The 56,460-nt window shown below is 70.6% G+C and carries 51 protein-coding genes, 1 tRNA gene and 1 riboswitch (2 of these 53 running past the window's edge); of the genes, 29 read left to right on the top strand and 23 right to left on the bottom strand.

Going from position 1 to position 56,460, the window contains the following annotated elements; all coding sequences use genetic code 11:
• The 4 genes from galT to ABZT02_RS15910 all read left to right on the top strand — a co-directional run.
• Positions 1–371, top strand: the 3' portion of a protein-coding gene (galT, locus tag ABZT02_RS15925) for a galactose-1-phosphate uridylyltransferase (protein ID WP_356018292.1). 691 nt of this gene lie to the left of the window's left edge; the window shows 371 of its 1,062 coding nt (coding positions 692–1,062); its start codon lies beyond the left edge, outside the window; it ends in the stop codon at positions 369–371.
• Positions 368–1,336: a UDP-glucose 4-epimerase GalE gene (gene galE, locus ABZT02_RS15920; RefSeq protein WP_356018290.1), complete on the top strand. Its 969-nt coding sequence runs from the start codon at positions 368–370 to the stop codon at positions 1,334–1,336. Before galT ends, galE begins: the two co-directional genes overlap by 4 nt.
• A complete protein-coding gene (gene galK / locus ABZT02_RS15915) occupies positions 1,336–2,490 on the top strand; it encodes a galactokinase (protein ID WP_356018287.1) in 1,155 nt (384 codons plus the stop codon). Before galE ends, galK begins: the two co-directional genes overlap by 1 nt.
• 87 nt (positions 2,491–2,577) lie before the next feature.
• On the top strand, positions 2,578–3,366 hold the full coding sequence (locus tag ABZT02_RS15910) for a hypothetical protein (RefSeq protein ID WP_356018285.1): 789 nt from the start codon (positions 2,578–2,580) through the stop codon (positions 3,364–3,366).
• On the opposite strand, the gene ABZT02_RS15905 is transcribed toward ABZT02_RS15910, so the two are convergent.
• Positions 3,356–3,814 carry an N-acetyltransferase gene (locus ABZT02_RS15905; RefSeq protein ID WP_356018283.1) on the bottom strand — a complete coding sequence of 153 codons (459 nt, stop codon included), beginning with the start codon at positions 3,812–3,814 and terminating at the stop codon, positions 3,356–3,358. The two genes, ABZT02_RS15910 and ABZT02_RS15905, sit on opposite strands and share 11 nt — an antisense overlap.
• Positions 3,815–4,087: 273 nt before the next feature.
• On the opposite strand from ABZT02_RS15905, the gene ABZT02_RS15900 reads away from it, so the two are divergent.
• Positions 4,088–4,855 carry a response regulator transcription factor gene (locus ABZT02_RS15900; RefSeq protein WP_356018281.1) on the top strand — a complete coding sequence of 256 codons (768 nt, stop codon included), beginning with the start codon at positions 4,088–4,090 and terminating at the stop codon, positions 4,853–4,855.
• Here ABZT02_RS15900 and ABZT02_RS15895 read toward each other — a convergent pair.
• On the bottom strand, positions 4,814–5,311 hold the full coding sequence (locus ABZT02_RS15895; protein WP_356018279.1) for a MarR family transcriptional regulator: 498 nt from the start codon (positions 5,309–5,311) through the stop codon (positions 4,814–4,816). The two genes, ABZT02_RS15900 and ABZT02_RS15895, sit on opposite strands and share 42 nt — an antisense overlap.
• A gap of 89 nt (positions 5,312–5,400) precedes the next feature.
• Between ABZT02_RS15895 and ABZT02_RS15890 the strand changes: the two genes are divergently transcribed.
• The 3 genes from ABZT02_RS15890 to ABZT02_RS15880 all read left to right on the top strand — a co-directional run bounded on the left by ABZT02_RS15890 (position 5,401) and on the right by ABZT02_RS15880 (position 6,786).
• Complete coding sequence (locus ABZT02_RS15890) at positions 5,401–6,195, top strand: trans-aconitate 2-methyltransferase (RefSeq protein ID WP_356018277.1); 795 nt, start codon at positions 5,401–5,403, stop codon at positions 6,193–6,195.
• Entirely contained in the window at positions 6,195–6,548 is a 354-nt protein-coding gene (locus ABZT02_RS15885; RefSeq protein ID WP_356018275.1) for a VOC family protein, read from the top strand. The genes ABZT02_RS15890 and ABZT02_RS15885 overlap by 1 nt, the downstream gene beginning before the upstream one ends.
• Before the next feature lie 64 nt (positions 6,549–6,612).
• Entirely contained in the window at positions 6,613–6,786 is a 174-nt protein-coding gene (locus ABZT02_RS15880) for a CsbD family protein (RefSeq protein ID WP_352388323.1), read from the top strand.
• 69 nt (positions 6,787–6,855) lie between these two features.
• On the opposite strand, the gene ABZT02_RS15875 is transcribed toward ABZT02_RS15880, so the two are convergent.
• From ABZT02_RS15875 to ABZT02_RS15860, 4 genes are read right to left on the bottom strand one after another with little or no spacing between them, the layout of a single operon-like run.
• On the bottom strand, positions 6,856–7,152 hold the full coding sequence (locus ABZT02_RS15875) for a hypothetical protein (RefSeq protein WP_356018272.1): 297 nt from the start codon (positions 7,150–7,152) through the stop codon (positions 6,856–6,858).
• Between the two features lie 29 nt (positions 7,153–7,181).
• Entirely contained in the window at positions 7,182–7,451 is a 270-nt protein-coding gene (locus tag ABZT02_RS15870; RefSeq protein WP_356018269.1) for a hypothetical protein, read from the bottom strand.
• Between the two features lie 22 nt (positions 7,452–7,473).
• A complete protein-coding gene (locus ABZT02_RS15865; protein WP_356018267.1) occupies positions 7,474–8,154 on the bottom strand; it encodes a TetR/AcrR family transcriptional regulator in 681 nt (226 codons plus the stop codon).
• Positions 8,151–9,161 carry a fatty acid desaturase gene (locus ABZT02_RS15860; protein ID WP_356018265.1) on the bottom strand — a complete coding sequence of 337 codons (1,011 nt, stop codon included), beginning with the start codon at positions 9,159–9,161 and terminating at the stop codon, positions 8,151–8,153. The genes ABZT02_RS15865 and ABZT02_RS15860 overlap by 4 nt, the downstream gene beginning before the upstream one ends.
• 308 nt (positions 9,162–9,469) lie before the next feature.
• Between ABZT02_RS15860 and ppc the strand changes: the two genes are divergently transcribed.
• A complete protein-coding gene (ppc, locus tag ABZT02_RS15855) occupies positions 9,470–12,211 on the top strand; it encodes a phosphoenolpyruvate carboxylase (protein WP_356018263.1) in 2,742 nt (913 codons plus the stop codon).
• A gap of 68 nt (positions 12,212–12,279) precedes the next feature.
• Here ppc and ABZT02_RS15850 read toward each other — a convergent pair whose 3' ends face one another.
• The 8 genes from ABZT02_RS15850 to ABZT02_RS15815 all read right to left on the bottom strand — a co-directional run bounded on the left by ABZT02_RS15850 (position 12,280) and on the right by ABZT02_RS15815 (position 18,835).
• Positions 12,280–12,981, bottom strand: a complete 702-nt coding sequence (locus tag ABZT02_RS15850; RefSeq protein WP_356018261.1) for an LPXTG cell wall anchor domain-containing protein — start codon at positions 12,979–12,981, stop codon at positions 12,280–12,282.
• Between the two features lie 137 nt (positions 12,982–13,118).
• A complete protein-coding gene (locus ABZT02_RS15845; protein WP_356018259.1) occupies positions 13,119–13,634 on the bottom strand; it encodes a hypothetical protein in 516 nt (171 codons plus the stop codon).
• 52 nt (positions 13,635–13,686) lie between these two features.
• Positions 13,687–14,289 (bottom strand): aminoacyl-tRNA hydrolase, encoded by a 603-nt coding sequence (pth, locus tag ABZT02_RS15840; RefSeq protein ID WP_356018256.1) that lies wholly within the window; start codon positions 14,287–14,289, stop codon positions 13,687–13,689.
• Positions 14,290–14,412: 123 nt separating this feature from the next.
• Positions 14,413–15,006 (bottom strand): 50S ribosomal protein L25/general stress protein Ctc, encoded by a 594-nt coding sequence (locus ABZT02_RS15835; RefSeq protein WP_356018254.1) that lies wholly within the window; start codon positions 15,004–15,006, stop codon positions 14,413–14,415.
• A 204-nt stretch (positions 15,007–15,210) separates the two neighbouring features.
• Positions 15,211–16,191: a ribose-phosphate diphosphokinase gene (locus tag ABZT02_RS15830; RefSeq protein WP_356018252.1), complete on the bottom strand. Its 981-nt coding sequence runs from the start codon at positions 16,189–16,191 to the stop codon at positions 15,211–15,213.
• Between the two features lie 133 nt (positions 16,192–16,324).
• On the bottom strand, positions 16,325–17,773 hold the full coding sequence (gene glmU / locus ABZT02_RS15825; protein ID WP_356018250.1) for a bifunctional UDP-N-acetylglucosamine diphosphorylase/glucosamine-1-phosphate N-acetyltransferase GlmU: 1,449 nt from the start codon (positions 17,771–17,773) through the stop codon (positions 16,325–16,327).
• 112 nt (positions 17,774–17,885) lie between these two features.
• A tRNA-Gln gene (locus tag ABZT02_RS15820) sits at positions 17,886–17,960 on the bottom strand.
• A 14-nt stretch (positions 17,961–17,974) separates the two neighbouring features.
• Positions 17,975–18,835, bottom strand: a complete 861-nt coding sequence (locus ABZT02_RS15815; RefSeq protein ID WP_356018248.1) for a hypothetical protein — start codon at positions 18,833–18,835, stop codon at positions 17,975–17,977.
• Between the two features lie 167 nt (positions 18,836–19,002).
• Here ABZT02_RS15815 and ABZT02_RS15810 point away from each other — a divergent pair, with 167 nt between their 5' ends.
• Entirely contained in the window at positions 19,003–20,310 is a 1,308-nt protein-coding gene (locus ABZT02_RS15810) for a histidine kinase (protein WP_356018244.1), read from the top strand.
• 12 nt (positions 20,311–20,322) lie between these two features.
• Here ABZT02_RS15810 and ABZT02_RS15805 read toward each other — a convergent pair whose 3' ends face one another.
• Both ABZT02_RS15805 and ABZT02_RS15800 read right to left on the bottom strand, forming a co-directional pair.
• Positions 20,323–20,817 carry an SUKH-3 domain-containing protein gene (locus tag ABZT02_RS15805; protein WP_356018242.1) on the bottom strand — a complete coding sequence of 165 codons (495 nt, stop codon included), beginning with the start codon at positions 20,815–20,817 and terminating at the stop codon, positions 20,323–20,325.
• A 155-nt stretch (positions 20,818–20,972) separates the two neighbouring features.
• A complete protein-coding gene (locus tag ABZT02_RS15800; protein WP_356018239.1) occupies positions 20,973–21,545 on the bottom strand; it encodes a YwqJ-related putative deaminase in 573 nt (190 codons plus the stop codon).
• A gap of 326 nt (positions 21,546–21,871) precedes the next feature.
• On the opposite strand from ABZT02_RS15800, the gene ABZT02_RS15795 reads away from it, so the two are divergent.
• From ABZT02_RS15795 to ABZT02_RS15785, 3 genes are all read left to right on the top strand, one after another.
• Positions 21,872–22,867, top strand: coding sequence for an SMI1/KNR4 family protein (locus tag ABZT02_RS15795; protein WP_356018237.1), 996 nt, complete (start codon positions 21,872–21,874; stop codon positions 22,865–22,867).
• A gap of 9 nt (positions 22,868–22,876) precedes the next feature.
• The gene (locus ABZT02_RS15790; protein WP_356018235.1) at positions 22,877–25,954 is read left to right on the top strand and encodes an SUKH-4 family immunity protein; all 3,078 of its coding nucleotides are present in this window, start codon (positions 22,877–22,879) and stop codon (positions 25,952–25,954) included.
• A 230-nt stretch (positions 25,955–26,184) separates the two neighbouring features.
• Entirely contained in the window at positions 26,185–27,072 is an 888-nt protein-coding gene (locus ABZT02_RS15785) for a cellulose-binding protein (RefSeq protein WP_356018233.1), read from the top strand.
• Positions 27,073–27,342: 270 nt separating this feature from the next.
• On the opposite strand, the gene ABZT02_RS15780 is transcribed toward ABZT02_RS15785, so the two are convergent.
• The 3 genes from ABZT02_RS15780 to ABZT02_RS15770 form a co-directional block, all read right to left on the bottom strand.
• The gene (locus ABZT02_RS15780) at positions 27,343–28,950 is read right to left on the bottom strand and encodes a cation acetate symporter (protein WP_356018230.1); all 1,608 of its coding nucleotides are present in this window, start codon (positions 28,948–28,950) and stop codon (positions 27,343–27,345) included.
• Positions 28,947–29,354, bottom strand: a complete 408-nt coding sequence (locus tag ABZT02_RS15775; RefSeq protein ID WP_356018228.1) for a DUF485 domain-containing protein — start codon at positions 29,352–29,354, stop codon at positions 28,947–28,949. The genes ABZT02_RS15780 and ABZT02_RS15775 overlap by 4 nt, the downstream gene beginning before the upstream one ends.
• Positions 29,355–29,594: 240 nt before the next feature.
• Positions 29,595–31,094, bottom strand: a complete 1,500-nt coding sequence (locus tag ABZT02_RS15770; protein ID WP_356018225.1) for an MFS transporter — start codon at positions 31,092–31,094, stop codon at positions 29,595–29,597.
• Between the two features lie 423 nt (positions 31,095–31,517).
• On the opposite strand from ABZT02_RS15770, the gene ABZT02_RS15765 reads away from it, so the two are divergent.
• The 3 genes from ABZT02_RS15765 to mfd all read left to right on the top strand — a co-directional run bounded on the left by ABZT02_RS15765 (position 31,518) and on the right by mfd (position 38,677).
• Positions 31,518–32,306, top strand: a complete 789-nt coding sequence (locus ABZT02_RS15765; protein WP_356018223.1) for an ABC transporter ATP-binding protein — start codon at positions 31,518–31,520, stop codon at positions 32,304–32,306.
• A complete protein-coding gene (locus tag ABZT02_RS15760; protein WP_356018220.1) occupies positions 32,303–34,882 on the top strand; it encodes an FtsX-like permease family protein in 2,580 nt (859 codons plus the stop codon). The genes ABZT02_RS15765 and ABZT02_RS15760 overlap by 4 nt, the downstream gene beginning before the upstream one ends.
• A 264-nt stretch (positions 34,883–35,146) precedes the next feature.
• Complete coding sequence (gene mfd / locus ABZT02_RS15755) at positions 35,147–38,677, top strand: transcription-repair coupling factor (RefSeq protein WP_356018218.1); 3,531 nt, start codon at positions 35,147–35,149, stop codon at positions 38,675–38,677.
• A gap of 480 nt (positions 38,678–39,157) precedes the next feature.
• On the opposite strand, the gene ABZT02_RS15750 is transcribed toward mfd, so the two are convergent.
• Positions 39,158–39,742: a TetR/AcrR family transcriptional regulator gene (locus tag ABZT02_RS15750; protein ID WP_356018216.1), complete on the bottom strand. Its 585-nt coding sequence runs from the start codon at positions 39,740–39,742 to the stop codon at positions 39,158–39,160.
• A gap of 121 nt (positions 39,743–39,863) precedes the next feature.
• Between ABZT02_RS15750 and ABZT02_RS15745 the strand changes: the two genes are divergently transcribed.
• Together ABZT02_RS15745 and ABZT02_RS15740 are read left to right on the top strand one after the other, a co-directional pair.
• Positions 39,864–40,778 (top strand): hypothetical protein, encoded by a 915-nt coding sequence (locus tag ABZT02_RS15745; RefSeq protein ID WP_356018214.1) that lies wholly within the window; start codon positions 39,864–39,866, stop codon positions 40,776–40,778.
• A gap of 18 nt (positions 40,779–40,796) precedes the next feature.
• Entirely contained in the window at positions 40,797–41,405 is a 609-nt protein-coding gene (locus ABZT02_RS15740; protein ID WP_356018212.1) for a nucleotidyltransferase family protein, read from the top strand.
• Between the two features lie 156 nt (positions 41,406–41,561).
• Here the strand turns inward: ABZT02_RS15740 and ABZT02_RS15735 are convergent, their stop codons facing one another.
• On the bottom strand, positions 41,562–41,747 hold the full coding sequence (locus tag ABZT02_RS15735) for an Rv0909 family putative TA system antitoxin (RefSeq protein WP_356018209.1): 186 nt from the start codon (positions 41,745–41,747) through the stop codon (positions 41,562–41,564).
• Positions 41,748–41,939: 192 nt separating this feature from the next.
• Here ABZT02_RS15735 and ABZT02_RS15730 point away from each other — a divergent pair, with 192 nt between their 5' ends.
• Both ABZT02_RS15730 and ABZT02_RS15725 read left to right on the top strand, forming a co-directional pair.
• Entirely contained in the window at positions 41,940–42,662 is a 723-nt protein-coding gene (locus tag ABZT02_RS15730; protein WP_356018642.1) for an HNH endonuclease family protein, read from the top strand.
• Between the two features lie 84 nt (positions 42,663–42,746).
• Positions 42,747–43,490, top strand: coding sequence for a GNAT family N-acetyltransferase (locus ABZT02_RS15725; RefSeq protein ID WP_356018207.1), 744 nt, complete (start codon positions 42,747–42,749; stop codon positions 43,488–43,490).
• 69 nt (positions 43,491–43,559) lie between these two features.
• Here ABZT02_RS15725 and ABZT02_RS15720 read toward each other — a convergent pair whose 3' ends face one another.
• Positions 43,560–44,354, bottom strand: a complete 795-nt coding sequence (locus tag ABZT02_RS15720) for a hypothetical protein (RefSeq protein WP_356018205.1) — start codon at positions 44,352–44,354, stop codon at positions 43,560–43,562.
• A gap of 103 nt (positions 44,355–44,457) precedes the next feature.
• Entirely contained in the window at positions 44,458–45,174 is a 717-nt protein-coding gene (locus tag ABZT02_RS15715; protein WP_356018203.1) for a hypothetical protein, read from the bottom strand.
• Between the two features lie 211 nt (positions 45,175–45,385).
• On the opposite strand from ABZT02_RS15715, the gene ABZT02_RS15710 reads away from it, so the two are divergent.
• The 9 genes from ABZT02_RS15710 to ABZT02_RS15670 all read left to right on the top strand — a co-directional run.
• On the top strand, positions 45,386–47,572 hold the full coding sequence (locus ABZT02_RS15710; protein ID WP_356018641.1) for an N-6 DNA methylase: 2,187 nt from the start codon (positions 45,386–45,388) through the stop codon (positions 47,570–47,572).
• 94 nt (positions 47,573–47,666) lie between these two features.
• A complete protein-coding gene (locus ABZT02_RS15705) occupies positions 47,667–48,281 on the top strand; it encodes a hypothetical protein (protein ID WP_356018201.1) in 615 nt (204 codons plus the stop codon).
• Between the two features lie 38 nt (positions 48,282–48,319).
• A complete protein-coding gene (locus ABZT02_RS15700) occupies positions 48,320–49,813 on the top strand; it encodes a protein kinase (protein WP_356018639.1) in 1,494 nt (497 codons plus the stop codon).
• 140 nt (positions 49,814–49,953) lie between these two features.
• The gene (locus tag ABZT02_RS15695) at positions 49,954–50,790 is read left to right on the top strand and encodes a glycoside hydrolase domain-containing protein (protein ID WP_356018199.1); all 837 of its coding nucleotides are present in this window, start codon (positions 49,954–49,956) and stop codon (positions 50,788–50,790) included.
• Between the two features lie 156 nt (positions 50,791–50,946).
• On the top strand, positions 50,947–51,594 hold the full coding sequence (locus ABZT02_RS15690) for a SurA N-terminal domain-containing protein (protein WP_356018197.1): 648 nt from the start codon (positions 50,947–50,949) through the stop codon (positions 51,592–51,594).
• A gap of 160 nt (positions 51,595–51,754) precedes the next feature.
• Positions 51,755–52,753 carry a nucleoside triphosphate pyrophosphohydrolase gene (locus ABZT02_RS15685; RefSeq protein WP_356018195.1) on the top strand — a complete coding sequence of 333 codons (999 nt, stop codon included), beginning with the start codon at positions 51,755–51,757 and terminating at the stop codon, positions 52,751–52,753.
• 130 nt (positions 52,754–52,883) lie between these two features.
• Positions 52,884–54,239 (top strand): cytochrome P450, encoded by a 1,356-nt coding sequence (locus ABZT02_RS15680; RefSeq protein ID WP_356018192.1) that lies wholly within the window; start codon positions 52,884–52,886, stop codon positions 54,237–54,239.
• A 192-nt stretch (positions 54,240–54,431) separates the two neighbouring features.
• A complete protein-coding gene (locus ABZT02_RS15675) occupies positions 54,432–55,418 on the top strand; it encodes a transglycosylase family protein (protein ID WP_356018190.1) in 987 nt (328 codons plus the stop codon).
• 205 nt (positions 55,419–55,623) lie between these two features.
• Positions 55,624–55,791: riboswitch (cyclic di-AMP (ydaO/yuaA leader) on the top strand.
• A gap of 3 nt (positions 55,792–55,794) precedes the next feature.
• Positions 55,795–56,460, top strand: the 5' portion of a protein-coding gene (locus tag ABZT02_RS15670; protein ID WP_356018188.1) for a transglycosylase family protein. It continues 30 nt past the right edge of the window; the window shows 666 of its 696 coding nt (coding positions 1–666); it begins with the start codon at positions 55,795–55,797; its stop codon lies beyond the right edge, outside the window.

The raw sequence follows: 56,460 nt of genomic DNA, 5'->3' as shown, positions 1-56,460 counted from the left end.
ACTGGCCGTACGAGGTGCACCTCTACCCCAAGCGCCGGGTGCCGGACCTGCTCGGCCTCGACGAGGAGGCCCGCACAGAGTTCCCCCAGGTGTATCTGGAACTCTTGAGGCGCTTCGACCGGATCTTCGGCGAAGGTGAGCCGGCCACGCCGTACATCGCCGCCTGGCACCAGGCGCCGTTCGGGCAGCTGGAGGAGTTCGAGGGCGTGAGCCGTGACGACTTCGCGCTGCACCTCGAGCTTTTCACCATTCGCCGTACGTCCGGCAAGCTGAAGTTCCTCGCGGGATCCGAGTCGGGCATGAACGTCTTCATCAACGACATCAGTCCGGAGGCCGCGGCACAGCGACTGCGAGAGGTAGCGAGTTCATGAAGTACCTGGTGACAGGTGGCGCGGGATATGTCGGCGGTGTCGTGGCCCAGCATCTGCTGGAGGCGGGGCACGAGGTCGTCGTCCTCGACAACCTCTCCACCGGCTTCCGCGAGGGCGTCCCGGCCGGGGCCGCCTTCATCGAGGGCGACATCCGCGACGCCGCCAAGTGGCTGGACTCCTCCTTCGACGGCGTGCTGCACTTCGCCGCGTCCTCGCAGGTCGGCGAGTCGGTCGTGAAGCCCGAGAAGTACTGGGACAACAACGTCGGCGGCACGATGGCGCTGCTCGGCGCCATGCGCGAGGCCGGCGTCAGGAAGCTCGTCTTCTCCTCCACGGCCGCCACGTACGGGGAGCCCGAGGAGGTGCCGATCGTCGAGTCGGCGCCGACCAGGCCGACCAACCCGTACGGCGCCTCCAAGCTCGCCGTCGACTTCATGATCACCAGCGAGGCGAACGCGCACGGCCTCGGTGCCGTGTCCCTGCGCTACTTCAACGTCGCCGGGGCGTACGGCAAGCAGGGCGAGCGGCACGACCCCGAGTCGCACCTCATCCCGCTGATCCTCCAGGTCGCCCAGGGCAAGCGGGAGGCGATCAACGTCTTCGGCGAGGACTACCCCACCCCGGACGGCACCTGCGTCCGCGACTACATCCACGTCGCCGACCTGGCCGAGGCCCACCTGCTGGCCATCAAGGCGGCCACCGCGGGCGAGCACCTCATCTGCAACCTCGGCAACGGCGAGGGCTTCTCCGTCCGTCAGGTCATCGAGACCGTCCGCCAGGTCACCGGCCACCCGATCCCCGAGGTCGTGGCCCCCCGCCGGGGCGGCGACCCGGCCACCCTGGTCGCCTCCGCCGCCACCGCCCGCGAGAAGCTGGGCTGGAACCCGTCCCGCGCGGATCTCGCGGGGATCGTCGCGGACGCCTGGGAGTTCGCACAGACCATCAGCGCAGCAAGGGAGCAGTAGTGGCGGCACAGCAGGTCCGGGACGGTTTCACCGAGCTCTACGGAACCGCGCCCGAGGGTGTCTGGTCGGCGCCGGGCCGCGTCAACCTCATCGGTGAGCACACCGACTACAACGACGGCTTCGTGATGCCCTTCGCGCTGCCGCACACCGCGGTCGCGGCCGTCTCCAGGCGCGCGGACGGCGTCCTGCGGCTGCACTCGGCCGACGTCGAGGGCGGTGTCGTCGAGCTGCGCCTGGACGACCTCGCCCCCGAGAGCGACCGGAACTGGACCGCGTACCCGGCCGGTGTGGTCTGGGCGCTGCGCGAGGCGGGCCACCCCGTCACCGGCGCGGACGTCCACCTCGCCTCCACGGTCCCGTCCGGCGCGGGCCTGTCCTCGTCGGCGGCCCTGGAGGTCGTGGTCGCCCTCGCGCTCAACGACCTGTACGACCTCGGCCTCCAGCGCTGGCAGCTGGCCCGCCTGTGCCAGCGCGCCGAGAACGTCTACGTCGGCGCCCCCACCGGGATCATGGACCAGACCGCGTCCGCCTGCTGCGAGACGGGTCACGCCCTGTTCCTCGACACCCGGGACCTCTCCCAGAAGCAGATCCCCTTCGACCTCGCCGCCGAGGGCATGGTCCTGCTCGTCGTCGACACCCGCGTCAAGCACGCCCACAACGAGGGCGAGTACGGCAAGCGCCGCGCGGGCTGCGAGCGGGGCGCGGCGCTGCTCGGCGTGGACGCGCTGCGGGACATCCCCTACGGCGAGCTCGACGCGGCCCTGAAGAGGCTCGGCGACGACGAGGAGGCCGTACGCCTGGTCCGGCACGTCGTCACCGAGGACGAGCGGGTCGAGAAGGTCGTCGCCCTGCTGGAGTCGGGCGAGACCCGTGCGATCGGCCCCGTGCTGATCGCGGGCCACGCCTCGCTGCGCGACGACTTCCGGATCTCCTGCCCGGAGCTGGACCTGGTCGTCGACACCGCCCTCGCCTCGGGCGCCCTGGGCGCGCGGATGACCGGCGGCGGCTTCGGCGGCTCGGCGATCGTGCTGGCGGAGGCGGCCGACGTGGAACCCCTCACCAAGGCGGTCCAAGAGGCCTTCGCCGCAGCCGGGTTCACCGCTCCGCGGGTGTTCGAGGCAGTGCCCGCGGCGGGCGCGCGGCGCGTGGTCTGAGACGGCTGACCGCTGTTTTGCCCGGCTTGATCCGAACTTGGGGAAAGCCGGGCCTCTCCCTGACATACGCCCCAGTAACGTCGGAGCGTGAGTCGAGGGCGCCTTCGCATCCTGTCGGCGATCGGCATCGGCTGCTACGCGCTCGCCGCGATCGTCGGCTTCTTCGTCCTGGCGGACCACCGGGGCCACGGACTCCTGGTGCCCCTGTGGATCGCGCACGGCGTGCTCCTCGCCGTGCTGCTGACCAAGCTGTGCGCCGACCAGACGGGCCTGTCCGCGGCCCTGCTGGTGGTGGGGGCGTCCCTGGCGGCCGTGTACATCGCCGACCTGGCCCGCGACGACCTCACCCTGGAGCGGCGGGGCGAACGGATCACCGCCACCGTCGTACGGGACTGGCCCGCCCCGGACCGGGGGCGGGAGGCCGACACCTACGACTACGCCCTCGCCCGCCGCGACGGCACCAGGCTCCCGGGCCCGTCCCTGCAGGCCGCATCGGGCAGCTTCGCCGTCGGGCAGACCGTCACCGTGCTCGCCGACCCCGAGGGCGTCCTGCGTCCCCGGCTCCCGGGCGACGCGGACGCGACCGGTGACGTCCTGGGCGTGGGGGCGTGCGCGCTGATCGCGCTCGGCCTCGTCGCGGCCACGGGCCGCCGGGGTGCGACCGTCGCCCGCCGGCGGGAGGAGCGGGCCAGGGTGGAGGAACAGGAGCACACGCTCCGCGAGGCACTGCGCACGGCCTCGGCCGACGACCACGGCATCGTCGAGGTCCACCCCGCCCACTATCCCGACGTCCCGCACCGCCGCGCGGCCGGCATCGCCGGGGAACTGGGTCTGGAACCGGCGGACGAACCGGGCTCGTGGCGCTTCAGGCGGTGAGCCGCTTGGTGAGCGTGTACTCCGTGATCCCCGGCGGATAGTCCGGGATCACGCACACCACCTCGTAGCCGTGCTTCCGGTAGAACTCCGGCGCTTGGAAGTCCCAGGTCTCCAGCCGGGCTGCGGTGCAGCCCCGCCCGCGCCGGGCCAGGCGCTCCGCCCGTGCGAGCAACTGCGAACCCAGGCCCGCCCCGCGATGCCGTCCGTCGACCCACAGATAGGTCACGTGCAGCCAGCTCGTCCAGGTGTGGCCGACCAGTCCGCCCGCCAGGGCGCCGGAGTCGTCCAACGCCCAGACCTGGAGGGGAAGTTCCCGTTCACCTGGAGTTCCGCGCAGCGCGCGCAGGACGGGGGAGGCCGCCGTGTTGGCGTCCAGCAGCCGTTTACGGAGCAGATCTTGCCGGGCTTTGTCGACTTCTGTCTCCAGACGAAACATGCGGCTCACCATAAACGCACCGGACAGCCAGTTCTGCAAATAACCTTCCGCTCCTGCCCCCCGGCCGTACCCTGATGAACAGCACCGGTGGGGGCCGGTGCTGATCAGGGGGCGAGACAGTCGGGTACGGCGCCCGAAGTGGGGGTAGCAGTTCTAGCGCGGCGGCGGCCGTGCGGCCATCGTGCTTCGGGCGTCGTACCCGCGGCGGTGTCGTCTCCCGAGTCGTCCTCAGACGAAGACGATGGGGTATCCCCTGCTCTTCGAGAGCTTGGGGAAGGGGGTTTCGTGGTTCGTATCCGAGTCCTGGTCGTCGACGACCATCGCATCTTCGCCGAGTCGCTCGCCGCCGCGCTGGCGGCCGAGCCCGACGTGGAGGTCTCCGCGGCCGGCAGCGGTCCCGCCGCGCTGCGCAGTCTGGAGCGCGCGGCCGCCGAGGGCCGCCGTTTCGACGTGCTGCTCGTCGACGCGGATCTGGGCGGCAACGTCCAGGGCATCAGGCCCGCCATGTCCGTGCAGGACGGCAGCGAGGACGGTCTCGTCGACGGCATATCGCTGGTCGTCGGGGTCCGTACCGCGCAGCCGGCGGTCCGGATCATCGTGCTCGCCGAGAAGGACGATCCGCGCCGTGCCGCGCTCGCCCTGCAGGCCGGCGCCTCGGGCTGGGTCGCCAAGGACTGCTCGCTGTCCCGGCTGCTCACCGTCATCCGAGGGGTGCTGCGCGACGAGACCCATCTGCCGCCCGCCCTGCTCACCGGCGTGCTGCGGGAGCTCACCGCGGCCCGCAAGCACCGCACCGAGAGCGAGCGGCTGGTGGAGTCCCTCACCCCGCGCGAGCGGGAGGTGCTGCGCTGCATGGTGGCCGGGCTCGGCCGCAAGGCGGTCGCGGAGAGACTGTTCCTGTCCCCGCACACCGTGCGCACCCACATGCAGAACGTCCTCGGCAAGCTGGGCGTCCACTCCACCCTGGCGGCCGTCGCCCTGGCGCGGCGCGCGGGCGTGGGGCCGGTCGACCTAGCCGGGGATGTTGTCGAACGGGGCGGTCAACTGGCGTAGCAGCCCGGCCAGTTCCCCGCGCTGGGCACGGGAGAGCTCGGCGAGGATCGCGCGTTCCTGTTCCAGCAGACCGGCGAGGGCCTGGTCTGCGCGGTCCTTGCCGTCCTCCGTGAGCCGGACCAGCACCCCACGCCGGTCGCTCGGGTCGGGCAGCCGCTCCACCAGGCCCTTCTTGGTCAGCCGGTCGATGCGGTTGGTCATGGTGCCCGAGGTGACCAGGGTCTGCGTCAGCAGCTGCCCCGGCGAGAGCTGATACGGCGTCCCCGCGCGCCTGAGCGCGGTCAGCACGTCGAACTCCCAGGGCTCCAGAGCGTGCTCCGCGAAGGCCAGCCGGCGTGCCCGGTCCAGGTGCCGGGCCAGTCTGCTCACCCGGCTGAGCACCTCGAGCGGTTCCACGTCGAGGTCAGGGCGCTCCCGGCGCCACGCAGCGACCAGCCGATCGACCTCGTCCTCCATGACGATCAGTGTAGTGGTTGTGTCGACGTGAAGTCTCTTGATGTGAAGCCTCTTGACATCAAGATAAATCTGCGGGGACAGTAAGTCCCATGACGACTTGGGACCCCGCTCAGTACCTCCGCCACGCCGACCACCGCGCCCGCCCCTTCACCGACCTCCTCGCCCGCGTCCCGGACCTGCCCGGCGAGCAGCCCCTGATCGCCGACCTGGGCTGCGGCCCCGGCAACGTGACGGCACTGCTCGCCGCACGCTGGCCCACGGCCCGGATCACCGGCTACGACAACTCCGTCGAGATGCTCGACAAGGCACAGGTCGAGTACGCCGGCCCCACGCCCGGCGGCGGCCGGCTCGACTTCGCCCACGCCGACGTCCGCACCTGGGCGCCCGCACAGCCGTACGACCTCATCGTCAGCAACGCCACGCTGCAGTGGGTGCCGGGGCACGTGGAGCGGTTCGCCGACTGGATCGCCGGGCTCGTCCCGGGCGGCACCTTCGCCTTCCAGGTGCCCGGCAACTTCGACTCCCCGAGCCACCGGCTGATGCGCGAGCTGGCCGAGTCCATGGGCCTCGCAAAGACCCTGCGCCACGACGACGCCGTCCTCGCGCCCGAGGCCTATCTCGCCGAGCTGGCCGACCTGGGGTGCGAGGTGGACGCGTGGGAGACGACGTACGTGCACCTGCTCCAGGGCGAGGACCCGGTCCTGGACTGGGTGAAGGGGACCGGTCTGCGCCCGGTCCTGGCCGCGCTCGCCGACGACCCCAAGGCCCGGACGGAGTTCCTGGGCGCCTACCGCGCGGCCCTGCGCGAGGCGTACCCGGCGGGTCCGCACGGCACGCCGTTCCCGTTCCGACGCATCTTCGCGGTGGCCCGGAGGACCGGCTGATGCTCGCGGCCGTCGACCATGTGCAGCTCGCCGCGCCCCCCGGCTCGGAGGACCTGCTGCGGTCGTACTACGTCGACGTCCTCGGCATGACCGAGATCCCCAAGCCTTTGGTGCTCGCGGCCCGGGGCGGGTGCTGGTTCCGGGCGGGGGCCGTGGAGCTGCACCTGGGGATCGAGGCGGGCTTCAGACCGTCGCAGAAGGCTCACCCGGGGCTCAGGGTCACGGACATCTCGGCGTACGCCGACCGGCTGGCAGCGCTCGGCGCCACGGTCCTGTGGGACGAGGGACTGCCGGGGCGGCGGAGGTTCTACTCGTACGACCCCGTGGGCAACCGGCTGGAGTTCCTTGTTTGACTGAGGCCGTCCGGGTCACCCGCAGTGATGACAACGGACTCTGCAAGCGCTGGGAGTGAGTACGGTGGCGGAAGACCAGAAGGCCAAGGCCAAGAAGGAACAGGTCAAGGGCAAGGCCAAGGAGGCCGTGGGCCGTGCGGTCGGCAACGAGCGCATGGAGGCCGAGGGCCGGGCGGGGCAGTCCAAGGGCGACGCACGCCAGGCCAAGGAGAAGGCCAAGGACACTTTCAAGCACTGACGCCCACGCGACGCAGCGGCCCGTGCACCCCTGGGTGCACGGGCCGCCGTCGTACGTGCCGGTGACGGGTCAGCGCCACTCGGCCGGGATGTGCTTCACCTGCTCCAGGATGTCCCAGTCCTTCGGGCGGAGGCTCGGCGAATCCCAGCAGGCGCCCTGGCCGACCCAGTAGCCACGCAGGTTGCGCAGGCCCATCACGCTGACGTCGCTCATGCTGGGCTCATTGCCGCAGCACGGGCAGATGGCGCCCTCATTGGGCCAGCCCGCTTCCCAGAAGGGCTCCACACCGTCGTCGTAGCCGCAGACGCGGCAGACGGTTTCCCACTCCGGGCCGGGTGGCGCCGGGAGTTCCTGTCCGGACGGCACAGGGCCGATCTCCTTCCGGTCGGGAGGGCTCAGCGCCATTCCGCCGGGACGGCGGACAGCTGCCGCAGGACGTCCCAGCCCGCGGGGCGGTTCTTCGGTACGTCCCAGGGAGCGCCTTGGGCCACCCAGTGGCCCCGGTTCTCACGGACCTTGGACAGCTGGTCGTCGCCGAGACCCGACTCGATGCCGCAGCAGTCGCAGATCACGTACTGCGGCACGCCGTGGCGGTCCCACAGGAGCGAGCCGTCGTCGCGGCCGCACACCCGGCAGACCGTCTCCGACAGGTCCTTCGCCTGCACCTGGCTGGTCTCCGTTCCGTGCCTAGCTCTTCCGTCGTCCTATCAGACGCGGCTTCGCCTCCAGCCCGTCCAGGCCGTGCCAGGCGAGGTTCACCAGATGCGCCGCCACCTCCGCCTTCTTCGGGCGGCGCACGTCCAGCCACCACTGGCCGGTCAGGGCGACCATGCCGACCAGGGCCTGGGCGTACAGCGGGGCCAGCTTGGCATCGAAGCCGCGCCTCTTGAACTCGCGGCCCAGGATGTCCTCCACCTGGGTCGCGATGTCCGAGATGAGGGAGGCGAAGGACCCGGTGGACTGGGGGATGGGGGAGTCGCGGACCAGGATGCGGAAGCCGTCCGTGTACTCCTCGATGTAGTCGAGGAGGGCGAACGCCGCCTGTTCGCACAGTTCGCGGGGGTGACCGGCGGTGAGGGAACTCGTCACCATGTCCAGCAGGCGCCGCATCTCACGGTCCACCACCACCGCGTACAGGCCCTCCTTGCCGCCGAAGTGCTCGTACACCACCGGCTTGGAGACGCCCGCCTTCGCCGCGATCTCCTCCACCGACGTGGCCTCGAAGCCCTTCGTGGCGAACAGCGTGCGACCGATCTCCAGAAGCTGCGCGCGGCGCTCGGCCCCCGTCATCCGGGTGCGCCGGACACGCCGCGGCTTCGCTTCGTCGCTCGGGGTACTGCTGGAGTCGGTCGCCACGGCGTCCATCATGCCGCCTCGGCAGCCGCCTTCTTGCTCCGGGAGCCGTCCTCGTCCGTGTTCCGGCGTGAATCGATACGCGAGCGTGACGGCCAGCGCACGTCGTACGCCCAGCCGAGCATCTCGAACCAGCGGATGAACCGCGCCGAGGAGTCCAGCTGGCCCCGCATCACCCCGTGCCGCGCCGAAGTCGGGTCGGCGTGGTGCAGGTTGTGCCAGGACTCACCGCAGGACAGCACGGCCAGCCACCACACGTTGCCCGAGCGGTCCCGGGACTTGAAGGGCCGCTTGCCGACCGCGTGGCAGATCGAGTTGATCGACCAGGTGACGTGGTGCAGCAGGCAGACCCGGACCAGGGAGCCCCAGAAGAAACCGGTGAACGCGCCCCACCAGGACATCGTCACCAGACCGCCGATCACGGCGGGCAGGGCCAGCGAGAGCATCGTCCAGTAGATGAAGTGGCGGGAGATCGCCCGGATCGCCGGGTCCTTGACCAGATCCGGCGCGTACTTCTCCTGCGGAGTCTGCTCCTCGTCGAACATCCAGGCGATGTGGGCCCACCACAGGCCCTTGATCAGTGCCGGGACCGTCTCCCCGAACCGCCACGGCGAGTGGGGGTCGCCCTCGGCGTCGGAGAACTTGTGGTGTCTGCGGTGGTCGGCCACCCACCGCACCAGCGGCCCCTCGACCGCCAGCGATCCCATGATCGCCAGCGCGATACGCAGGGGCCGTTTGGCCTTGAAGGAGCCGTGCGTGAAGTAGCGGTGGAAGCCGATCGTGATGCCGTGACAGCCGAGGTAGTAGAAGAAGACGAGAAGACCCAGATCGAGCCAGCTCACACCCCAGCCCCAGGCCAGCGGCACCGCCGCGAGCAGAGCCAGGAACGGAACGATGATGAACAGGAGCAGCGTGATCTGTTCCAGCGAGCGTTTCTGCTCACCACCCAGCGTCGCGGAGGGCGGTGTCGCGCCGTCGTTCGCCTTCGGGGCGTCTGCGATCACATCGGAGCGCGTGGTCATGGGCGTCCCCTGTGGGGTTTCGAGGGTTTGAGACGAGGTGCCGGGCTACGGGAATCCTTCCCGGGTTCCATGACGACGGTCCCTACGGTTCCGTAACCTACGGCGTCGTAAGTATGGCAGCGCGGCGCCCCGCAGCAAGAGCCCGAGAGTCTGCGCGTCCGCATGGACACCTATCCTTGGAGTCGGTCGGACAGCGCGGTCCGCTCTGATTGTTTCCCGGATGGCCCGGCCGTATGCGGCGGCTGCCGCATGACCGCCCTCCGGGTTCCCCTGCCGGACGAGCTTCAACACTGCAAGGAGCCGCACCTGTGAGCAGTGCCGACGACCTGACTACGAGCGCCACGTCGACCAGTACCGAGCTGCGCGCCGACATCCGCCGGCTGGGCGACCTCCTGGGCGAGACCCTCGTCCGCCAGGAGGGCCCCGAGCTGCTGGAACTCGTCGAGAAGGTGCGCCGCCTCACCCGCGAGGACGGCGAGGCCGCCGCCGAACTGCTGCGCGGCATCGAACTGGAGACCGCCGCCAAGCTGGTGCGCGCCTTCTCCACCTACTTCCACCTCGCCAACGTCACCGAGCAGGTGCACCGCGGCCGCGAGCTGCGGGCCCGGCGCGCCGCCGAGGGCGGTCTCCTCGCCCGTACGGCCGACCGCCTCAAGGACGCCGACCCCGAGCACCTGCGCCAGACCGTCGCCAACCTCAACGTCCGCCCGGTCTTCACCGCCCACCCGACCGAGGCCGCCCGCCGCTCGGTGCTGAACAAGCTCCGCCGGATCGCGGCCCTCCTGGAGACCCCGGTCATAGAGACCGACCGGCGCCGCTACGACACCCGTCTGGCCGAGAACATCGACCTCGTCTGGCAGACCGACGAACTCCGGGTCGTGCGCCCCGAACCCGCCGACGAGGCCCGCAACGCCATCTACTACCTCGACGAGCTGCACGCCGGCGCGGTCGGCGACGTCCTGGAGGACCTGACGGCGGAACTGGAGCGCGTCGGCGTCAAGATCCCCGACGCCACCCGCCCCCTCACCTTCGGCACCTGGATCGGCGGCGACCGCGACGGCAACCCCAACGTCACCCCCCAGGTCACCTGGGACGTCCTGATCCTCCAGCACGAGCACGGCATCAACGACGCGCTGGAACTCATCGACGAGCTGCGCGGCTTCCTGTCGAACTCCATCCGCTACACCGGCGCCACCGAGGAACTCCTGGAGTCCCTGCGGGCCGACCTGGAGCGCCTGCCGGAGATCAGCCCCCGCTACAAGCGCCTCAACGCCGAGGAACCGTACCGCCTCAAGGCCACCTGCATCCGGCAGAAGCTGGAGAACACCAAGACCCGGCTGGCCAAGGGCATCCCGCACGAGGACGGCCGCGACTACCTCGGCACCGGCGAACTCCTGCACGACCTGACCCTGATCCAGACCTCGCTCAGGGAACACCGCGGCGGGCTCTTCGCCGACGGCCGGATGGACCGCACCATCCGCACCCTGTCCGCCTTCGGCCTCCAGCTCGCCACCATGGACGTCCGCGAGCACGCCGACGCCCACCACCACGCCCTCGGCCAGCTCTTCGACCGGCTCGGCGAGGAATCCTGGCGGTACGCGGACATGCCCCGCGAGTACCGGGCCAAGCTGCTCGCGAAGGAACTGCGCTCCCGCAGGCCCCTCGCGCCCACCCCGGCTCCGGTCGACGCGGCCGGCGAGAAGACCCTCGGTGTCTTCCAGACCGTGAAGCGGGCCCTGGAGGTCTTCGGACCCGAGGTCATCGAGTCGTACATCATCTCCATGTGCCAGGGCGCCGACGACGTCTTCGCGGCCGCCGTCCTCGCCCGCGAGGCCGGTCTGCTCGACCTGCACGCCGGCTGGGCCAGGATCGGCATCGTGCCGCTCCTGGAGACCACCGACGAGCTCAAGGCCGCCGACACCATCCTGGAGGACATGCTCTCCGACCCCTCCTACCGGCGCCTGGTCGCGCTGCGCGGGGACGTCCAGGAGGTCATGCTCGGCTACTCCGACTCCTCCAAGTTCGGCGGCATCACCACCAGCCAGTGGGAGATCCACCGGGCGCAGCGCCGCCTGCGTGACGTCGCCCACCGCTACGGCGTACGCCTGCGCCTGTTCCACGGCCGCGGCGGCACCGTCGGCCGCGGCGGCGGCCCCTCCCACGACGCGATCCTCGCCCAGCCCTGGGGCACCCTGGAGGGCGAGATCAAGGTCACCGAGCAGGGCGAGGTCATCTCCGACAAGTACCTCGTGCCGTCCCTGGCCCGGGAGAACCTGGAACTCACGGTCGCCGCCACCCTCCAGGCGTCCGCCCTGCACACCGCGCCCCGCCAGTCCGACGAGGCCCTGGCCCGCTGGGACGCGGCCATGGACGTGGTGTCGGACGCCGCGCACACCGCCTACCGCAAGCTCGTCGAGGACCCGGACCTGCCGACGTACTTCCTCGCGTCGACACCGGTGGACCAGCTGGCCGACCTGCACCTCGGCTCACGGCCCTCCCGCCGCCCCGGCTCGGGCGTCTCCCTCGACGGACTGCGGGCCATCCCCTGGGTGTTCGGCTGGACCCAGTCCCGGCAGATCGTGCCCGGCTGGTTCGGCGTCGGCTCCGGCCTGAAGGCCCTGCGCGAGGCCGGCCTGGACACCGTCCTCGACGAGATGCACGAGCAGTGGCACTTCTTCCGGAACTTCATCTCAAACGTCGAGATGACGCTCGCGAAGACCGACCTGCGCATCGCCCGCCACTACGTCGAGACCCTCGTCCCCGCCGAGCTCCAGCACGTCTTCGCCGACATCGAGGCCGAGCACGAGCTCACCGTCCGCGAGGTCCTGCGGGTCACCGGCGAGGCCGAACTCCTCGACGCCACCCCGGTCCTCAAGCAGACCTTCGCCATCCGCGACGCCTACCTGGACCCGATCTCCTACCTCCAGGTGACCCTGCTCAAGCGCCAGCGCGACGCGGCCGCCGCCGGTGAACAGCCCGACCCGCTGCTCTCCCGTGCCCTGCTGCTGACGGTCAACGGCGTGGCCGCGGGCCTGCGCAACACCGGCTGAGCCTGCCGTGCAAAGAGCGGTGCCCCCGGGCCTTCGAGGCTCGGGGGCACCGCTCTTTCGCTGCTGCGTCAGGCCCGGCGCCGCCTGACCACCAGGTAACCGCCCGCCGCCGTCAGCGCGGCGGCGAGACCCGCGAGCAGCCCGACGGGAGCGCTGTTGCCGGTCTCGGCGAGGTCACCGGTCGAGCCCTGCGCGGAGGCGGAGGAAGAGGCCGACGGGGAATCCCCGGCCTCGGCGGACTCGCTGGGCTCGGCGCTCGTCCCGGTGCTGGGCTCGGCGCTGGGGGAGGCGGAATCGCCCGAACCAGGAGTGCCGGAGGGCGACGCCGTCGGCGTGGCCGTCGTACCGCCGCCGCCTTCCTCAGCCGCGCAGTCCGTCCAGAACACCTTGTGCTTGGCGGCGCCCTTCTCCCCGTCGAAGTTCCAGAACAGCTTGTAGTGCCCGTCGGCCAGCGACAGGTCGTCCGTACGGCCGTGGCCGTCCGCGTCCAGCGTGATCTCGCCGGACTTCACGGTCTCGCCCTTGACGTCGGCGGTCGGGGCCCAGGACTCGATGTGCCAGTCGACCTCCTGGGCGGCGTCGAAGCCGAAGGCGTCGAGGTAGAAGGTGCAGACGTGCGGCTCGTTCTTGCGGAGCTCTTCGCCGGTGGTGGAGTCGTGGATCTTCACGGTTCCGTTGTCACCCGGAGGGGTGGCGTGGGCGACCGGGGCGACCAGGAAGGCCGCCGAAGCGACGGCGGACAGGACGCCGAAGCGGGTGAGGATACGCATGGGGCAGTAATCCATCTTCGAGAGTGAAACGGGAAGATGTGGAGGGGGCGGCTCAGCATCCAGCCGCGACTGACCTCTGGTCAATCACGAACAGACAACACTCACTTTCTCCACAGAAGCGGAGACCGCGAAAGCCGTCAGATAGTCACGAAAGCCGCCGTGAGCAGCCCGATCCCCGACCCCGCCAGCACCCACGCGAGCCCGGTCCTGCGCAACCCGCCCGCCACGACCACCGACGCGAGCAGCAGCGCCCCGCCCATCGGCACCCAGGAGTAGAGCACGCCGGCCGGCCCGGACCGTACGACGTCATCGCTGCCGGGCTTCACGACCACCGAGTAGGTCCGGCCCTTCTCCACCGCCACCGACCTCTCGATGACGACCCGGTCCCGCGCCTCGGACCCGTGCGACAACGGCGTGTACGGACCGCTGCACACGTCCTGCGCACACCGGGCCACCTCGACCGTGCCGCGCTCCCGCCCCTTCGTCAGCATCACGTACTGCGCGCTGCCCCAGGACGCCCACACCCCCGCGACCAGGATCAGCACCGCCACCACCCCCATCGACGCGAGCCGACCGAACCGCAGCGCGGCGACCGAGGCCCGGCGGGAAGCTCGACGGGACGGGACGGCTGTGGCAGGCATGGCCGGGATCATTGGCCATGGCCCTGCGCGGGGTCAACTCCGGCCGGGCGGGCCGACGGACAAGTCAGGAGTTGTACGTGCTTTGCGCCCGCTCCAGACCCTCGATCACCAGAGCCTCCACCGCGTCGGCCGCACGGTCCACGAAGTAGTCGAGCTCCTTGCGCTCGCTCGACGAGAAGTCCTTCAGCACGAAGTCCGCGACCTGCATACGGCCCGGAGGACGCCCGATCCCGAACCGCACCCGGTGGTACTCCGCCCCGAACGCCTTCGTCATCGACTTCAGCCCGTTGTGCCCGTTGTCCCCACCGCCCAGCTTCAGCCGCAACACGCCGTAGTCGATGTCCAGCTCGTCATGGACCGCCACGATGTTGGCGACCGGCACCTTGTAGAAGTCCTTGAGCGCGTTCACCGGACCGCCGGACAGATTCATGAACGACATCGGCTTCGCCAGCACCACCCGCCGGTTCGCCGGCCCCGGCGGCCCGATCCGCCCCTCCACGACCTGCGCCTGCGCCTTCCCGGCCCGCTTGAACCGGCCCCCGACCCGCTCGGCCAGCAGATCGGCCACCATGAAGCCCACATTGTGCCGGTTGCGTTCGTACTCGGGCCCGGGATTGCCGAGGCCGACGATCAGCCAGGGGGCGTTGGCGGGGGTAGTCACGTCCATCTCTCCTCTGCACATGCCGCAGCCGCCGCCCCCTGAACAGGGAGCGGCGGCTGGAGCGTATATCGCCGCCGCGGTGCCGGGCGCCCGGAGGCGACGGCACGACAGCTACGGCCGAACCGTCGGTCAGGCCTCCGCGGCCGCGTCGCCCTCGCCGGCCTCGCCCTCGGACTCCTCGGCCTGCGCGGCCAGGACCTGCAGGACGACCGTGTCCTCCTCGACAGCCAGCTTGGTGCCCTTGGGCAGCGGGATGTCCTTGGCGAGCACGGAGTCGCCGGCCGCCAGACCCTCGATGGAGACGGTGACGGACTCGGGGATGTGCGTGGCCTCGGCCTCGACCGGAAGCGCGTTCAGCACGTGCTCCAGCAGGAAGGCGCCCGGAGCCAGCTCGCCCTCGGTGTGGACGTAGATCTCGACGTTGACCTGCTCGCCGCGCTTGACCAGCTGAAGGTCGACGTGCTCCAGGTAGCCCTTGATCGGGTCACGCTGCACGGACTTCGGGATGGCCAGCTCGTTGGTCTTGCCGTCGATGTCCAGGGAGATCAGGACGTTCGACGTACGCAGCGCGAGCAGCAGCTCGTGGCCCGGGAGGGTCAGGTGGATCGGGTCGGAACCGCGACCGTACAGAACACCGGGAACCTTGTTGTCACGGCGGATACGGCGGGCCGCACCCTTGCCGAACTCGGAACGGGTCTCAGCGACGATCTTTACCTCGGACATACGGATCACTCCTCGTAGAACAGCGACGGACGTGGTCACCCGGCCACGAACGGCCTGCTACGAAGAGCGCGTCGATAACGGACCGCCGACACCTGCGCCAACAGGTACGGCCTCCCTCGCCGAGCAACTGGGGCAGTCTACTCGGCGGGGAAGGCCGTAGAAAAATCGATCATGCAGAAGCGTTTTTACAGCTCCCCGTTCGACTCACTGCTCGTCGAACAGACTCGTCACCGAGCCGTCCTCGAACACCTCACGCACCGCGCTCGCGATCGTCGGCGCAATCGACAGAACCGTCAACTTGTCCAAGTCCCGGCCCAGCTCACCCGGCGTCGGCAGCGTGTTCGTGAACACGAACTCGCTCACCCGGGAGTTCTTCAACCGGTCCGCAGCCGGACCGGACAGCACACCATGCGTCGCCGTCACGATGACGTCCTCCGCACCGTGCGCGAACAACGCGTCCGCGGCCGCGCAAATCGTGCCACCCGTGTCGATCATGTCGTCCACCAGGACACACACACGACCCTTGACCTCACCCACGACCTCGTGGACGGTCACCTGGTTCGCCACATCCTTGTCACGCCGCTTGTGCACGATCGCCAGCGGCGCGCCCAGCCGGTCACACCAACGGTCCGCGACCCGCACCCGGCCCGCGTCCGGAGACACCACCGTCAGCTTGCTCCGGTCGAGCTTCCCCTTCACATAGTCCGCCAACAGCGGAAGCGCGAAGAGATGATCCACCGGACCGTCGAAAAAGCCCTGAATCTGATCGGTGTGCAGATCCACGGTCAGGATCCGATCCGCACCCGCCGTCTTCATCAGATCCGCGATCAACCGCGCCGAAATCGGTTCACGGCCACGATGCTTCTTGTCCTGCCGCGCGTAACCGTAGAACGGCACGATCACCGTGATGGAGCGGGCCGACGCCCGCTTCAACGCATCGATCATGATCAACTGCTCCATGATCCACTGGTTGATCGGAGCCGTATGGCTCTGAATCACGAAGCAGTCCGCGCCACGCGCCGACTCCTGATAGCGGACGTAGATCTCGCCGTTCGCGAAGTCGAAGGCCTTCGTCGGGACAACCCCGACACCCAACTGCTGGGCGACCTCCTCGGCAAGCTCGGGGTGGGCGCGGCCGGAGAAGAACATCATCTTCTTCTCCCCGGTCGTCTTGAACCCGGTCACAGCACTGTCTCCTCAGAGGTGTCACAGCTGGGTGCCGACCGACCGCGCCGCTGGGCGCGACGGGCCGTCTCAGCTGGTGGGGTGCGGGTGTGCACTTATCACGGTACGACGACTTCGGCGCACCTGTTTCCGGTCAGCCCTCACTCGCGCCCTCCCGGGAAGCCGCCTCAGCAGCCTTCGCCGCCGCACTCCCCGGACGCTTCCGGGCCACCCAACCCTCGATATTCCGCTGCTGGCCACGGGCCACGGCCAACGAACCGGGCGGCACATCCTTCGTGATCACCGACCCCGCGGCGGTGTACGCACCATCCCCGACCGTGACAGGCGCCACAAACATGTTGTCCGAACCCGTACGGCAATGCGACCCGACCGTCGTGTGGTGCTTGTCCTTACCGTCATAGTTCACGAACACACTCGCGGCACCGATGTTCGTGTACTCACCGATCGTCGCGTCCCCGACATAGGAGAGATGCGGAACCTTCGTCCCCTCCCCGATGGAAGCGTTCTTCGTCTCCACGAACGTCCCGATCTTGCCCTTCACACCCAACCGGGTACCGGGACGCAAATAGGCGAACGGCCCCACACTCGCGCCGGCGCCGATATGGGAGCTGTAGGAGACGGTGTTGTCCACCCGGGCACCCGCGTCGACCACGGTGTCCGTCAGCCGGCAGTTCGGACCCACCTCGGCGCCCTCCCCGATGTACGTGGCACCGTGCAACTGCGTACCCGGGTGCACGACCGAGTCCTGACCAAAGGACACGGTCACATCCACCCACGTGGTCGCCGGATCGATCACCGTCACCCCCGAGAGCATGGCGGCGGTCAGCAACCGGTCATTGAGAATCCGCCGCGCCTCCGAGAGCTGCACCCGGTTGTTGATCCCGGCGATCTCCCGGTGATCCGCCGCCACACAAGCACCCACCCGGTGCCCGGCCTCGCGAAGAATCCCGAGAACGTCCGTCAGGTACTCCTCACCCTGCGAGTTGTCCGTCCGCACCTTGCCCAACGCATCCGCGAGCAACTGCCCGTCGAACGCGAACACCCCCGAGTTGATCTCCCGGATCGCCCGCTGCACCTCAGAGGCGTCCTTGTGCTCGACGATCTCGGTCACAGCACCGGACGCCTCATCCCGCACGATCCGCCCGTACCCCGTCGCGTCCGGCACCTCGGCACTCAGCACGGTGACCGCGTTGCCGTCCGCGGAGTGCGTGGCCGCAAGCGCGTTGAGGGTCTCGCCGGTCAGCAGGGGAGTGTCCCCGCAGACGACCACGACGGTCCCGTCCACGCGCCCACCCAGCTCCTCCAACGCCATCCGCACGGCATGCCCGGTGCCGTTCTGCTGCGCCTGCACGGCCGTTCGTACGTCCGCGTCGGTGTCGGCGAGATGCGCGGTGACCTTCTCCCGGGCGTGCCCCACGACCACGACGAGGTTCTCGGGGTCCAACTCACGGGCGGCGGCGAGCACATGGCCCACGAGACTGCGACCGCACAGCTCGTGCAGGACCTTCGGTGTGGCCGACTTCATACGGGTGCCCTCACCCGCTGCGAGAACGACGACGGCTGCCGGGCGAATGGCGCTCACGGGATGCCCTTCGGCTGTGGAGGGGGTGGGGTGACATCCGCAGGATACCGGGGCGCTTCTTGGCGGACATGAGAGCGGGCCCTGACAGTGCTGTCAGGGCCCGAACAGAGCGTGGCTCCCCCGCCAGGACTCGAACCTGAAATACATCATCCAAAGTGACGTGTGTTGCCGATTACACCACGGGGGATTATGGGACGCAGCCTACGCGGTTCGCCGCTCGGCCTCCACCACCATGCCAGACCACCAGCCCTCGATGCGACGGTACAAGTCGGCCCCCTGCAGGACTCTGACTGCCAGGCAACCCCGGTAGGAGTCGCCGACGTTCTTCCGCACAGTCTTCGGGTTGTGCTTCTTCAGGGTCGTCTTGTAAAAAGCGGAGCGGTCGGCGCCGACGACGTTGGCCCAGTACTCTTCGGCGGCTGAGGCGTCCGCGCTCTCATGGATCATGACGGCGTACCGCATGCGCTCGCGCTCAACTCCGAGAAGGTCCAGCCAGGCCAGGTAGACCTTGATCATCCCGGGGTCGCTGTTGACGAAGATTACGCTTTCGCGGCGGTCGTACGGCTTGTCCTTGCTCCCCTCTGCCCAGTAGAGGCCGACACCCAAGAAGAACAACTCGCGGTCGGACATTGTGCCGATTTCTGCAGCGGCCACCCCCTTGGTCTGTTGGCGCTCCTTGTCCCGCCTCGCGCCCTCGTGCTCCCACCGCTTGCGTGCCGCCAGCTGTGCCTGTTCCGTCGAATCTCGCCGCTCCGGCTTCGGCAGATCACGTACCCACAGTGAGATCGAACTCTTCGAGCACCCCAGTTCCACCTGGATCTGGTCATAGGTCCAGCCCTGGAGGCGGAGTTCCCTCGCCCTGTCCCGTAGGTCGTCCTTCGCGTTCGGTCGCTTCGTCCATTCCGGGGGCGGCTCGCCCTCCAGGAGGCGGTTGAGGAGGTCGTTGTTGTCGATGTGCAGTCGGTCGCGGATCTGTCGTCGGCTGAGCCCGTCCTGCCGCAGGGCGACCGCCCGCTCCCGAAGCCCCTCGAAGTCCGCGTACTTGCGCTGTGGATGTGCCATAGGCATACCGTCCAGGCGGAATCCGATCTTCCGGCCTCGAACGGTGAGCGATTCAGCAGTTCGAGGGATAACGGGTGGTTTCGTGGTCGATCGGTCACTCAATGTGGTGTAGGCCAGTCGTCGAAATGCACCGGAAAACCTGCGGGCGCCGAACGTAGGCTGGAGGCATGACCACGACGGGGGAAGACACCACCGCGGCTCAGACAGGGCCGTGGTGGTGGGCAAGGTGGCGCAGTGCGGTGCTGGACGTGGGCCTGGCGTCGGCGTCCGCGGTGGAGTGTGCGTTCGAGGGGATCCGGTTCGCGGAGGACGCGGGGATCCCGATGGCCGCGGGGATCGTGTTCGGTGTGCTGGCGGGGTCGGTGCTGGTCGTCCGGCGCAAATGGCCGATCGCCGTCGTGCTCGTGAGCATCGCGATCACGCCGGCCCAGATGGGCTACCTCATGGGCATCGTCGGTCTGTACACGCTCGCCGCGTCCGAGCTGCCGCGGCGGATCATCGGCTCGCTGGCGGGGATGTCCCTCGTCGGGATGCTGATCGTGATGTTCGTGCGGGTGCGGCAGGACATGGCGCGCGGCGAGCTGGACCTGGGGGACTGGTTCGTGCCCTTCGCGTCGATCACGACCGCGATCGGGATGACCGCGCCGCCGCTGCTGCTCGGGCTGTATGTGGGGGCCAGGCGTCGGCTCATGGAGAGTCTGCGGGAGCGGGCCGACGATCTGGAGCGGGAGCTTCAGTTGCTCGCTGAGCGGGCCGAGGAGCGGGCGGAGTGGGCGCGGGGGGAGGAGCGGACCCGTATCGCTCGCGAGATGCATGACGTCGTGGCGCACCGGGTGAGCCTGATGGTGGTGCATGCGGCCGCGTTGCAGGCGGTGGCCCGGAAGGATCCTGAGAAGGCCGTGAAGAACGCGGCGCTGGTGGGGGACATGGGCCGGCAGGCGCTCACCGAGCTGCGGGAGATGCTCGGGGTGCTGCGCAGTGGGGATGGTTTCGGGCGGCAGGAGCGGGCGGCGGTTCCGCTGGTCGCGGTGGGGGTGGCGGCGGCCGCGGCGGCCTCGCGGGTCGTGGCGGAGGCCGATGGGCCTTGTCTGGATGATCTGGAGACGTTGATCGGGCAGTCGGCCGCGGCTGGGATGGCGGTGGATCTGTCGGTGGAGGGTGAGGTGCGGTCGTATGCCGCGCAGATCGAGCAGACGGCGTTCCGGGTGGTGCAGGAGGCGTTGACGAACGTTCACAAGCATGCGGCGGGTGCGAAGACGCACGTACGGCTGGCGCATCGGATGTCGGAGATCGCGATGCAGGTGGAGAACGAACCGCCGCCGGAGGTGCCGTCGCTCGCGTCGGCCCGGCTGCCGTCGGGGGGCAACGGTCTGGTGGGGATGAAGGAGCGGGTTTCCGCGCTGGGCGGGGTGTTTGTGTCGGGGCCGACGGACGCGGGGGGTTTCCGGGTGTCGGCGGTGATTCCGGCGGCGTAGGGCGCCGGGTGGTCAGCTCGCGGTGAGGCGGGCGGGTTCGATGCCGGAGAGCAGGGCGGTGAGGGCCTGGTCGGTGTCGGGGCCGAGGTACCAGTCGCCGGTGTGGTCGAGGGCGTAGACGCGGCCCTCGGTGTCGATGGCGAGGAGTGCCTGGGTGTCGGTCTCGGCGCCGAGGGGGCAGACCTCGCTGTCGAGGGCGCGGCCGAGGTCGGCGAGGGTGCGGGCCATGTGGAGGCCGTGCAGGGGGTCGAGGTGGAGGTGGGCGGGGGCGACCTGGCGGCCGGGGCCGGTGGGGGTCAGGTGGAGTCCGCCGAACTCGGCCCAGGCCTCGACGGCGGCGGGGAACACGGCGTGCCGGTGTCCGGCGGGTGAGGTGTGTTCGCGCAGGGCGTCGGCCCAGATCTCGGCCTGTTTTATGTCCCAGCGTCCGGGCTGCCAGCCGGCGGCGCGCAGGGCGGCGTCGACGGGGACGGGGAAGCGGGTGGTGCCGGTGCGGTCGGGGTGCATCTGCCCTTCGCGTTCGTCGAGGTCATGGGCGGGCGCCGGGGTGGTGCGGGGGGCGCCGTCGTGCGGGTGGTTCAGGTGGTGGGGGGTGGTGGGGTGGTTGCGGTCCTTCGGGGGTGGGGTTCGTTCGGGTGGTGGGGGGTCTGGTGGTGGGGGTGTCAGCCGCCGTTCGCTGTCGGGTCGACGATGCGTACGCCGAAGTGGGCGCTGAGGGCGGTGCAGGCGCGGCAGGGGGCGGCGAAGCTGCCGTGCAGCGGGTCGCCGTCCTCGCGGATGCGGCGGGCGGTGAGTTTGGCCTGCTTGAGGGCGCGGCGGGCCTCGCCGTTGGTCATCGGTTTGCGGGCGGCGCGCTTGCTGCGGGCGGCGTCGGCGGCGGCGATGTGCCGCGATATGAGCATGGTCTCGGCGCAGCGGCCGGTGAAGCGGTCCCGGCGGTCGCTGCCGAGGGTGTCGAGGAAGTCCTGGACGAGCGGGTGCAGCGGCGGGGCCTGGTCGCCGCGGGCGGCGGTGGAGGTGAGGGTGGCGCCGCGCACGGAGAGGGCGGCGGCGACCGTGGGCAGTATGCCGTCGCGGCGGTGCCGGAGCGTGGGCGCGTGGGGTCTTTCGGTGCTGCTCCAGCCGATGCGGGGATCGCCGTTGAGGCCGGTGTGCGGGACGGCGTTCGTGCCGGTCGTCGTGCCCGTGTGCGGCCCTGTGTGCGGTCCCGTCTGCGTCGTGTTCATGATCGTCATCCCCTCCCGAGCATCCCCCCGGAGGTCACAGACTGCCAAATGGCGTGGCTGGTGCGGAAGCTGGGGCGGTGCGACACGCCCGGGTTCGGGCGGGCTGTCACGGTGGGGTGACGGCTGGTCACGGAAGCGGATGGGTGCTGGCCGGTGGCCGGTGACCGGTGTCGTCGTACCGCATAGGCTGTCGGCACCGCGATCCAAGTGGTCGCCGCGATGCGCGCGGTTGACGCGTGGAGACGGACGAGACAGTCGATACGGCGCGTGGCGGCCCTGCATTTGTTCAAGGGGTCGCCGCGGGTCGTACCAGAGCGCCGCAGGGGGCTTTCGCCATGACGACAGGTCGGCTCGGGCAACAAGCCGCGCCGCCGAACGCGGCCTATGCCGGGCAGGTCGTGCATTTCCCGGATCCGGTCCGGGCCGCGCGTCATCCCCGAGGGGTGCGGGTGGACGAGCGTGGCTACCCCGACTTCTCGCCCTACGCGCGTGCGGCTGCGGAGATCGCCGAGCCGCCGGAGGGTTTCGGGGTCGACGAACTGCGGTTGACGGACTACGTGTCGGCGAACGCGGCCCTGTCGGCGACGGGTCACGAGTTGTGGGACACGGTGCCGGCGGTGGCGACGCCGCACGGCTGGACGTGGCATCACGTGGTGGGTTCGCGGCGGCTGGAGTTGGTCCCGGTCGAGGTGAAGGCGCTGCTGCGGCATCACGGCGGGATCGCGACGACCCGTGTCGACCAGAACAAGCGGGGGACGCGGCCGTTGCAGGAGACGCGTCCGGCGCATTTCGGGCTGCCGAAGTCGTCGGTGGCGGTGACGGAGTCGCAGGTGCAGGGGGTCGAGGAGGATCTCGGGTACCGGCTGCCGGGCGCGTACCGGTCCTTTCTGAAGGCGGCGGGCGGGTCGGCGCCGGTGGGGGCCGCGCTGGACGCGGAGTTGGGGCTGCTCGTGGACCAGCCGTTCTTCACGGTGCGGGACGAGGCGGCGGTCAACGACCTCGTGTACGTCAACAAGTGCCTGCGGGACCATCTGACGAAGGATTACCTCGGTGTCGGCTTCGTCCAGGGCGGTCTGCTGGCCGTGAAGGTGAAGGGCGAGGGGATCGGTTCGGTCTGGTTCTGCGCCTACGACGACGCGCGCGACGTCGATCCCACGGTGCCGCCGGCGGAGCGGGTGCGGCGGCTGTTGCTGCCGTGCGGTGCGGACTTCGACGTGTTCCTGTCCCGACTGGCCGGTAATCCGCCGGAGTTGGAGACGGTGGCGAACTTGATGGTGGACGGTGGGTTCGCCCGTTCCGTTCCCGTGTCTTCTTCCGTGTCGGGGGAGTGAGCTTCAGCGATGGTGACGTTCGCGCAGGCGCAGGAGCGCGCGGAAGAGTGGATCAACGGGGATGTGCCGTCGTACCAGCATCGTGAGGTGCGGGTGCGGGAGTTCGACCTCGGGTTCGTGGTGTGGGCCGAGGATCGTGCGGAGGGGCCGCGTTCGGACGGGGGCGCGCAGCGGCTGGTGATCGCCCGGGACAGCGGGGAGGCCACGCTGTGGCCCTCGTTGCCGGTGGGTGAGGTCATTCGCCGGTACGAGGAGGAGTACGGGGGCGAGGACGCGGGGGGTTCGTCCGTCGCGCCTGCTGCGTCCCGGGTCGATCTGAACCAGACGTCGTTCCTTCTGTCGCCGCCGGAGTGGTTGCAGGACGCGGCGGACAAGTTGGGGATCGGCGGGGCGGCGGACGGGGATGGGCCTTCCGGGGCGGGTGACGGTTCTTCTGGTTCGGGTGCGGTTCGGTCGGATGACGGTCGGTCGGGTTCGGGTTCGGGTGCCGGTCCGGGTTCGGGTGCCGTGGCGGGGGTGCCGGCCGGGGCGAGGCCGTGGACGGGGACCGACACCAACGGGGGCGAGGACCTGTCCGTGGCGTTGCCGGACACGGTGTTCTCGGCGCCGGTGAGCGATGGCAGTGGTGGTACGGAGGAGGGGGCGGGGGCTTCGTCGGCTTCGGAGGTCTCGGAGTTTTCGGAGGTCGGGGACGTCTCGGAGATCGTGGAGGTCTCTGAGGTCTCTGAGATCTCCGACTCCAGGACCGCGCGGATCTCGGGGGGCGGGCGGTCGTCGTCGTCCGGGGCGCAGGGGGGCGGTGGTACGTCGGGTGCGACTGCCTCGGGTGATCCGGGGGCCGGTGCCGTGCCTTCGTCTGTGCCGGGTGCGTCCTCGTACGGATATCCGCAGGGGGCCGGTGATGGTCCTGAGGCGGGTGTGCCCGGGGCCCCGGGGGCTCCCAGGCCCGCGCCGAGTGCCGGGGACATCGCTGATGTCGCCACCAGCAAGCTGGCGCCTCCGTCACGAGCGGCCGGTGGGCCGACCCCGCCGCCTCCGCCGGGTGCCCCTGGGGTGCCGGGTGCGCAGCCGGGGGGCGTGACTCCGCCGCCCGCTCCTGGTGCGCAGGGTGCCGGGTATGTGCCCACCCAGTTCGTGTCGGCGCCGGGTGTGGAGGGGCCCTCGGGTTCGGGGTCACCGCAGCCGCCGGGCCCGCCGTCGGCCCCTGCCGCACCCACTCCGCCGCCGCCGGGGGGCCCGGGATTCCCGGGTGCTCCGGGTGCGGCCGGCGCGCCTCAGCCTTCTGGCATCCAGGACGCCTCACCGTTCCCGAGTACGGCCGGTGCGCCGGGTGGGTCTGGTGCTTCCGGATTCTCGGGTGCTCCGGGTGCGGCTGGCGCGTCGCAGTCTCCTGGCGGTCCGGGTGCACCACAGTTTGCGAGCGTTCCGGGCGCGCCGGGTGGGTACGGATTCCCGGGTGCCCCCGGGGCGCCGGGTGGGTCCGGCGCTCCGCAGCCGCATGGTGTTCCGGCAACGCCGGGTGCGGCTGGCGCGCCTCAGTCTCCTGGCGCTCAGGGTGCACCGCAGTTCCCGAATGCCCCGGGTGGGTACGGATTCCCGGGCGCCCCGGGTGGGCCCGGCGCTCCCCAGTCCGGCGCCCCCGGCGCACGACAAGGGGTTGGCGCCCCCGGTGTGCCGCAGCCTCCCGGTCCCCCCGGTGTTCCACTGACCGGGTCCGGAGCCGTGCATCACGCGGAAACCGTGTTGTCCTCACCGCCGGTGGGCGGCCCCGGCATGTCTCCGCCGCCGCAAGCTCCCGCTTCTCCCGGTGCTCCGAGCTCCCCCAGCACCCCCGGCCATCCCGGTGTTCCGGGCTCTGCCGATGTCCCCGGAGTGCCCAGCGCCCCCGGGTTCCCCGGTGCCCCTGGAGCCGCTCCGGGCAGCCCTCAGCCGATGCCGCCCGGCACGATGCCGCCCCCGCCTCCGGGTGCCGTACCGTCCCCGGGCCCCGTGCCTCCCGCTGGACAGCCGATGCCGGGACAGCCCGCGCCGGGACAGCCCGCGCCGGGGCAGCCGGCGCCCGGGCACCCCGTCCCCGGTCAGCCCCCGGCCTACGGCTACCCCCAGCAGTCGCAGCCCACGGTGGGGCCCGGGTACCAGGCCGTGCTTCGCTACCGTGCGCAGGACGGGTCGGAGCAGCAGTTGATCCGGCGGTCGGCGCCGGGGATGCCGCACCCGGAGTGGCAGATCTTCCACGAGCTGCGCGGCATGAACGTACCCCCGGACCAAGTGCTGGAGCTCCACACCGAGTTGGAGTCCTGCGAGCTGCCGGGGGCGTACTGCGCGCGGATGATCCGGGAGCAGTGGCCGCAGGCGCGGATCGCGAGCATCGCGCCGTATGGGACGGATCACGCGAGCCGGCAGCAAGGTATGCAGCAACTGCTGGCGCACCAGGGCGAGTTGCACCAGGTGGCCGACGGTCCGGCGCGTCCGGCGCCCGTACGCGCCCCCCTGCCCCCGGTCCAGGCCGTGCCGCCGGTTCCGCCGGAGGGTGTGGCGCAGGAGCTGGCGGGGGCTTTCGGGCCGGGGATCTTCCGGTTCGAGCAGGTCGCGGTGGACCGCCAGGGCGTGCCGCCGGTCGTCGCGCACTCGCTGGTCGTGGCGGGGTTGCCGTTGGACATGGGCCCGTTCTTCTGGGCGCAGGCCCAGCCGGGGCGACCGGTGCCGACGCTGGCCGAGTTGGCGGCCGAGCGCGGGGTGCAGCCGGCCTCGGACGCGGGCTCGTACCTCGTCATGGGCAGCGACTTCGGCAAGGCGATCTGTGTGCAGTACGGCACCGCGAACATCGTCGCCGTACCCGTGGAGGCCGGCCCGGGCGGTGCGCCCGTACCGCCGCAGTTCGTGAACACGGGTCTGCCCGAGTTCCAGCGCTGTCTGGCACTGCTCGGCCGGATGTGGCGGCTTCGCTTCGGCCTGAACCAGGAGCAGGCGGGCCGTTGGACCGTCGACTTCCAGGCCCAGCTGGCCGCACTCGACCCGGCGGCGCTGGGTTCGCCGGAGAGCTGGTGGTCGGTGTTGCTCGAACAGATGTGGGACGGGCTGCTGTGATCCCCCGCATGTCCCCCCGCCGCCGCTGATCCACGCGCGCGTGAAGGGCCGGACCTGGTCGTGTGACCAGGTCCGGCCCTTTTTCGCGCGCACCCGATGACGTGACGATCCGTGACGACAGCGGCTGTGTGCGGAGTGTCGCGTTATGAACATTTCCGTCCGATACATCAAGATGTGCGCGAAATCATGATTTCGCGCCCGTTCGGGTCGTCGGCGAGAGGGGTTCCAGGATGAGCAGCGCACCGGTGTCGCCCCCGGGGTTCGTGGCCGTACGGGGGCGCGGTTACCGCCCCGAACAGGTCGACGCGTACGCCGCCGCCCTGTCCCGGGACCGTGACGCCGCCTGGGAACGAGCCGCCCGGCTCACCGTGCTCGCCAGGGAGATGGAGGCCGACGCGGTGCGGCTGCGGGAGGTCGTGGCGGAGCTGGTCCCGCAGTCGTACGAAGCCCTCGGGGAGGGAGCCCGGCGACTCTTCGAGATGGGGGAGGAGGAGGCCGAGGCCGTCCGGGAGAGGGCGCGGCAGGAGGCGCAGCGCCTCGCGGACGAGGCCCGGGCGCACGCCGACGGCGTACAGAATGCCGCACAGGCGCACGCCGACACCGTGCGCGCCGAGGCTGACGAACGCGCCCGTCAGCGGCTGCTCGCCGCGCGCGCCGAGGCCGACGAGATCCGGGTCGCCGCCCGGCGTGAGGTGAAACAGGGGCGCGGGGAGGCGCTGGCGGTGTTGCGCGACGTACGCCAGCGCACCATCGCGATGCTCGCGGAGCAGGCCAGGGAGCAGGCGGAGCGGTGGGCCGAGGTGGAGCGGGCCGAGGAGAAGCGGGTGGCCGAGGCGGACGCGCGGTGCGCCGAACGGGTGGCGCGGGCGGAGGAGGCCCTGTCGGAGGCGAAACGGGGGTTCGCGGAGGCGGAGGCGTCGGTGGGGCAGCACGAGGAGGACGCACGCGCGCGTGCGGCGGAGATCCTTGCCGAGGCGCGGGGCGAGGAGGAGCGGATCGCCCGGGAGACGGAACGGGTGCTGCGGGAGCACGTCGAGCGCTGGGACGCGGTCCAGGCCGAGATGGACCACGTGCGCAGTAGTCTGACGGCGCTGACGGGGAGGGCGGCGACGGAGTGACAGCCGGGCCGGCCAGGCCAGGCCAGGCAGGTCGGCGGGGGTGACCGGAGTGGCTGGGCCAGGGCAGCTGGAGCAGCGGCGCGGGCCTGATGCCGCCCGCCCACACCCACCCAGGGGCGCGGGGGAACCGCGCGACCAGCCCTCCACCGACCCGGGCCCTACAGACGTCCCCGTCTCACCCCCCACCCCTCCACCGACCCGGGCCCTACAGACGTCCCCGTCTCACCCTCCACCCCTACTACCGACCCGCGCCCGACAGGCGACCCCGGCTCACCCCCGCCGCACGGCCCCCGCCAGAATCCACCCCTCCACCGCCTCGTACTGCTTGCGCTGCTCCTCCGTCTTCCGCCGCCCCGAGACCACCGTGCCCAGCCAGCCGAACAGGAAGCCCGCCGGGACGGACACCAGGCCGGTCGTCGTGAACGGCAGCCAGTTGAAGTCGGCCTCGGGGAAGGCGGACACGGGTGACCCGGAGACGAGATTCGTGCCCGGCATCAGCGCCAGCACTGTGACCGTGCCGCCGATCAGCGTGCAGAGCAGCCCCGTTCGGGTGTAGCGCCGCCAGAAGAGGGTGTAGACGAGCGCGGGGGCCAGTGCGGAGGCGCCGACGCAGAAGGACAGGATCACCAGCGGCTGCAGACTGCGGTGCTGGATCAGCGTCGCGAGGAGGATCGTGGGGACGCCGACCGCCAGCGCGGACACCCGGGCCAGCAGGATCTCGCGCTGCGGCGGCATCGACGGCGCGCGGGCGGCGAACACGTCGTGGGCGAGGGAGTTGGCGCAGGCGAGGATCATCCCGGCGACGGAGGCGAGCAGGGTGAGGAAGAGTGCCGTGGTGACCGTGGTGAAGAGAAACGTCTCCCCGGTCGACACGTCGGGTCCGAACACCGCCCGGGAGCCCAGCAGATAGGCCGTGTTGCCCTGCGGATCCGCCTCCGCGATCACCGTCCGCCCGATCATCGCCGTCGCTCCGACCCCGACGACCGTGATGACCAGGACGAACACGGCCACCGCGGACACCGCCCAGGACATCGAACGCCGTACCTGACGGGCGCTGGAGGCGGTGTACATGCGCATGGTGACGTGCGGCAGACACGCCCCGCCGATGACGACCGCGAGCTGTGAGGTGATCATGTCGAGGCGCGGATACGGCCCGCCCGCGAACTCCAGCCCGGACCGCAGGAAGTCCTGCCCCACCCCGCTCTGCCGGGCCGCCGTGTCGAACAGCGCACCCGGGTTCCAGGAGAACCGGTTCATCACCAGTACGGCCACCACGGCGCCCGAGCCGAGCAGCATGACGATCTTCAGGATCTGGATGAGGGCGGTGCCCTTCATGCCGCCGATGGCCGCGTAGCTGATCATCAGGATGCCCAGACCGATGATGAAGCCGGTCTTCAGCGAGTCGCCGGAGAACCCGAGGATGAACGCCAGCAGTTGGCCGGCGCCGGCGAGCTGCACCAGCATCAGCGGCAGCAGCGCGGCGAGGGTGACCAGGCACGCGGCGACGCGTACCGCACGTCCCGGCATCCGGCGCGCCAGCGCGTCGCCCATGGTGAACCGGCCCGCGTTGCGCAGGGGTTCGGCCAGCAGGAACATCAGCAGCATCAGCGACAGGACGGTGCTGAGCGCGAGGACGATGCCGTCGTAGCCGCACAGGGCGATGACGCCGCCCGTACCGAGCACGGTCGCCGCGGAGATGTAGTCGCCCGCGATGGCGAGGCCGTTGCGCATCGCGGACAGGGAGCTGTAGCCGGTGTAGAACTCGTCGAGGTCGTCGCCGTCCGGGCCGGTCATCACGCACAGCAGGAGGGTGACGGTGGCGACGGCGGAGAACGCCACCAGGCTCATCGCCTGCGCGGAGTCGCTGAAGCCGGTCATCGGGCCGCCGCCCCTCGCCTGGCGTCCACCTCGGACTGCTTGCGGATGCGGTCCGCGAGCGGGTCGACGTAGCGGCGCGCGGTGTGCTCGTACACGGCGATCGCCAGCCAGGTGACGGGCAGTTGGAGCAGGGCGAGGAGCAGTCCTGTGGGCAGTCCGTCGGTGACGCTGCTCGCCATGAAGGACGGCGCGTACGCGGACAGGACGAGGAAGAGCGTGAAGTAGCCGAGCGCGGTGAGTGTGGCGGTGCGCCGCTGCCAGCGGTAGGCGCCGCGCAGGATCCGCAGGTCGCTGTGGTGGCCGAGCGGGGAGCGGTGGCGTGGGTGGTGGGCGGCCGGTTCGGGCGGCGGTGCGGGTGGTTGCCAGGGGTAGGTGGGATACGGCTGCGACGGGTCGTAGGACATCCCGTGCTCCTTGCGTGGCTCGGGCCCGGCGTGGCGGACCGCAGGGAGTTGGGGGGTGGGCGGGGGAGCGGAGCCCCGCACGTTACTCGTCGGTTCGACGTTGCACAGCCCTTTTGACAAACTGATCGGTCGGTATGCGCTTACTTCTCTGACCTGCGGTGTTACCCCCGTTAACTCAGACTTTTGGGCTCACCGGAGCGTGCTCGGTCCCTCACTTCGGGTGCACGGGGCGCCCGTTGTTCACTGCTCCTCGATCACCGGAAACCTCCGCGGCGCCAGCACCAGCAGCACCCCGAACGCCAGGGCCGCCGCGCACCCCGCGCCCACGTACACCGCGTGCACCGCGTCCGCGATGGCGGCGCGGGTCGCCTCCGGGGCCGTACCCGCGTCCAGCGCGCGCGTGACGGAGTCGAGGTCGCTCGCGCCGCCCAGGCGGCTCGCCAGGACGCCGTTGGCCACGGCTCCGAAGACCGCCGCGCCCACCGTCTGGCCGGTCTGGCGGCAGAAGAGGACGGACGCGGTCGTCGTGCCGCGTTCCGCCCAGCCGACCGTCGACTGGACCCCGACGATCAGGGGGAGTTGGAACAGGCCCAGCGCGGCGCCCAGGAGCAGCATCAGCAGGGTGGGCTGCCAGGCCGCGCCCGGGTAGGGGAGGAGGGGGAAGGCGAACAGGATCAGGGTGGCCGCTCCGATGCCCAGCATCGCCGTGTGGCGAAAACCGATGCGCCGGTAGACGTGCTGACTCAGGGCCGCCGACACCGGCCAGCTCAACGTCCATACGGACAGCACGAATCCGGCGGCGACCGGGGCGAGGCCGAGCACCGACTGGGCGTACGTCGGCAGGAAGACCGTGGGGGCCACCATGAGGAGTCCCAGGGCGCCGAGGGCCAGGTTCACCGCGGCGATCGTGCGGCGGCGCCAGACCCAGCCGGGGATGATCGGCTCCGCCGCCCGGCGTTCGATCAGGATCACGGCGGCCACCAGGGCAAGTCCCGTGCCGAACAGGGCCAGTGACGGCCACGACAGCCACGGCCAGGCCACCCCGCCCTGCACGAGCGCCGTCAGCAGTACGCCCCCGCACGCGAACACCGCGAGCGCGCCCGCCCAGTCGACACGCGCACGCGTGGAGGGCGCTTCCCGGACCGGCTCGTGCAGATACCGCGCGATCAGCCACAGCGCGGCCGCCCCGATCGGCAGGTTGACCAGGAAGATCCACCGCCAGCCCGCGTAGGCGGCGAGCACCCCGCCGATCCCCGGCCCCGCGACCGCCGCCACCGCCCACACCGTGGACAGCCTGGCCTGGATCTTCGGGCGTTCCGCCAGCGGGTACAGGTCGGCGGCGAGCGTCTGGACCGTGCCCTGAAGAGCTCCGCCGCCGAGCCCTTGGACGATCCGGAAAGCGATCAGCGCCCCCATGTTCCACGCCAGCGAGCACAACAGCGAGCCGAGCAGGAACAGTGCCGCGCCCACGATCAGCACCGGCTTGCGCCCGAAGGTGTCGGACAGCTTGCCGTACACCGGCAGCGTCACCGTCACGGCCAGCAGATAGCCCGAGAACAGCCAGGAGAAGACCGAGAAGCCGCCCAGGTCGCCGACGATCTGCGGGACCGCCGTGGAGACGATGGTGGCGTCCAGGGCCGCGAGCGCCATCGCGAGCATCAGGGCCGCTACGACGGCCCCGCGCCGGTGCGTGGAAACGTGCCGCGCGGACTCGCGTATCGACGGCTTCGTGTCGTCCACGCGGATTCCTTCCCCCTGCATCTATCTGCCGGCGACCACTCTCCCACTTGACCCTCACGCGGCGGCAGGGTGCAGGCTCGGCGCACCGGAGGGTGGAGCCGACCCCTAGATCGCCTCCACCCGACGGTGGACTGCCCCTAGGGGTACCTCCGTACTACGGCTGGGGGAGGGTTCGTACCGTCGGAGGAGGAGAAGAGCCGGGGTCCGTCCTTAACCTGGCTTTACGCCGCTGGGGAGCGGTGGGGGAGGGGCGACCGGATCGACGGGGGTGGGGTTTTCCCCCGTAGAAGAGGGTGCTGAGCACCAGCGCGCCGGACCGTCCCGCGGACCAGACTGAACGCCGTACCAAGCACAGGCACCAGCACCTACCGAACGCCGGGCGGTCCCGGCGGCTCATTGGCTGACCGATATAGGAGACATACCGTGACATCGGCTGTAACCATCACCAGGCACGGGGGCACTGGCGGGCGTACGGCCGTTGCCGCGCGGGCTCGGCAGGTCGTCAAGGCGTACGGGTCCGGGGAGACCCGGGTCGTCGCCCTCGACCATGTGGACGTGGACATCGCTCGCGGACAGTTCACCGCGATCATGGGCCCCTCGGGGTCCGGCAAGTCCACCCTCATGCACTGCCTCGCCGGTCTCGACACCGTGACGAGCGGTCAGATCCATCTGGACGACACCGAGATCACCGGCCTCAAGGACAAGAAGCTCACGCAACTGCGCCGGGACCGGGTCGGGTTCATCTTCCAGGCGTTCAACCTGCTTCCGACGCTCAACGCGCTCGAGAACATCACGCTGCCCATGGACATCGCCGGGCGCAAACCGGACAAGCAGTGGCTCGCGCGGGTGGTCGACACCGTGGGGCTCTCGGACAGGCTCAAGCACCGGCCCACCCAGCTCTCCGGCGGCCAGCAGCAGCGCGTCGCCGTGGCCCGCGCCCTGGCCGCCCGGCCCGAGATCATCTTCGGTGACGAGCCGACCGGAAACCTCGACTCCCGCGCGGGCGCCGAGGTGCTGGGATTCCTGCGCAAGTCCGTCGACGAGCTCGGGCAGACCATCGTGATCGTCACGCACGACCCGGTGGCCGCCTCGTACGCGGACCGGGTGCTGTACCTCGCCGACGGCCGGATCGTCGACGAGATGTACAAGCCGACCGCGGAGGCCGTCCTGGACCGCATGAAGGACTTCGACGCCCGGGGGCGCACGTCATGACCGTCATGAAGACCTCCATGCGCAACTTCTTCGCGCACAAGGGACGCATGGCCCTGTCGGCCGTCGCGGTCCTGCTGTCGGTCGCCTTCGTCTGCGGGACGCTGGTGTTCACCGACACGATGAACACCACCTTCGACAAGCTCTTCGCGGCCACGTCCTCGGACGTGACGGTGAGCGCCAAGGGCGCCTCCGACAGCGGTGAGACCACCTCCGACAACGGCAAGCCGCCGGTCATGCCGGCCTCGGTGCTGACGAAGGTGCGCGAGGCGCAGGGCGTGAAGGTGGCGGAGGGGACCGTCTTCTCGACCTCGGTGACCGTGGTGGACGCCGACAAGGACAGCCTCTCGCCGTCCGGCGGCGGCCCGACCATCGTCGGCAGCTGGAACGGCAACGACGCCCGGACCATGAAGGTCACCTCCGGTACGGCGCCGAAGAACTCGGGCCAGGTCATGGTCGACCAGGACACCGTCGACAAGCACCACCTGAAGCTCGGCGACGAGATCGGCGTCATCAGCGCGGTCGGCACGCACACCGCGAAGATCTCCGGTGTCGCCGAGTTCCAGGTCACCAACCCCGGCGCTGCGATCTTCTACCTGGACACCAGGACCGCCCAGCAGACGCTCGTCGGCGAGCCGAACGTGTTCACGAACGTCAACGTCACGGCCGCGGCCGGGGTCACCGACGCACAGCTCAAGAAGAACGTCGCCGCCGAACTCGGCGGCACCTACAAGGTGCAGACGGCCAAGGAGACCGCCGACGCCAACCAGAAGGACGTCGAAGGCTTCATGAACGTCATGAAGTACGCGATGCTCGGCTTCGCCGGGATCGCCTTCCTCGTCGGCATCTTCCTGATCATCAACACCTTCTCGATGCTGGTCGCCCAGCGCACCCGGGAGATCGGCCTGATGCGGGCGATCGGGTCCTCGCGCAAGCAGGTCAACGGGTCCGTGCTGGTCGAGGCGCTCCTCCTGGGCGTCTTCGGGTCGGTGCTCGGGGTCGGCGCGGGCGTCGGGCTCGCGGTCGGGCTGATGAAGCTCATGGGCTCCATGGGCATGAACCTGTCGACCAGCGATCTGACGGTCGCCTGGACGACTCCCCTGGTCGGCCTGCTGCTCGGCGTGGTCGTCACCGTCCTGGCCGCCTGGCTGCCGGCCCGCCGCGCGGGCAAGGTCTCGCCGATGGCCGCCCTGCGCGACGCCGGTGCCCCCGCGGACGCCAAGGCGGGCCGCGTACGGGCCCTGGTGGGCACGCTCCTGACCGGCGGCGGCGCTTACGCGCTCTACCTCGCCGCCGCGGCCGACAAGGCCAAGGAGGGCTCCTCGTGGCTCGCCCTCGGCGTGGTGCTCTCCCTGATCGGCTTCGTCGTGATCGGCCCGCTCCTGGCGGGCGGCGTGGTGCGCGTCCTGGGCGCGGTCGTCCTCAGGGTGTTCGGCCCGGTCGGCCGCATGGCCGAGCGCAACGCCCTGCGCAACCCGCGCCGTACCGGAGCCACGGGCGCCGCCCTGATGATCGGCCTCGCGCTGGTCGCCTGTCTGTCGGTCGTCGGCTCCTCCATGGTCGCCTCGGCCACGGACGAACTCGACAAGACGGTCGGCACGGACTTCATCGTCCAGTCCGACAGCGGACAGATGGTCACGCCGGCGGCCGTGAAGGCCGTGAAGGCCACGCCGGGGCTCGAGCAGATCACCGAGTACAAGAGCACGGAGGCCGACTACACGACCCCCGACGGCAAGACGCTCAAGGACACCGACATCACGGCGGCCGATCCGACGTACGCGACCGTCCTGCGTACCAAGACGGTCGCCGGCAAGCTCGCCGACGCCTACCGGCCCGACTCGATGTCCGTGCACGACAAGTTCGCCAAGGCGCACGGCATCCACCTCGGGTCGAAGATCAAGGTCGCCTTCAAGGACGGCGCGACCGCGAACCTGACGGTGCGGGCCATCACGAGCAGCGAGGGACTCATCGACGCGGGCTCGAAGTACATCTCCACCGCCACCCTCGCCAAGTACGTCCCGGCCGACAAGATGCCGCTCGACCAGCTGGTCTTCGCCAACGCCAAGGACGGGCAGCAGGACACCGCGTACAAGTCGCTGAAGTCGGCGCTGCACGACTATCCGCAGTACACCGTGCGGGACCAGACCGACTACAAGGAAGCGTTCAAGGACCAGATCGGGCAGCTCCTGAACATGATCTACGGCCTGCTGGCCCTCGCGATCATCGTCGCGATCCTCGGTGTCGTGAACACCCTGGCGCTCTCGGTGGTCGAGCGGACCCGGGAGATCGGCCTCATGCGGGCGATCGGCCTCTCGCGGCGCCAGCTGCGGCGGATGATCCGCATGGAGTCTGTGGTGATCGCGCTCTTCGGCGCACTGCTCGGGCTGGGGCTGGGCATGGGCTGGGGCGCCACCGCCCAGAAGCTCCTCGCCCTGCAGGGCCTGAAGGTCCTGGAGATCCCCTGGCCGACGATCATCGCGGTCTTCGTCGGATCGGCCTTCGTGGGCCTGTTCGCCGCCCTGATCCCGGCGTTCCGGGCGGGCCGGATGAACGTCCTGAAGGCGATCGCGACCGAGTAGCCACCACGGACGGGGGAACGGGCCCGGCGCCGAGGAGTCACGGGGGACTTCTCGGCGCCGGGTTCTTCGCTGTCCACGGGAGCCTGCGGGGTGCCCGCGGGTGCTTCGCCGTCCATAGGGCACCCGGGGGTGAGGCGGGGTTGTCCACAGGCTCCGACGGCCGGGCCGACGCCGTCGTAGGCTGGAGACCCCCCGGCCCTTCGTTGCGTCGGGCCCTTCGCGTTGCCCACTCCCCGCAAACCCCCCGGACGAAAGCCGCCCAGAATGAGCCTGCACGGTCTGCTCGACGCCGTCGTCAAAGACCCCGCCCTCGCGGAAGCGATCACGGCGGCCCAGGACGGCAACCGCATGCACGTCGACCTGGTCGGCCCCCCGGCGGCCCGCCCCTTCGCGATCGCCGCCCTCGCGCGTGAGGCCGGCCGTCCCGTCCTCGCGGTGACGGCGACGGGCCGTGAGGCGGAGGACCTGGCCGCCGCCCTGCGCTCCCTGCTCCCCTCGGAAGGGGTCGTGGAGTACCCGTCCTGGGAGACCCTCCCGCACGAGCGGCTCAGCCCCCGCTCCGACACCGTCGGCCGTCGGCTGGCCGTCCTGCGCCGCCTGGCCCACCCGCGCCCCGACGACCCCGAGACCGGCCCGGTCTCCGTGGTCGTCGCACCCGTACGATCCGTGCTCCAGCCGCAGGTCAAGGGCCTCGGCGACCTGGAACCGGTGGCCCTGCGCACCGGCCAGACCGCCGACCTGAACGCGATCGTGGAAGCCCTCGCCGCCGCCGCGTACGCGCGCGTGGAGCTCGTCGAGAAGCGCGGCGAGTTCGCCGTACGAGGTGGCATCCTCGACGTCTTCCCGCCCACCGAGGAACACCCCCTGCGCGTCGAGTTCTGGGGCGACGACGTCGAGGAGATCCGCTACTTCAAGGTCGCCGACCAGCGCTCCCTGGAGGTCGCCGACCACGGCCTGTGGGCCCCGCCCTGCCGCGAACTGCTCCTGACGGACGACGTCCGCGCCCGCGCGCGTGCCCTCGCCGACGAGCACCCCGAGCTCGGTGAACTGCTCGGCAGGATCGCCGAGGGGATCGCCGTGGAGGGCATGGAGTCCCTGGCTCCCGTCCTCGTCGACGACATGGAGCTCCTGATCGACGTCCTGCCCAAGGGCTCCATGGCCGTGGTGTGCGATCCGGAGCGGGTGCGCACGCGTGCCTCCGACCTCGTGGCCACCTCGCAGGAGTTCCTGCAGGCGTCCTGGGCGGCCACCGCGGGCGGCGGCGAGGCGCCCATCGACGTCGGCGCGGCCTCCCTGTGGTCCATCGCCGACGTCCGTGACCGCGCGCGCGAACTGGACATGATGTGGTGGTCGGTGTCGCCGTTCGCCGCGGATCTCGAACTGGAGGCGGACACCCTCAAGCTCGGCATGCACGCGCCCGAGACCTACCGCGGTGACACCGCCAAGGCGCTCGCCGACACCAAGGGCTGGCTCGCCGACGGCTGGCGCGCGGTCTTCGTGACCGAGGCGCACGGCCCCGCGGCCCGTACCGTCGAGGTGCTGGGCGGCGAGGGCATCGCGGCCCGCCTGGACGCGGAGCTCGCGTCCCTGAGCCCGTCCGTCGTGCACGTGGCGTGCGGCTCCATCGAGTACGGCTTCGTGGACCCGGCGCTGAGACTCGCCGTCCTGACCGAGACCGACCTGACCGGGCAGAAGGCGGCCGGCAAGGACGGCGCCCGGATGCCCGCGCGGCGCCGCAAGACGATCGACCCGCTCACCCTGGAGGCGGGCGACTACATCGTCCACGAACAGCACGGCGTCGGCCGCTACATCGAAATGGTCCAGCGGACCGTGCAGGGCGCCACGCGCGAGTACCTCGTCGTCGAGTACGCCCCCGCCAAGCGCGGCCAGCCCGGGGACCGGCTCTACATCCCCACCGACCAGCTGGAGCAGATCACCAAGTACGTCGGCGGCGAGGCCCCCACGCTGCACCGGCTCGGCGGCGCCGACTGGACCAAGACCAAGGCGCGCGCGAAGAAGGCCGTCAAGGAGATCGCCGCCGACCTGATCAAGCTGTACAGCGCGCGGATGGCGGCCCCCGGGCACGCGTTCGGCGCGGACACCCCCTGGCAGCGTGAACTGGAGGACGCCTTCCCGTACGCGGAGACGCCCGACCAGCTCACCACCATCTCCGAGGTCAAGGAGGACATGGAGAAGTCGATCCCCATGGACCGCCTGGTCTGCGGCGACGTCGGCTACGGCAAGACCGAGATCGCGGTCAGGGCCGCCTTCAAGGCCGTGCAGGACGGCAAGCAGGTGGCCGTCCTCGTGCCGACGACCCTGCTGGTGCAGCAGCACTTCGGGACGTTCAGCGAGCGGTACTCCCAGTTCCCGGTGGTCGTGAAGGCGCTCAGCCGCTTCCAGTCCGACACCGAGGCGAAGGCCGTCCTGGAGGGGCTGCGCGAGGGCTCGGTGGACGTCGTCATCGGCACCCACCGGCTGTTCTCCTCGGAGACCAAGTTCAAGGACCTCGGCCTGGTCATCGTCGACGAGGAGCAGCGCTTCGGCGTCGAGCACAAGGAGCAGCTGAAGAAGCTCCGCGCCAACGTCGACGTGCTGACCATGTCCGCCACCCCCATCCCGCGCACCCTGGAGATGGCGGTCACCGGCATCCGCGAGATGTCGACGATCACCACGCCCCCGGAGGAGCGCCACCCGGTGCTCACCTTCGTCGGGCCGTACGAAGAGAGGCAGATCGGCGCGGCCATCCGCCGTGAACTGCTGCGCGAGGGCCAGGTCTTCTACATCCACAACCGGGTCGAGTCGATCGACCGGGCGGCTTCGCGCCTGCGTGAGATCGTCCCCGAGGCGCGCATCGCCACCGCGCACGGCCAGATGTCGGAGCAGGCCCTCGAACAGGTCGTCGTCGACTTCTGGGAGAAGAAGTTCGACGTGCTCGTGTCGACCACGATCGTCGAGTCGGGCATCGACATCTCCAACGCGAACACGCTGATCGTGGAGCGCGGCGACAACTTCGGCCTGTCCCAGCTGCACCAGCTGCGCGGCCGGGTGGGCCGTGGCCGCGAGCGCGGCTACGCGTACTTCCTGTACCCGCCGGAGAAGCCGCTGACGGAGACGGCGCACGAACGCCTGGCGACGATCGCCCAGCACACGGAGATGGGCGCGGGCATGTACGTCGCGATGAAGGACCTGGAGATCCGCGGCGCGGGCAACCTCCTCGGCGGCGAACAGTCCGGGCACATCGCGGGCGTCGGCTTCGACCTGTACGTCCGCATGGTCGGCGAGGCCGTCGCGGACTACCGGGCCTCCCTGGAGGGCGGTGTCGAGGAGGAGCCGCCGCTGGAGGTCAAGATCGAGCTCCCGGTCGACGCCCACGTCCCGCACGACTACGCGCCGGGCGAGCGGCTGCGCCTGCAGGCCTACCGCGCGATCGCCTCGGTGAACACCGAGGAGGACATCAAGGCCGTACGCGAGGAACTCGTCGACCGCTACGGCAAGTTGCCCGAGCCGGTGGAGAACCTGCTCCTGGTGGCGGGACTTCGGATGCTCGCCCGCGCGTGTGGCGTCGGCGAGGTCGTCCTCCAGGGCACCAACATCCGCTTCGCCCCGGTGGAGTTGCGGGAGTCGCAGGAGTTGCGACTCAAGCGGCTCTATCCGGGCACCGTCATCAAGCCGGCCGCGCACCAGGTGCTGGTGCCGCGCCCCAAGACCGCGAAGGTCGGCGGAAAGCCGGTGGTCGGGCGGGAGTTGCTCGGCTGGGTGGGGGAGTTCTTGACGTCGATCCTGGGGTCGTGACGGGTCTTGACGGGTTCGTGACGGGTCTTGACGAGGTCGTGACGGAGCCTCGACGGGCGGAGTCGGGGCCGGGCGCCGGTTGCGTGGATCTGATGGGGGAGCGACCCGCGGTCGGGCCCGTGGGTCGCCCGGTTGGGCCGTGGGCCGTGCGTGTGGGCCGGTGGGCTCAGGCAGGGGTGTCGCGGCCACCGGTTGTGCACGTGAGGTGACGGGCTGGGACGAGGGCACGGCGGCCGCCGGTGGGCTGACGCGGGTCCTTCGGGGCCGCCGGCCGTTCGTGGGTGCCGGTGAGTCGACGCGAGGGCGTCGCGCCCGCCCGGTCGCCCGTGGGTGCCGGTGGTCCCACGCGGGGCCGTCGGGAGGCGGTGCCCTGTCGCGGGGCGCGCATGCGGTGATGCCGCTGCGGTCGCTCTGGGGGACGGTCGTCCGCTGAAGCCGGGACGCTCTGATCAATTCCCCCTGCCCGGCGGGCGGTTGTGTTCAGTGCGTGCGGAACAGCGTGGTCGCCAGCGTCCTGAACACTTCCTCGGGGTCGCTGTCGCCGACCGGGCCGTCCAGGTTGTGGCTGAGGAGCAGCGTGGCGAAGCCGTGGGCGAGGGACCAGGCGGCGACTCCCGCGAGGCGGCTGTCGATGCCGAAGTCGTCGGCGTGCACTGCTGAGACCGCGGAGCGCAGGGCGTCGGTGGCCAGGGCGCGGGCCGTGGTGAGTTCGAGGTCGCCGGTGCGCAGCAGTTCGGGCGCGAACATCACCTGGAAGTGGGCCGGGTGCTCGCGGGCGAAGCGTACGTAGCGCACGCCCGCGTCCTTGAGGTCCGAGGCGTCGTTGACGGCGTCCGCGAGCAGCGCGAATCCTTCGGCGGCGATCGCCGTGAGCAGCCCGGTGCGGTCCCGGAAGTGGTGGGCCGGGGCGGCGTGCGAGACCCCGGCGCGGCGGGCCAGGTCGCGCAGGCTCAGCCCGGCGGGACCGTCGGCGGTGATGACGTCGAGCGCTGCGGTGAGGATCGCGTGGCGCAGATCGCCGTGGTGGTAGGGGCGGTTCGGTCGGTCGGTTTCCGCGGGTGCCATGGTCAGAGCGTACGCCCGATCTAGGCATTGACAAGTTCGGGCTGCCGGGGCAATCTAGTCAGTGTCAAGTTATGGGCCGGGTTCGAGGCCCCGGGGACTTCACTGACGACGGGGGTATGGCATGTCGAAGCATGAGCACAGGACCGAGGACGAGGCCGGTGGGGCGCCTGACGCTGTGGAGCTGACCCGGGTGCGCCAGCTCTGGCATCTGCTGGAACCCCTGCACGCGGTGCTCTACTACGCGCCGGAGGTCTCCGAGGAGATGGCGGCGCTCGGGTACGACACGATGGAGCGCTGGCCGAGCTACTTCCCCCTGCGTGCCGCGCCGTTGGGGCCGGTGGGCGCCGAGCGTGTGACGTCCGCGTTCTACAGCTTCAGTCCCCGCATGGTCGCCGAGCACATGGACTCCGCGTGGGCGACCGCCGCGCCCGGTGCGGTGCTGGCGGCAAGGCTGCGGGGGATCGACCGGGCCTACCACGCGCTGTTCGGCGACCGCGTCAACAGCCCCGAGCTGGCGGAGGCAGCCGCTCTCGCCCGGCGCGCGGCCGAGGCGGTGAACACGGCCGGCCGGCCGCTGGCTGCGGCCAACGCCGAGCTGGGGTGGCCCGAGGCCCCTCACCTCCAGCTGTGGCAGGCGGCGATGATCCTGCGTGAGCACCGCGGCGACGGCCACATAGCGGCTCTGCTCATCGCCGGCCTCGACCCGGTCGAGTCGCTGGTCTCCTTCGCCGCGATCGGCGCCGCGTCCGTCGAGCGCTTCGAGAGCCGAGGCTGGAGCGCCGGGGAATGGGAGTCCGCGCGCGAGCGCCTGACGGCCCGCGGTCTGGTCGACGAGCACGGCGAGGCCATGGACGCCGGCCGCGACCTCCGCCACCGCGTGGAACACCACACGGACCGACTCGCGGCTGCCCCATGGCAGTTGCTCGGGACGGCCGACGTGACCCGACTCGCGGACCTGCTCGGTGACTTCTGGGTCGCGGTGCTGTCCTCCGGGCTGCTCCCGTCGGAGACGACCCTCGGCATCGGCAAGGTCTGACCGTGGTAGTCAGGACGGATGCTCGGACGACTTCCCCTCGCGGAACAACTGGACGCCTTCCGTTCCACGCTCGGCCGGAACGAGATCCTGACCGAGGTGATGGCCAGAACGGCGACGCTTGATCTGCCGGGCTGGTACGTGACGGCGGGCTGTCTGTTCCAGACCGTGTGGAACGTGGTCACCGGCAGACCCCCGGCCCAGGGCATCAGGGACTACGACGTCTTCTACTTCGACGACACCGATCTTTCCTGGGAGGCCGAGGACGCCGTGATCAGGACGGGCCAGGAGATGTTCGACGGCCTGCGGGCCGAGGTGGAGATCCGCAACGAGGCCCGGGTGCACCTCTGGTACGAGCGGAAGTTCGGAGTGCCCTGCCCGCCGCACGACTCCACCGAGTCCGCCATCGACCGCTTCGCCGCGACCACGTGCTGCCTGGGCGTGCGGCTGGAACCCGGCGGGGAGTGGCGCGTCTACGCCCCCCATGGCCTGTCCGACGTGTTCAACCTCGTGGTCCGGCCCAACCCGGTACTCGCTCCGAGAGAGGTCTATGAGGCCAAGACCGCGCGCTGGAAGGAGGAATGGCCGGAACTCACCGTGCTGCCGTGGCCGGCAGGCCCGCCGGTGTGACCCCTGCGGAACGCGAAGCCGCCCACGCGAGACGGATCTGCGCGGACGGCCTCTCGTTCAGCGTGTGACGGAGGAGCCTGCTCGGATCGTGCCTGGTCGTGCCTGGTCGTGCCTGTCAGGTCCGGTGGCCGGGTGTCCTCCGTGGGGATTTCGGCGTTACGGCTGGTCGGGCCTGTCGCGATCCATGCCGATCGACCCTTCGATCTTCTGCTGCGCGTCGTCGACCTGGCCCTCGTACTTGTTGCCCGTCCTGTCGTTGGCCTTGCGTTCCGCCATGTCGGACATGTCCTTGCCCTTGTCCTGCACCTGGCGGTTGCTCTTGAACCTGTCGAAGATGCCCATCCCGAGCTCCTTCCGAAGGCGACTCAGCACTGACGATACGGCGTATATATCCGCAATGCCCACTCCTGAGGGTCGTGGTCTGGACCTCCTGAATGCCGCGGTGCGCCCGCTCGCTACGGTGTGCGCGACGTCGTACGAGGGAAGTCGCTCCCTGCGGGGGCGGACCGGGTTGCAAGGGGAGGGGCGCACGTGATGCGTCTGAGGGGCGGGGCCGCGGCCGCCGTCGTGCTGGTGTTCGCTGTGGCCGGGTGCAAGGCGGAGACGACCACAGGGGCCGGTGGGCCCGAGGAGACCGGGGGTGCGGCCGGTTCGGGTGCGGCCCTCAGCGCCGCCGAGTCGCTCACCGTGAAGGGGCGGGCGCCCAAGACGGGTTATGAGCGGGACAGGTTCGGCACCGCGTGGGCGGACACCGACTCGAACGAGTGCGACACCCGCGACGACATACTCAAACGCGACCTGGAGGACGTGAGGTTCACCGGCGGGGACTGCAAGGTGTCCTACGGCGTGCTCGAGTCGGACCCGTACTCGGGCAAGGAGGTGACCTACCGGCGAGGTCGCAGCCAGGTCGACATAGACCACGTGGTCGCGCTCTCCGACGCCTGGCAGAAGGGGGCCAAGTACTGGAACGCGAGCAAGCGGATAGCTCTCGCCAACGACCCCCTCAACCTCCTGGCCGTCGACGCGAGCACCAACCGTTCCAAGGGGGACGGTGACACGGCGACCTGGCTGCCGCCGAACAAGGCGTACCGGTGCACTTATGTGGCCGCCCAGGTCGCCGTGAAGAAGAAGTACGGCCTGTGGGTGACGGACGCCGAGAAGTCCGCGATGGAGAAGGTCCTCTCGGGCTGCCCCGGCCAGAAGCTCCCGGCGGGCGGCAACCCGACGGCAGCGCCACCGCGGTTCCACGCGGACTGAGGGGGCTCGGGGCGCGCGGTCGCGGGCACTTGGGGGGCGCGAAATGCGCTTCCCGGTGGGCGGGCCCGCGCCTACGGTGATCGCATGGAGCTGAAGGTATCGAGCCTCGCCGAGCGTCCCGAGATGCGCGAGCGCGTCCTCGACATGGCCGACAGCTGGCCGCGGTTCGTGACCGAGGACCTTGTGGGCAACGCCCACTACGGACGGATCTCCGTCGAACTCCCCGAGCACGTGCTGTTCGCCGAGGACGAGCGGGGCGAGGTCGTCGCGCACGCCCACAGCGTCCCCTTCGCCCTCCACACCGAGGGCCGCGGTGAACTGCCCGCCCGGGGCTGGGACGAGGTGCTGGTATGGGCCTTCAGTGACCTGCGGCGTGTCGTACGGCCCGACACGGTCAGCGCGATCTCGGTCGTCGTCGATCCGCGCTTCCAGGGCCACGGCCTGTCCGCCCGGATGCTCTCGGCGATGCGTGACAACGCCCGCGCCCACGGCTTCACCGAGGTCGTCGCCCCCGTCCGCCCCAGCGCCAAGCATCTGGAACCGCACACCCCGATCGACGAGTACGTCCGTCGAGTACGCCCCGACGGCCTGCCGCACGATCCCTGGCTGCGCGTGCACGTCCGGGCCGGTGCCCAGGTGCACGCCGTGGCACCGGCGTCCATGACGGTGTCCGGCTCACTGGAGCAGTGGCGCCGCTGGACCGGACTGCCCTTCGCCACCCGGGGCGACATCGAGGTGCCCGGAGCGCTGGTGCCGGTGCGGTGCGAACCGGAGCGCGGGTACGCGGTGTACGTCGAGCCCAACGTGTGGATGCGACACGCCCTTTGAGCATGCCGCATCCAAGGGGGCCGAGCCCGGGCAGGCCGAGCCCGGGCGTGCCGCGTCCGTCCCGTTGATTCAGCCGCCCAGGGCGTCGAGGTCCAGGATGTCGCCGGCCGGCTTCTGCGACGGGACCGGTTCGTCGAAGTCGCTGAAGGTGACGGACCCCTGGTCCGCGCCTGCCGTGCTGTCGATCCGCAGCAGATACGGCTTGCCCTGGGTGGCGACGTACAGCGTGTAGCGGTCCTTGCCGTCCTTCTCGTGCAGCGTGATCGCAGGCACGCCGCCGACGGTGGCCGTCTTGCCGCGGCTCGCGTCTGAGTCGGTGTCCTCGGCGCCGTCGAGCACCGAGCCCAGGTCGCAGAAGCCCTCGAACTCCTTGGCGTCCGCGCCTGTCGCCTTCGACTTGGTCCACTTGCCGGCCAGCATGGCCACGGCCGCGTCGGTGTCCGCCTTCGACTCGCCCTCGCTCTGCTCGCGCAGGAACGCCTCGTCGAACTTCATGTACACGACGTCACCGGTCTTGATCAGGTCGGCCTTGCCCTTGCCGCCCATGCCGATGGTGCCGGCGCACTCGCCCTTCTTGTTCAGGAGGACGTCGAGGCTGATGGTGGCGCCGCTCTCGTCGTCGGGGATGTCGCCCTTCATTCGCAGCGAGGTGGCACCGGTCGTGGCCTTCGTGGCCCGGTCGGCTATCTCACCGCCGGTCAGCCCGGCGAAGGGTTCCTTCTTGGCGGGCGGCTTGCCCGACCCGGCGGACGCGCCGGAGGCGCTCGAGCTGGTGTCCGCCTTGTCCTGACCGGGCTGGCAGCCGGTGAGTCCAGCGGTGGCCGCGGCGGCGATGCAGAGAGCGGCGAGTGCGGTACGACGCATGGTGATTCCTTGGTGGGGATGCGGTGACGTGATGAGGTGGGGCGCGCTGTGTGTGGGGCGCGCCCCGGTGGTGAGCGAAAGGAGATCGAGGGGACGGACCGGTTCAGCCGGTCTTCTTCCAGTCCTTGCAGCCGGTCGTCTTGAAGTAGGCGTCCGAAGCACTGATCTTGACGACGGCCGTGCCGTTGACGTTGTCGTTCGCGAGGATCGAGTCGGTGCCTTGCTCGGCGTCCTTGGTGCGCTCCCAGTAGCAGGAGTCGTCGGTGTTGCCGGTGGACTTGTAGGTGCCGGGGGCGATGTCCGCGCGGACTCGGAACATGCCGCCGTCGCCGGACATCCGGGAGGCGGGAGAGCCCTTGGCCTTCCCGTCGACGGCCTCCCAGTCGTTGCAGTCGCTCGACTTGAAGAGCTTGTCGGTGGCCTTGACGGTGACGTAACTGGTGCCGGTGACATTGTCGTTGGCCAGCAGCGAGTCCATCTCGCCCGAGGCGTCCTTGGCCCGCTCCCAGTAGCACATGCCGTCGCTGTTGCCGGTGGTGCGATACGTGCCGGGCTTGACGTCCGAGCCAACCTGGAAGTCGCCGTCCCCGGAGAACGCGGCCTTCTTCTCGGCGACCTCGGCCTTGCCGGTGCCCGTGGCGCCCTTATCGCCCTTCTCGGCCTTCCCGCCCCCGGCCTCGCGCTCCGCGGACGCCGAAGACCCCTTGCCGGTGTCGGCGGAGGTGTCGCCGTTCCCGCTGTCCCCGGCGTTCGCCGACACGACTCCGATGACGACGACTCCTACGACGGCACCCAGCGCGACCTTGCCCTTCATGCCCATGGCTGTGTCCCCCTCCGACGTGGCGACCCCCGCTGCTCGGCAGTCGCTCGTTCGCTGGGTCAATGAGAACAGAACGTGTGAACCGAGTCAACACTGTTCACGAGAACCATTGTGTACACGGGCGTGAATGGGTGGATCTTGCGCAGCTCGGTATGCTCGGCGTCACATGCGGCGCGCAGGTCTGGTGCCGCACGACGAGGGGAGCGGGCGGGTGCAGGACAACGCGACTGAGGTGACCGCCGCCGGTATCGCACGGCTGGCCGGTGTGGGCCGCGCGGCCGTCAGCAACTGGCGACGTCGGCACGCCGACTTCCCCAAGCCCGTCGGCGGCACCGAGACCAGCCCGTCCTTCGCGCTCGCCGAGGTCGAGTCCTGGCTGCGCAAGCAGGGCAAACTCGCCGAGGTCCCCCTACGGGAACGCGTCTGGCAGCAGCTCTCCGGCCACCCCGACGGCCCGGTCACCGCACTCACCCACGCGGGCTGTGTCCTGCTGCTGATCCACGACCGCCCGCCGGTCTGGCTGGAGGTGAGCGCAGGGTCCGACGAGCGTCTCGTGGAGATGCTGCCGGGGGCGCTGCGGGAGGTGTTCACACCGCGGTTCGGGGCGGACTCGGCAACCGGCACCCCGTCGGCGACGAACTCACAGACGGCCATGAGTACCCCGTCCTCTGTGAACACCCAGGGGCCGGTTCACACACCCACCGCAGATCGGCCCCCTGCCGTGAACGCCCTGTCGACTCCCGTGAACCCCCCAGCCACCGCGGCCCCCCACCCCGCCGTTCACACTCCCACCGCCCCGGAACTCCTCCCCTCCGCCCCCCTCCTCCGCGGCGTCGCCGAGCTGGCCGCCGAGCTGGGCGCCCGCCAGACCTTCGAGTTCCTGCTCGGCCGGCACCTCGACGCCAACCCGCGCCAGTACACGCTCACGCCCGCCGACCTGGCCGGTCTCATGGCCGACCTGGCCGGCCCCGCCCGCACCGTCCTCGACCCTGCGTGCGGCACCGGCGCCCTCCTGCGGGCGGCGGCCACCCGCCCCGACCAGAAGCTCTACGCGCAGGACAGCGCCCCCGAGCTCGCCGCGCTCACCACGCTCCGGCTCGCCCTGCACACCTGGTCCACCGTGCGCGGCGCCACCGGCGACACCCTGCGCGCCGACGCCCACCCGCAGCTGCACGCCGACGCCGTCCTGTGCCACCCGCCGTTCAACGAGCGCAATTGGGGCCACGACGAACTCGCCTACGACCCCCGCTGGGAGTACGGCTTCCCGGCCCGCACCGAGTCCGAGCTCGCCTGGGTCCAGCACGCGCTCGCCCGCCTCAAGGACGGCGGCGCCGGTGTCCTGCTCATGCCGCCCGCGGCAGCGTCCCGCCGCTCCGGCCGCCGTATCCGCGCCGACCTGCTGCGCCGCGGTGCCCTGCGCGCCGTGATCGCCCTGCCGGTCGGGGCGGCACCGCCGTACAACATCCCGCTGCACCTGTGGGTGCTGCGCCGCCCGGAAAGGGCGCCCGCGCAGCCGGAGGTGCTCCTCGTCGACGTGGGGCAGTTCGCCGGCGAGGGGCGCGGCGGGCCGGACTGGCGGGCCGTGCGCGAAGCCGTCCTCGACGCCTGGCAGGCCTTCGGACGCCCCGGCCGCTTCACCGAACGGCCCGGCCTGGCCCGCGCGCTGCCCGTCATCGAACTCCTCGACGACGACGTGGACCTCGCCCCCGCCCGCCACCTGCCGCCCCCCTCGGCGGCCGACGGCGCCGAGCAGCTCACAGCCGTGCGCGAGCTGCTGGGGGAGACCCTGCGCCTGACCGCGGATCTCACCCCGCCGCGCGCCGACACCGCGCACCCCGCGCGGTGGCCGCTCACCACCATCGGCGAACTCGCGCGCGGGGGCGCCCTGATGCTGCGCACGGGCGGCAACGGCGGCCACGCACGCGTGCCCGTGCTCACCGACCACGACGTCCTGTCCGGGGCCACTCCCTCCGGAACACTTCCCGAGAGCGACGAGGAGCCGGTGCTGACCGAACCGGGCGACGTCGTCGTGCCGGTGCTCGGCGGGGGATCGGTGGCGCGCGTGATCGACACGGCGACCGGGGGAGCCGCACTGGGACGCAACCTCGTGCTGCTGCGCCCCGATCCGGCTGCGCTCGACCCTTGGTTCCTCGCCGGCTTCCTGCGCGGCACCGCCAACAACCGCCAGGCCAGCAGCTACGCCTCCACCGCGACCCGCCTGGACGTGCGCAGGCTCCAGTTGCCCCGGCTCACGCTCGACGAGCAACGACGCTACGGCGAACGCTTCCGCGTGCTCGACGAGTTCGAGCGGGCGCTCAGGCACGCGGGCCGGCTCGGAGACCAGCTCGTGCGCGGGATGTACGACGGGCTCACCGACGGAACGGTCGCGCCGGACTGATCAGGACGACAACGGTTCGGTACAACCCGTGACCGGTTGTCGCTGTCGGCCTATACGCTCGAACCCCACATCGAATCCCGGTTCAGGAGCGTTCATGTACGGCCACGGCGCGGCACCGCCCGCCCGCGACTCGGGCACGGTCATCACCCTGCGCGTGGTGCTCGCCGCCGTCGGTTTCCTTTCGTGCGGCCTGCTCGCCTGCGCGCCCTTGTTCCGCGTCGCGTTCCTGCGCGGACGGATGGTCGACTGGGTGCTGTCCTGGGCGAGCCTGCCGCTGTCCATCACGTGCTTCGCGGTGGTCGGCGCACTGCCGGAGAGCGACTCCAGGACCGATGTCGCCATGGCATTGGTCCTGCTCTTCGGCCTCTTCAGCAGCGTGTACTTCCTGGTGACGGACATCCGGGTGCACCAGCAGAGGCGGTTCGCCGGCTACCCGCCGCCGCCCCAGGGCCCGACCGTTCACACCGGCTACGGCTACCCGCAGCCCACGCCGCAGCCGACGCCGCCGTACACGTCCACCCTCCTGCCGCAGCCGCAGCCGCAGCCGCAGCCGCAGCCGTCGATTCCTCCGGTCCCCGCCCCCGGTGTCGTCCTGCCCCCGCCGCCGCAGCGCCCCGCGCCCGCCCGTATCGACCAGGTGCGCGCCGAACTCGACGAACTCAGCGACTACCTGCGCAAGCACGACGGCAACGCCGAGGGCGGCAGGTGACCGCGGCGGCAGGACGTGTCGTCGCCGGCCGCTATGAACTGTCCACGCTCATCGGGCAGGGCGGCATGGGCCAGGTGTGGACGGCCTACGACCGGCGGCTCGACCGGCGCGTGGCGGTGAAGCTGCTGCGCCCCGACAAGGTGGCCGGGCAGGAGGCGGACGAACTGCGCCGCCGGTTCGTGCGCGAGTGCCGGGTGACCGCACAGGTCGACCACCCCGGGCTCGTCACCGTGCACGACGCGGGCAGTGAGGGCGAGGAGCTGTTCCTCGTCATGCAGTACGTCGACGGCGCGGACCTCTCCGACCATCTCGCCGAGCACGACCCGTACCCCTGGCAGTGGGCCGTCGCGGTCGCCGCGCAACTGTGCGCCGTACTGAGCGCCGTGCACGCCGTGCCGATCGTCCACCGCGACCTCAAGCCGCGCAACGTGATGGTGAAGCAGGACGGCACCGTCACCGTCCTCGACCTCGGTGTCGCCTCCGTCATGGACACCGACACCACCCGCCTCACCCACACCGGTTCGCCGATCGGCTCGCCCGCCTACATGGCGCCCGAGCAGGCCATGGGCGGCGCGGTCGGCCCGTACACCGACCTGTACGCGCTGGGCGTACTGCTGCACGAACTGCTCAGCGGAGACGTCCCGTTCGCCGGCTCCACGGCACTCGGCGTGCTGCACCGGCACCTGTACGAGCCCCCGCTGCCCGTGCGCCGCACCCGCCCCGAAGTCCCCGAGGCCCTCGAAGCACTCGTCCTGCGGCTGCTCGCCAAGGACCCGCAGCACCGCCCGGCCTCCGCGCAGGACGTCTACGAGGACCTGGCGCTGCTCCTGCCCGCGCGCGGGACGCCCACCGGAGCGCCTCTCGATCCCACCCGCCCCTTCCTGCGCCCGCACGCCCCCTGGCCGGACCGCGCGCGCACGCCCGCGCCCCAGCCCGCCCCGGTCACACCGGCACCCGGGAAGGCCGAGAAGCCGGACGTCGCGCGCGCGGTCGACGAGGTCAAGCGGCTCCTCGGCGAGGGCCGCATCACCCAGGCCGTCGACATCCTCGGCGCCATCCTGCCCGCGGCCGCCGAACAGCACGGCACGAACTCCCCGGTCGTACGCACCCTGCGCAAGCAGTACGCCGCCACCCTCATGGACGACGGCCAGTACCGGCGCGCCCTGCCCGAACTGCGCCGCCTCGCCGACGAACGCGCGACCGAGGCCGGCCACGCCGACCCGCAGTCCCTGCGCTTCCGCTACGACGCCGCCCAGTGCCTGGAACAACTCGGCGAACCCGCGGCGGCACTGGCCGAGTACCGCGCCCTGCTGCCGTACTACGAGAACCAGTACGTGGCCGGCGACCCCCAACTCGCCCACGACGTCCGCCGCCGCATCGGCCACCTCCTGCTGGCCCTCGGCGACCGCTCCGCCGCCCACGAAACCCTCGCGCGACTGCTGCACGACGTGGAGCGGCTCCACGGACCGGGCCACCCGCTCGCGGTGGAGATCCGCCGGACGCTCCAATGGCTGGGACAGGTGCGCGGCTAGCGCAAACGACCAGATTTTGCCGTACCCAGAGGGAAACTTGTCACCTTCCGGGGCTCGTGTTTTCGAAAGACAGGATCAGCACCGGATAGCTTTGCGCGTCGTTTCAGCCATGCACAGCACAACCAGGGGTGGGGTCGTCCATGTCGTCCAGGTCCAGTCATCGACAGTCGAAGAAGCGCAGATACGTCACCTGGGGTGTCGCCGGGGCCGCCGTGGTCGCCGGCGCGGGCCTCGCCGCGCAGAGTTCCATGGCCGCGACCACCTGGCCCGCGCAGAAGACGTACACCGGCCGCGCCTTCGACACCTGCGCCGCCCCGTCCCTGGCCGCGATGAAGGCCTGGCACGGCGGCCTCTACGGCGCCGCCGCCGTCTACGTGGGCGGCAAGAACCGCGGCTGCTCCCAGCCCAACCTCACCGCCTCCTGGGTCAAGTCGGTCAGCACGGTCGGCTGGAAGCTCATCCCGCTCTACGTCGGCGCCCAGCCGCCCTGCCAGAGCGGCTCCAACCCCGAGAAGCTCACCACCTCCACCGCCGCCTCCCTCGGCGCGACCGACGGCGCGGACGCGGTCGCCAAGGCCGCCGCGCTCGGCATGAAGGTCGGCAGCCCGATCTACCTGGACATGGAGGCGTACGACATCACGAACAAGGCGTGCAACGACGCCGTGCTCACCTATGTCCGCGCCTTCGACAAGACCCTGCGCGCGAAGACGTACCGCGCGGGCTTCTACGGCTTCAGCAGCTCCAGCGCCAAGGCGATCGCCAACGCCACCGACAAGACCGACCTGCCGGGCAACCTCTGGTACGCGCTGTGGGACAAGCAGAACACCACGACGACGGACTGGCCGTTCGGCAAGACCCAGTTCACCGATCACAGCCGCGGCCACCAGTACCTGGTCAACAGCAAGGAGACGCGCAACGGCTACACGATCACCGTGGACCGCGACGCCTGGGACGCCCCGGTGGCCATCACCGGCTGACCCCCGCACACGCGCGTGCGTGCCGGCGAGAGCGCGGCGGTGCCGGAAGTCCCGGTGAATCGTTGGTCGAATGGGTTGGCCAGAGCCGGTCCCCTGCCTACCATCGATCACCGCAAGACCTTGTGCACCGTCGCACAATCTCCTCGGGAGGCCTCCTTGCACCGCCGTCGTCGCACCGCGCTCGTCCTCTCCGCCGCCCTTGTCGCAGCGGCACCCCTGCTCACCGCCTGCGGAAGCGACGCGCATCCCGGCGCGGCGGCCGTCGTCGGCGGGCAGCGGATCACCGTCTCCCAGCTGGAGAACCGGGTGACCGAGGTGCGTGACGCGCAGCGGGCCGCCGTCACGGACGAGACGCAGTACAAGCAGGCCATCGCCAAGACCGGCACCCTCACCCGCGACGTCCTGCACGGCATGGTCCTCGACCGGGTACTGCACCGGGCGGCCGCCGACGCGGGCGTGTCCGTGACCCGCAAGGAGGTCCAGGAGCTGCGGTCGGGCCTGGAGGAGCAGGCGGGCGGGTCCAAGGGCCTGGAGACGGCCTGGCTCCAGCAGTACGGCATCGCACCCGAACGCCTCGACGAGAACCTCCGCCTCCAGCTGGAGGCCCAGAAACTCGCCGGGAAGCTCGGCACCGACACCAGCGACCCCGCCTTCTGGAACGCCCTGAGCAAGGCGTCGAAGCAACTCGACGTCGACCTCAACCCGCGCTACGGCACCTGGGACGTCGCGAAGAGCACCCGCGTCGACGCGAAGACTCCGTGGGTACGGGAGGTCACGGCGACGGGGAGCGAGCAGAGCGCGTAGCGGGACAGGGGCGGCCGACAGCACGGCCGGCAGGACCGTCCACAGCCCTACCCGCAGGACGGTCCACACCGAGCGGGCAGATGATCGTACGATCACTCCGCCACCCCTGACCTGTGGACAACCGGATCGCCTCGTCGGCCCCGTGCGTTAGCTTCGAATCGTGAACGCAACCGGCTTCGAGCCCGCCCCCGACCAGGACCCCGACACGGCGTCCGCCCCCGGCCGCATCGTCCTGCTCACCACCAGCCACCGCGTCGCCCCCGGCCTGCTGTCCTGGCCCGCCTGGCAGGCACTGCACGCCGCCGACCGTGTGCTGTGCGCGGACGGCACCCACCTTCAGCTGCCGTATCTGAGGGAGGCGGGGATACGGGTCGACGAGACGTCCCCGACCGCGGAGGAACTGGTCGCCGCGTGCGCGGGCGGGCACACGGTGATCGTCGTGGCCACGGGCGAGGGCGAGCCGGCCCTCACGGACGGCCTGGCCCGCCTCGCCGGATCCGGACGCGTACAGATGCCCGAGCTGGAGCTGCTCCCCGCCTCCTACGACCTGCCCGGCGCCCGGCTCCTCGACCTCGTCCAGGTCATGGACCGCATCCGCGCCGAGTGCCCGTGGTCCTCCCAGCAGACCCACAGGGGTCTCGCGAAATACGGCATCGAGGAGGCGTACGAACTCGTCGAGGCCATCGAGGAGGACGACCGCGACGAACTGCGCGAGGAACTCGGGGACGTGCTGCTCCAGGTCGTCTTCCACTCCAGGATCGCCGAGGAGGACCCGGACGCCCCCTTCTCCATCGACGACGTCGCCGGCGGCATCGTCGCCAAGCTCATCCACCGCCACCCGCACGTCTTCGGCGACGAGAGAGCCGACACCCCCGAGGAGGTCAAGGCCCACTGGCTGCGCACCAAGGCGATAGAGAAGCAGCGCACCTCGGTGACCGAGGGCATCCCCCTCGGCCAGCCCGGCCTCGCCCTCGCGGCCAAGCTGGCATCACGGGTGCGGACGGCGGGCCTGGACGTCCCGCTCCCGAAGACCGAGGGCATCGGCTACGAACTCCTCACCCTGGCCACCCGCGCCGAGGCGGCGGGCGTCGACCCGGAGGCTGCGCTGAGGGCGGCGGCACGGGCGTACCGGGACGCGATCCGGGAGGTGGAGGGCTGAGGGGGTGAGAGGGCTGAGGTAGCGCCGGTTGGGTGGGGGAGGGGCCTGGCAGGTGGGAGGAGGGAGGGCCCTCGGCACGTGAGGGAACCGGCACCGACAAGCCCCCCACCCCGCCGGATAACGTCAAGGAGTGACCGACCAGCCCTCCACCACCCCGCCCCCCACCACCCCGCCCCCCACAACCCCCACCCCCACAACCCCCACCCCCACAACCCCCACCCCCACCCCCACCCCCGAACTCTTCACCTGGGAGTTCGCCACCGACCCCTACCCCGCCTACGCCTGGCTCCGCGAACACGCCCCCGTGCACAGGACCCGGTTGCCCAGTGGGGTGGAGGCCTGGCTGGTCACCCGTTACGCCGATGCCAAGCAGGCCCTGGCCGACCAGCGGCTCAGCAAGAACCCCGCGCACCACGACGAGCCCGCGCACGCCAAGGGGAAGACCGGTATCCCGGGGGAGCGCAAGGCGGAGCTGATGACGCATCTGCTGAACATCGACCCGCCGGACCACACCAGGCTCCGACGGCTCGTCAGCAAGGCGTTCACGCCCAGGAGGGTCGCCGAATTCGCGCCCCGGGTGCAGGAGCTGACCGACCGTCTCCTCGACGGTTTCGCGGCCACCGGCACCGCCGACCTCATCCACGAGTTCGCCTTCCCGCTCCCCATCTACGCGATCTGTGACCTGCTCGGTGTCCCCCGGGAGGACCAGGACGACTTCCGGGACTGGGCGGGCATGATGCTGCGCCACACGAAAGCCGGGCAGGCAGGGGGGCCGCGGGGCGGGGTCGCGCGGTCCGTGAAGAAGATGCGCGGCTATCTCGCCGAACTCATCCACCGCAAGCGGGCAGAGCTGCCCGACGAGCCCACCCCCGGCGAGGACCTCATCTCCGGGCTCATCCGCGCCTCCGACCATGGTGAGCACCTGACCGAGAACGAGGCCGCGGCCATGGCCTTCATCCTGTTGTTCGCGGGTTTCGAGACCACCGTCAATCTGATCGGCAACGGCGCCTACGCCCTCCTCACCCACCCCGAGCAGCGGAACCGGCTGCAGGAGTCCCTGGCCAGGCAGGAAAGGGGCCTCCTGGAGACCGGGGTGGAGGAACTCCTGCGTTACGACGGCCCGGTCGAACTGGCCACCTGGCGGTTCGCCACCGAAGCCCTGCGGATCGGCGGGCAGGACATCGCCGCCGGGGATCCGGTGCTCGTCGTACTCGCGGCCGCGGACCGGGATCCGGAGCGGTTCGCCGACCCCGATGTGCTCGATCTGTCCCGCCGTGACAATCAGCACCTCGGTTACGGACACGGCATCCACTACTGCCTCGGTGCCCCGCTCGCCCGCCTGGAGGGCCAGACCGCGCTCGCCACCCTCCTCACTCGCCTCCCGGACCTCCAACTCGCGGTGGATTCGGCCGATTTGCGTTGGCGTGGGGGGCTCATCATGCGTGGACTGCGTACTTTGCCCGTGGAGTTCACGCCCGTCCGGTAATCGACCGAGGGGTCCGGCCTATCCCGGCGCGGTGCCGCGTAAACATGACGCGCCCTCAAGTATGTGATCTTCACGTGATCTACGCGGCATTAACTTGTGACAAGTGATCGAACCCCTATACGTTCACGGACCAGCGCGGTGCCCCGTACCACCCACCGCGCGGGTACTTGCTGTCTCGGGAAAGGTCCCTCCATGCTCTCCGGGAACGGTCGTCACCGTCGCCCCCGTCAGGCTCCGGCTCTCCTCGTGGCAGCCGGTGTGACGGGATCCGCCATCGCGATCCCACTGCTCGGAGCGACCGGGGCGAGTGCCGCCACCGGCACCACCTGGGACCACGTCGCGGAGTGCGAGAGCGGCGGCTCCTGGAGCGCGAACGACGGCAACGGCTACTACGGCGGCCTGCAGATGTCCCAGGAGAACTGGGAGAAGTACGGCGGCCTCGAATACGCCGAGACCGCGGACCTGGCCAGCCGCAGCCAGCAGATAGCCGTGGCCGAGAAGCTCCTCGACGACCAGGGCATCGCCGCGTGGCCGACCTGCGGTCTGCTCGGCGGTCTCAGCAAGGACTCGAGTTCGGCGGACGTCGACACGGGCGTCGGGAGCGGTACGCCCTCGGCCTCGGCTTCCGGCTCGTCCGCCACATCCGACTCGTCTGGTTCGTCCGGTTCCTCCAACTCCTCGGGCTCCGAGGAGTCTTCCGGTCTGCTCGACGCACTGGACGGTTCGTCCGCGACGCCCTCGCCGTCGGCCACTCCCTCCGGCGACGACGACGGTGCCGCCAAGTCGGACAAAAAGAACTCTTCGGAATCCAAGGACTCCGCCACGAAGGACGCGCGGCCTTCCGGCAGCTCGCCCGTGGTGAGCCCGGAAGAGGGCGAAGCGGACAAGTCGTGGCAGGAGGGTAGCTCTTCGGCCCTCGTGGACGTCGGCGCCCTGGGTTCCGGCAAGCATCGCGGCGGCAGCGCCGAGGAAAGTGCGACGAAGAGCACGGCCTCGCCCTCGGCCGGCCGGCACGCCGCCACCTACACCGTCCAGGAGGGCGACTCCCTCGTCTCCATCGCCGACTCCCTTGGCCTCGACGGCGGATGGCGTGCCCTCTATGCCGAGAACAAGGACCGTATCGGGGCCGACCCGAGCAACATCGTCGCCGGTCAGACGCTCGACACAGGGGCTGAATAGGGCCGAAAAGGCCTGAAAAGCAGCGGGAGTTCACGTCACACTTCGCACTGAATGTCCACTTTGGTGAAAGTGTGGGATGAGTCTCAGAAGCCCTGATCGTCTTTGAAATTCCGCCGATCGCGTGTCTACGGTCGTGACCGCTCGGCAACCCGAGCCCCGTCTGTCGCAACGCCGAATCCTGCCAGCGGCCGTACGGGAACAGTCGTCGCGTCAAGCGCCGTAGGCAGGAGCGGGGGACCCAAGGTAAGTGCCGGACCCAGCAGTTCACGCTGGACCGGCTTGGGGTTAAGTCGCGCACCGCGAGGTGTGCGACCGGGCAACTCAACCGGCCCGAACCCGACAGCTCACCTCGCAGGCGTCGGTGAGGGGATCCACCATGCTGTTTTCCGGCAAGGGCAAGCACCGCCGTCCGTCCAAGGCCACCCGCGCCGCCGCGCTCGCCGGTGTCACCGGTGTCGCCATCGCCGCCCCGCTGATGGCGGCCGGCAACGCCTCCGCCGCCACCGCCTCCGAGTGGGACACCGTCGCCCAGTGCGAGTCCGGCGGCAACTGGTCCATCAACACCGGTAACGGCTACTACGGCGGCCTGCAGTTCTCGGCCTCCACCTGGGCCGCGTACGGCGGCACGCAGTACGCCGCGCAGGCCAACCAGGCCAGCAAGTCGCAGCAGATCGCCGTCGCCGAGAAGGTCCTCGCCTCCCAGGGCAAGGGTGCCTGGCCGGTCTGCGGCACGGGCCTGTCCAGCGCCGGCTACAACGGCGGCAGCAGCTCGTCCTCCTCCAGCTCGAACTCCAGCTCCTCGAACTCGGGCACCAGCACCCGTTCGACCGACGAGCAGAGCGCCTCGCGTTCGACCGACCGTCCGGCCGCCAAGAAGACCGTCACCACCCCGACCGGCAAGAAGGTCAAGAAGGGCGACGGCGAGTACAAGGTCGTCAAGGGTGACACCCTCAGCTCGATCGCCGAGAAGCACAAGGTCAAGGGCGGCTGGCAGAAGCTGTTCAAGCTGAACAAGGACATCATCGACGATGCCGACTTCATC

The sequence above is a fragment of the Streptomyces sp. NPDC005402 genome, from assembly GCF_040606575.1.
Classification (GTDB): domain Bacteria; phylum Actinomycetota; class Actinomycetes; order Streptomycetales; family Streptomycetaceae; genus Streptomyces.
The sequence above is the reverse complement of the archived record's forward strand: the minus strand, read 5'-3'. Positions and strand labels throughout refer to the sequence as shown.

Excerpts from the sequence above, each read along its gene's own strand:
- galE (WP_356018290.1), top strand. The coding sequence starts at position 368 with ATGAAGTACCTGGTGACAGGTGGCGCGGGATATGTCGGCGGTGTCGTG.
- ABZT02_RS15905 (WP_356018283.1), bottom strand. The coding sequence starts at position 3,814 with ATGGTGAGCCGCATGTTTCGTCTGGAGACAGAAGTCGACAAAGCCCGG.
- ABZT02_RS15895 (WP_356018279.1), bottom strand. The coding sequence starts at position 5,311 with ATGGAGGACGAGGTCGATCGGCTGGTCGCTGCGTGGCGCCGGGAGCGC.
- ABZT02_RS15890 (WP_356018277.1), top strand. The coding sequence starts at position 5,401 with ATGACGACTTGGGACCCCGCTCAGTACCTCCGCCACGCCGACCACCGC.
- ABZT02_RS15885 (WP_356018275.1), top strand. The coding sequence starts at position 6,195 with ATGCTCGCGGCCGTCGACCATGTGCAGCTCGCCGCGCCCCCCGGCTCG.
- ABZT02_RS15865 (WP_356018267.1), bottom strand. The coding sequence starts at position 8,154 with ATGATGGACGCCGTGGCGACCGACTCCAGCAGTACCCCGAGCGACGAA.
- ABZT02_RS15860 (WP_356018265.1), bottom strand. The coding sequence starts at position 9,161 with ATGACCACGCGCTCCGATGTGATCGCAGACGCCCCGAAGGCGAACGAC.
- ABZT02_RS15850 (WP_356018261.1), bottom strand. The coding sequence starts at position 12,981 with ATGCGTATCCTCACCCGCTTCGGCGTCCTGTCCGCCGTCGCTTCGGCG.
- ABZT02_RS15845 (WP_356018259.1), bottom strand. The coding sequence starts at position 13,634 with ATGATCCCGGCCATGCCTGCCACAGCCGTCCCGTCCCGTCGAGCTTCC.
- pth (WP_356018256.1), bottom strand. The coding sequence starts at position 14,289 with ATGGACGTGACTACCCCCGCCAACGCCCCCTGGCTGATCGTCGGCCTC.
- ABZT02_RS15835 (WP_356018254.1), bottom strand. The coding sequence starts at position 15,006 with ATGTCCGAGGTAAAGATCGTCGCTGAGACCCGTTCCGAGTTCGGCAAG.
- ABZT02_RS15815 (WP_356018248.1), bottom strand. The coding sequence starts at position 18,835 with ATGGCACATCCACAGCGCAAGTACGCGGACTTCGAGGGGCTTCGGGAG.
- ABZT02_RS15810 (WP_356018244.1), top strand. The coding sequence starts at position 19,003 with ATGACCACGACGGGGGAAGACACCACCGCGGCTCAGACAGGGCCGTGG.
- ABZT02_RS15805 (WP_356018242.1), bottom strand. The coding sequence starts at position 20,817 with ATGCACCCCGACCGCACCGGCACCACCCGCTTCCCCGTCCCCGTCGAC.
- ABZT02_RS15800 (WP_356018239.1), bottom strand. The coding sequence starts at position 21,545 with ATGACGATCATGAACACGACGCAGACGGGACCGCACACAGGGCCGCAC.
- ABZT02_RS15795 (WP_356018237.1), top strand. The coding sequence starts at position 21,872 with ATGACGACAGGTCGGCTCGGGCAACAAGCCGCGCCGCCGAACGCGGCC.
- ABZT02_RS15790 (WP_356018235.1), top strand. The coding sequence starts at position 22,877 with ATGGTGACGTTCGCGCAGGCGCAGGAGCGCGCGGAAGAGTGGATCAAC.
- ABZT02_RS15785 (WP_356018233.1), top strand. The coding sequence starts at position 26,185 with ATGAGCAGCGCACCGGTGTCGCCCCCGGGGTTCGTGGCCGTACGGGGG.
- ABZT02_RS15780 (WP_356018230.1), bottom strand. The coding sequence starts at position 28,950 with ATGACCGGCTTCAGCGACTCCGCGCAGGCGATGAGCCTGGTGGCGTTC.
- ABZT02_RS15775 (WP_356018228.1), bottom strand. The coding sequence starts at position 29,354 with ATGTCCTACGACCCGTCGCAGCCGTATCCCACCTACCCCTGGCAACCA.
- ABZT02_RS15760 (WP_356018220.1), top strand. The coding sequence starts at position 32,303 with ATGACCGTCATGAAGACCTCCATGCGCAACTTCTTCGCGCACAAGGGA.
- mfd (WP_356018218.1), top strand. The coding sequence starts at position 35,147 with ATGAGCCTGCACGGTCTGCTCGACGCCGTCGTCAAAGACCCCGCCCTC.
- ABZT02_RS15750 (WP_356018216.1), bottom strand. The coding sequence starts at position 39,742 with ATGGCACCCGCGGAAACCGACCGACCGAACCGCCCCTACCACCACGGC.
- ABZT02_RS15745 (WP_356018214.1), top strand. The coding sequence starts at position 39,864 with ATGTCGAAGCATGAGCACAGGACCGAGGACGAGGCCGGTGGGGCGCCT.
- ABZT02_RS15740 (WP_356018212.1), top strand. The coding sequence starts at position 40,797 with ATGCTCGGACGACTTCCCCTCGCGGAACAACTGGACGCCTTCCGTTCC.
- ABZT02_RS15735 (WP_356018209.1), bottom strand. The coding sequence starts at position 41,747 with ATGGGCATCTTCGACAGGTTCAAGAGCAACCGCCAGGTGCAGGACAAG.
- ABZT02_RS15730 (WP_356018642.1), top strand. The coding sequence starts at position 41,940 with ATGCGTCTGAGGGGCGGGGCCGCGGCCGCCGTCGTGCTGGTGTTCGCT.
- ABZT02_RS15725 (WP_356018207.1), top strand. The coding sequence starts at position 42,747 with ATGGAGCTGAAGGTATCGAGCCTCGCCGAGCGTCCCGAGATGCGCGAG.
- ABZT02_RS15720 (WP_356018205.1), bottom strand. The coding sequence starts at position 44,354 with ATGCGTCGTACCGCACTCGCCGCTCTCTGCATCGCCGCCGCGGCCACC.
- ABZT02_RS15715 (WP_356018203.1), bottom strand. The coding sequence starts at position 45,174 with ATGGGCATGAAGGGCAAGGTCGCGCTGGGTGCCGTCGTAGGAGTCGTC.
- ABZT02_RS15705 (WP_356018201.1), top strand. The coding sequence starts at position 47,667 with ATGTACGGCCACGGCGCGGCACCGCCCGCCCGCGACTCGGGCACGGTC.
- ABZT02_RS15695 (WP_356018199.1), top strand. The coding sequence starts at position 49,954 with ATGTCGTCCAGGTCCAGTCATCGACAGTCGAAGAAGCGCAGATACGTC.
- ABZT02_RS15675 (WP_356018190.1), top strand. The coding sequence starts at position 54,432 with ATGCTCTCCGGGAACGGTCGTCACCGTCGCCCCCGTCAGGCTCCGGCT.